The organism is Microcoleus sp. T3_B1 (assembly GCF_036700445.1).
Taxonomy (GTDB): Bacteria; Cyanobacteriota; Cyanobacteriia; order Cyanobacteriales; family Microcoleaceae; genus Microcoleus.
The window spans coordinates 85,569-133,212 of record NZ_JAUBOX010000010.1 but is presented as its reverse complement, the minus strand read 5'-3'; the positions used below and the strand labels follow the sequence as shown (position 1 = coordinate 133,212).

The 47,644-nt window shown below is 46.5% G+C and carries 40 protein-coding genes; 11 read left to right on the top strand and 29 right to left on the bottom strand.

Annotated elements, in window-relative coordinates:
- Window positions 1–186: 186 nt before the first annotated feature.
- From QT990_RS08500 to QT990_RS08460, 9 genes are all read right to left on the bottom strand, one after another.
- Window positions 187–387, bottom strand: a complete 201-nt coding sequence (locus QT990_RS08500) for a hypothetical protein (RefSeq protein ID WP_015174854.1) — start codon at window positions 385–387, stop codon at window positions 187–189.
- Window positions 384–728, bottom strand: a complete 345-nt coding sequence (locus QT990_RS08495) for a hypothetical protein (protein WP_333138694.1) — start codon at window positions 726–728, stop codon at window positions 384–386. The genes QT990_RS08500 and QT990_RS08495 overlap by 4 nt, the downstream gene beginning before the upstream one ends.
- Window positions 729–833: 105 nt before the next feature.
- Window positions 834–2,198 carry an FGGY-family carbohydrate kinase gene (locus QT990_RS08490; RefSeq protein ID WP_333308091.1) on the bottom strand — a complete coding sequence of 455 codons (1,365 nt, stop codon included), beginning with the start codon at window positions 2,196–2,198 and terminating at the stop codon, window positions 834–836.
- A gap of 56 nt (window positions 2,199–2,254) precedes the next feature.
- Window positions 2,255–2,464: a type II toxin-antitoxin system HicB family antitoxin gene (locus QT990_RS08485; RefSeq protein ID WP_333138697.1), complete on the bottom strand. Its 210-nt coding sequence runs from the start codon at window positions 2,462–2,464 to the stop codon at window positions 2,255–2,257.
- A gap of 215 nt (window positions 2,465–2,679) precedes the next feature.
- Entirely contained in the window at window positions 2,680–4,086 is a 1,407-nt protein-coding gene (locus QT990_RS08480; RefSeq protein WP_333138699.1) for a serine/threonine-protein kinase, read from the bottom strand.
- A gap of 399 nt (window positions 4,087–4,485) precedes the next feature.
- Entirely contained in the window at window positions 4,486–6,321 is a 1,836-nt protein-coding gene (ilvB, locus tag QT990_RS08475; RefSeq protein WP_333465126.1) for a biosynthetic-type acetolactate synthase large subunit, read from the bottom strand.
- Between the two features lie 267 nt (window positions 6,322–6,588).
- Window positions 6,589–7,458, bottom strand: coding sequence for a hypothetical protein (locus QT990_RS08470; RefSeq protein WP_333465125.1), 870 nt, complete (start codon window positions 7,456–7,458; stop codon window positions 6,589–6,591).
- Between the two features lie 2 nt (window positions 7,459–7,460).
- Complete coding sequence (locus tag QT990_RS08465) at window positions 7,461–8,531, bottom strand: ATP-binding protein (RefSeq protein WP_333138705.1); 1,071 nt, start codon at window positions 8,529–8,531, stop codon at window positions 7,461–7,463.
- Window positions 8,532–8,597: 66 nt separating this feature from the next.
- A complete protein-coding gene (locus QT990_RS08460; protein WP_333465124.1) occupies window positions 8,598–9,896 on the bottom strand; it encodes an MFS transporter in 1,299 nt (432 codons plus the stop codon).
- Window positions 9,897–10,249: 353 nt separating this feature from the next.
- Between QT990_RS08460 and QT990_RS08455 the strand changes: the two genes are divergently transcribed.
- Window positions 10,250–10,588: a P-II family nitrogen regulator gene (locus QT990_RS08455; RefSeq protein ID WP_006633346.1), complete on the top strand. Its 339-nt coding sequence runs from the start codon at window positions 10,250–10,252 to the stop codon at window positions 10,586–10,588.
- 167 nt (window positions 10,589–10,755) lie between these two features.
- On the opposite strand, the gene rdgB is transcribed toward QT990_RS08455, so the two are convergent.
- From rdgB to QT990_RS08415, 8 genes are all read right to left on the bottom strand, one after another.
- A complete protein-coding gene (rdgB, locus tag QT990_RS08450; RefSeq protein ID WP_333465123.1) occupies window positions 10,756–11,343 on the bottom strand; it encodes an RdgB/HAM1 family non-canonical purine NTP pyrophosphatase in 588 nt (195 codons plus the stop codon).
- A gap of 28 nt (window positions 11,344–11,371) precedes the next feature.
- Window positions 11,372–11,980 (bottom strand): hypothetical protein, encoded by a 609-nt coding sequence (locus QT990_RS08445; protein ID WP_333308099.1) that lies wholly within the window; start codon window positions 11,978–11,980, stop codon window positions 11,372–11,374.
- A 247-nt stretch (window positions 11,981–12,227) separates the two neighbouring features.
- The gene (locus QT990_RS08440; protein WP_333308101.1) at window positions 12,228–13,652 is read right to left on the bottom strand and encodes a phosphoglucomutase/phosphomannomutase family protein; all 1,425 of its coding nucleotides are present in this window, start codon (window positions 13,650–13,652) and stop codon (window positions 12,228–12,230) included.
- 455 nt (window positions 13,653–14,107) lie between these two features.
- Window positions 14,108–14,842 carry a GTP cyclohydrolase I FolE gene (gene folE, locus QT990_RS08435; RefSeq protein ID WP_333138715.1) on the bottom strand — a complete coding sequence of 245 codons (735 nt, stop codon included), beginning with the start codon at window positions 14,840–14,842 and terminating at the stop codon, window positions 14,108–14,110.
- Between the two features lie 110 nt (window positions 14,843–14,952).
- Window positions 14,953–15,678: an SDR family oxidoreductase gene (locus QT990_RS08430; RefSeq protein ID WP_333138718.1), complete on the bottom strand. Its 726-nt coding sequence runs from the start codon at window positions 15,676–15,678 to the stop codon at window positions 14,953–14,955.
- A gap of 242 nt (window positions 15,679–15,920) precedes the next feature.
- Window positions 15,921–16,901, bottom strand: coding sequence for an acetyl-CoA carboxylase carboxyl transferase subunit alpha (accA, locus tag QT990_RS08425; RefSeq protein WP_333138720.1), 981 nt, complete (start codon window positions 16,899–16,901; stop codon window positions 15,921–15,923).
- A 281-nt stretch (window positions 16,902–17,182) separates the two neighbouring features.
- The gene (locus QT990_RS08420) at window positions 17,183–18,208 is read right to left on the bottom strand and encodes a long-chain acyl-[acyl-carrier-protein] reductase (RefSeq protein WP_333138722.1); all 1,026 of its coding nucleotides are present in this window, start codon (window positions 18,206–18,208) and stop codon (window positions 17,183–17,185) included.
- Between the two features lie 156 nt (window positions 18,209–18,364).
- Window positions 18,365–19,057 (bottom strand): aldehyde oxygenase (deformylating), encoded by a 693-nt coding sequence (locus QT990_RS08415; protein WP_333045307.1) that lies wholly within the window; start codon window positions 19,055–19,057, stop codon window positions 18,365–18,367.
- A gap of 64 nt (window positions 19,058–19,121) precedes the next feature.
- On the opposite strand from QT990_RS08415, the gene QT990_RS08410 reads away from it, so the two are divergent.
- The 3 genes from QT990_RS08410 to QT990_RS08400 all read left to right on the top strand — a co-directional run bounded on the left by QT990_RS08410 (window position 19,122) and on the right by QT990_RS08400 (window position 20,823).
- Window positions 19,122–19,319, top strand: coding sequence for a hypothetical protein (locus QT990_RS08410; RefSeq protein ID WP_333138724.1), 198 nt, complete (start codon window positions 19,122–19,124; stop codon window positions 19,317–19,319).
- A gap of 232 nt (window positions 19,320–19,551) precedes the next feature.
- Window positions 19,552–20,370, top strand: coding sequence for a carbohydrate ABC transporter permease (locus tag QT990_RS08405; RefSeq protein WP_333138726.1), 819 nt, complete (start codon window positions 19,552–19,554; stop codon window positions 20,368–20,370).
- Window positions 20,371–20,613: 243 nt separating this feature from the next.
- Window positions 20,614–20,823 carry a transporter suffix domain-containing protein gene (locus QT990_RS08400; protein ID WP_333138729.1) on the top strand — a complete coding sequence of 70 codons (210 nt, stop codon included), beginning with the start codon at window positions 20,614–20,616 and terminating at the stop codon, window positions 20,821–20,823.
- A gap of 99 nt (window positions 20,824–20,922) precedes the next feature.
- Here QT990_RS08400 and QT990_RS08395 read toward each other — a convergent pair whose 3' ends face one another.
- Window positions 20,923–21,951, bottom strand: coding sequence for a hypothetical protein (locus QT990_RS08395; protein WP_333138731.1), 1,029 nt, complete (start codon window positions 21,949–21,951; stop codon window positions 20,923–20,925).
- A gap of 348 nt (window positions 21,952–22,299) precedes the next feature.
- Here QT990_RS08395 and QT990_RS08390 point away from each other — a divergent pair, with 348 nt between their 5' ends.
- Together QT990_RS08390 and QT990_RS08385 are read left to right on the top strand one after the other, a co-directional pair.
- On the top strand, window positions 22,300–22,716 hold the full coding sequence (locus tag QT990_RS08390) for a XisH family protein (RefSeq protein ID WP_333138733.1): 417 nt from the start codon (window positions 22,300–22,302) through the stop codon (window positions 22,714–22,716).
- Window positions 22,717–22,727: 11 nt separating this feature from the next.
- Window positions 22,728–23,033 carry a XisI protein gene (locus QT990_RS08385; protein ID WP_333300768.1) on the top strand — a complete coding sequence of 102 codons (306 nt, stop codon included), beginning with the start codon at window positions 22,728–22,730 and terminating at the stop codon, window positions 23,031–23,033.
- Window positions 23,034–23,118: 85 nt separating this feature from the next.
- Here the strand turns inward: QT990_RS08385 and QT990_RS08380 are convergent, their stop codons facing one another.
- Window positions 23,119–24,789, bottom strand: coding sequence for a tetratricopeptide repeat protein (locus tag QT990_RS08380; RefSeq protein WP_333138737.1), 1,671 nt, complete (start codon window positions 24,787–24,789; stop codon window positions 23,119–23,121).
- Between the two features lie 20 nt (window positions 24,790–24,809).
- Window positions 24,810–26,201 (bottom strand): ATP-binding protein, encoded by a 1,392-nt coding sequence (locus tag QT990_RS08375; protein ID WP_333138739.1) that lies wholly within the window; start codon window positions 26,199–26,201, stop codon window positions 24,810–24,812.
- A gap of 288 nt (window positions 26,202–26,489) precedes the next feature.
- On the opposite strand from QT990_RS08375, the gene QT990_RS08370 reads away from it, so the two are divergent.
- Window positions 26,490–26,699 (top strand): hypothetical protein, encoded by a 210-nt coding sequence (locus QT990_RS08370; RefSeq protein ID WP_333138743.1) that lies wholly within the window; start codon window positions 26,490–26,492, stop codon window positions 26,697–26,699.
- Between the two features lie 138 nt (window positions 26,700–26,837).
- Here the strand turns inward: QT990_RS08370 and QT990_RS08365 are convergent, their stop codons facing one another.
- Window positions 26,838–27,128 carry a hypothetical protein gene (locus tag QT990_RS08365; protein ID WP_333138746.1) on the bottom strand — a complete coding sequence of 97 codons (291 nt, stop codon included), beginning with the start codon at window positions 27,126–27,128 and terminating at the stop codon, window positions 26,838–26,840.
- 88 nt (window positions 27,129–27,216) lie between these two features.
- Between QT990_RS08365 and QT990_RS08360 the strand changes: the two genes are divergently transcribed.
- Window positions 27,217–27,372, top strand: a complete 156-nt coding sequence (locus tag QT990_RS08360; protein ID WP_333109569.1) for a hypothetical protein — start codon at window positions 27,217–27,219, stop codon at window positions 27,370–27,372.
- A 194-nt stretch (window positions 27,373–27,566) separates the two neighbouring features.
- On the opposite strand, the gene QT990_RS08355 is transcribed toward QT990_RS08360, so the two are convergent.
- From QT990_RS08355 to QT990_RS08340, 4 genes are all read right to left on the bottom strand, one after another.
- Window positions 27,567–30,770: an efflux RND transporter permease subunit gene (locus QT990_RS08355; protein ID WP_333138748.1), complete on the bottom strand. Its 3,204-nt coding sequence runs from the start codon at window positions 30,768–30,770 to the stop codon at window positions 27,567–27,569.
- A 316-nt stretch (window positions 30,771–31,086) separates the two neighbouring features.
- Window positions 31,087–32,871 carry an efflux RND transporter periplasmic adaptor subunit gene (locus QT990_RS08350; protein ID WP_333138750.1) on the bottom strand — a complete coding sequence of 595 codons (1,785 nt, stop codon included), beginning with the start codon at window positions 32,869–32,871 and terminating at the stop codon, window positions 31,087–31,089.
- A gap of 265 nt (window positions 32,872–33,136) precedes the next feature.
- A complete protein-coding gene (locus QT990_RS08345) occupies window positions 33,137–33,745 on the bottom strand; it encodes a PadR family transcriptional regulator (RefSeq protein WP_333138752.1) in 609 nt (202 codons plus the stop codon).
- 585 nt (window positions 33,746–34,330) lie between these two features.
- A complete protein-coding gene (locus QT990_RS08340) occupies window positions 34,331–34,843 on the bottom strand; it encodes a DUF4112 domain-containing protein (protein WP_333138754.1) in 513 nt (170 codons plus the stop codon).
- Window positions 34,844–35,244: 401 nt separating this feature from the next.
- Between QT990_RS08340 and QT990_RS08335 the strand changes: the two genes are divergently transcribed.
- Window positions 35,245–36,522 carry a transposase gene (locus QT990_RS08335; protein WP_333138756.1) on the top strand — a complete coding sequence of 426 codons (1,278 nt, stop codon included), beginning with the start codon at window positions 35,245–35,247 and terminating at the stop codon, window positions 36,520–36,522.
- A 71-nt stretch (window positions 36,523–36,593) separates the two neighbouring features.
- Here the strand turns inward: QT990_RS08335 and dnaK are convergent, their stop codons facing one another.
- The 3 genes from dnaK to treZ form a co-directional block, all read right to left on the bottom strand.
- Window positions 36,594–38,510 carry a molecular chaperone DnaK gene (gene dnaK, locus QT990_RS08330; RefSeq protein ID WP_333138758.1) on the bottom strand — a complete coding sequence of 639 codons (1,917 nt, stop codon included), beginning with the start codon at window positions 38,508–38,510 and terminating at the stop codon, window positions 36,594–36,596.
- Between the two features lie 540 nt (window positions 38,511–39,050).
- Window positions 39,051–41,846, bottom strand: a complete 2,796-nt coding sequence (gene treY / locus QT990_RS08325; protein WP_333138760.1) for a malto-oligosyltrehalose synthase — start codon at window positions 41,844–41,846, stop codon at window positions 39,051–39,053.
- A 233-nt stretch (window positions 41,847–42,079) separates the two neighbouring features.
- Complete coding sequence (treZ, locus tag QT990_RS08320) at window positions 42,080–43,903, bottom strand: malto-oligosyltrehalose trehalohydrolase (RefSeq protein ID WP_333138762.1); 1,824 nt, start codon at window positions 43,901–43,903, stop codon at window positions 42,080–42,082.
- A 316-nt stretch (window positions 43,904–44,219) separates the two neighbouring features.
- Between treZ and QT990_RS08315 the strand changes: the two genes are divergently transcribed.
- Entirely contained in the window at window positions 44,220–46,280 is a 2,061-nt protein-coding gene (locus tag QT990_RS08315; RefSeq protein ID WP_333465122.1) for an amylo-alpha-1,6-glucosidase, read from the top strand.
- 35 nt (window positions 46,281–46,315) lie between these two features.
- Window positions 46,316–47,356, top strand: a complete 1,041-nt coding sequence (locus QT990_RS08310; protein ID WP_333465121.1) for a glucokinase — start codon at window positions 46,316–46,318, stop codon at window positions 47,354–47,356.
- Here the strand turns inward: QT990_RS08310 and QT990_RS08305 are convergent.
- Window positions 47,353–47,644 (bottom strand): hypothetical protein (locus QT990_RS08305; protein WP_333465120.1); only part of this gene is annotated, 292 nt, incomplete at its 5' end. The genes QT990_RS08310 and QT990_RS08305 overlap by 4 nt on opposite strands.

Here is a 47,644-nt window from a genome sequence, read left to right as displayed (position 1 = left end):
AAATGCCTGTTCCACAAGAAAATTCACTCTTTGTGGAACAGGCCGAAAAGCCTGTTCATAAAAGACTTATTAACAATAATGCAACATCGCAAAATGCCTGTTCCACAAGAAAATTCACTCTTTGTGGAACAGGCCGAAAAGCCTGTTCATAAAAGACTTATTAACAATGATGCAACATCTCATATCTTATTCGACTACCTGAGATTCCACACGCCTGTATTTACCCGCCAAACGTTCTCGACGCTGGCGGCGGTTGTCAGCTTCAAATATGGCGATTAATTCATCCAGGTTTAGAGTCAAAGCGTCAAGCTGTTGGCAGACTTCACGCATCTTTTCAACGTGTCGCTTTCTGGTTTCAGCGTCGGGGATTCTAGGTTGTTGATTCATGGCAAATTCCAATCCATTTTGATTTCTCGGATAGTTGCTTCTGAGGCATCGACAGCCGCCTCTGTTTGTTCTATCGTTCTATACAGAAAGTTTAACGTATCCGCAGTCGCAGCGGGTTGAGATTCTGCTACCTGCTGCAAAAGCCTGTACAAACGATTGTAAGGGTTTCTCAACCTTTCCTTAACATTATCCAGGGATTCTAGTTCGGGGAGTGTCGCTTCTGTCTCGCCAAACTGCTGCATTAAAATGTATTCTGTAGCGGTTGTCTCGTTGAGGAGTTCCACTAGCCGCCGCTGCAATGTGAAAATTGTGTTCAGGATGTCATCAGGTAGCTTTGCCATTGTCCTTAATTTTTAGGGATAACAACTTAACACAATATATTAGAATGTTTGCTTCCTATCATTTTAGTTTGAATCGATAGCGATATCAGTCCAAATTTACTACCTTTAAATTTGCATTCCATGCTTCGCCAATAACGCACTTCCATAAGCAGCCGCAGTATGAATTGGCGTTACTACAGGCACTTTTAAATAACGCTTTCTAATCGCAGTCCAAACCGCATTTTTTGCACCGCCGCCAGCAGTATAAACTTTTGTCAAAGGAGTTGCACCCAATTCTTGCAATAATTGATATCCCCGCGCTTCAATCCGCGCTATGCTTTCTAGCAAACCGTGCAGAAATTCCACTGAATCAGTGGGACGCGGTTCGAGTCGGGGCGGCAAATTCGGGTCATTAATCGGAAAGCGATCGCCCTTTTTCAACAATGGGTAATAATCCAGCAAACTCTCTTGTTCTGGATCAATTTGTGTGCTATAATTGTCCAACTCAACATCAGTAAAAAAATGCCGCAGCACTGCACCTCCGGTATTAGAAGCACCTCCAACCAACCACAAATCGCCTGCCAGGGCGGGCACGGGGGCACCGCCCCTACAAAAGGGGGGGAAACGATGACTGTAAATCCCGTATCTAGAATCATCTACGCGGGTATGACTTAACAGTTTGACTGCTAGTGTAGAACCGAGAGAAGTTACTGCTTCCCCTGGTAAATTGACACCGCTTGCTAAAAATGCTGCAATGCTATCGGTTGTACCAGCACAAATCATACAATCGCGGGGAAAACCAAAGCGATCGCGCACTTGAGCTCTCACTTCCCCCACAGGCGTGCCCGGTGCGACAACTTGTGGCAATTCAGGAGTTGCAGCGCCCGCAATTCCCTCTATCAGCCAATTCGGATAGCACAAAGTATCAACATCGAAACCGAGTTTCAAAGCATTGTGATAGTCGCTAATGCCTAATTTCCCGTGCAGCAGAAAGGCCAGCCAGTCAGCTTGATGCAGGAAAACCGTAGGGGCGGTGCCCCCGTGCCCGCCCTCCTGCCACCAGCCGTGCCCGCCCTCCTGCCACCAGCCGTGCCCGCCCTCCTGCCACCACAGGAGTTTGGCCAGACTGGATGTAGCGCTCAATACTGTGTGGTTATCCGGCGCGATCGCCCGCAACCTCTCTGTCACCGCTGCACCGCGCGCATCATTGTATAAAATCGGCTCGCATACGGGTATACCGTTGGTATCGCACAGCATGACAGTGGAAGATGTGCCGTCAAGGGCGATCGCCCTTACCTGATTGCGGATTGTTGGGGGAATTTGCTCGATCGAATCCCACAGCGCATTTTGCCACACCGAGGGCAATTCAGGCTGTTGTTGCCCGTTGTTGGCAAAAGTATATTCAGTCTCACAATGTATTGTACCCTGGGAGTCTATGACAGTCGATCGGGCGCCAGTCGTGCCGAAATCTATTCCCAAATAAAGATTCATTTATAGCAGTTGACAGTTGTTGTAGGGTGTGTCAGCAAGAAACCGGGTTTCTGAGATTATCGTGCTTCGACATATTCACAAAGCGTAGTTGGTTCGGAAATCGGTAAACCTTCCTCTCGCAATCCTTCTAAGTGAAATTCGATCGCTTCTTTAATTTGCTGCTGTACTTCCGCAAGGGTTGCGCCTGTGGCTGCACATCCGGGTAAATCGGGCGCGTAAGCTGAATAGTTATTCGGTGTTTTTTCAATCACAATGGCATAACGCATTAGTTGATACCCACGGGTGGTCAGAAACCGGGTTTGATGGACGAAAATCTTTCGTTGTCACCAACAAATTAGGTAAAAAACCCGGTTTCTTTGGCTTTAGTGGGTAAGTCCTATTTTTGTAAAACTCACCGGCGTAGCAGGTAAAGAAATGACGAAAAGCCGATAAATTCGTAAAAAAAGGTTCGATAAAAAAACTTGACAAGGGGCTGAAATCGTTAGAGATTACAGCTTACAACTCTCGATGCGAGAGAAGAAATCCCCGCCACCGTCCAAAGCTTCCCAGAACGCCGACGAACCACCCCCGGCAGGTGGCCCACTGGTACTTGCTTATTAAAGGTCAGGTCATCGTAGTTCAACCATATGCCTCCTTTTCGCCAACCGACACGATCGCCCAGCTTTTTTTCAGTCTCCAAATCAACTTTACCGCCCACTTCTAACCAGATTTCTTTCTGAACGCTAAAGCCAAAACAACCCTGACTGTATTTTACCCACAAATGGTCGATCGTCCGCAAATCATCGCAAGGAAAATTCTCGATAGACTTCACATCTAACCAACCTTTATTCTCCCGTCCAGCAGCTTTCAGCATCACATTTTTTGTTTCCCCATCCGCCTCTTTCCACTTCTGGGCCGCCAATAAATCCTGCAGGCGAGTATAGTCAACACCCCGCGCTGATTTAAGCGAATCTGGTGGCGGTAGAGGTGTTTCAGGTGGTGGTTGAAATGGTGTTTTAGGGGGTAATTGAGGAGATCGATCGCCAATAGCTTGTAAAACTTCGGTAGCAGATTGATAGCGTTTTTTACTGGCAGGTTGTACCATTTTATCTAAAATCTGACTGAGTTCCGAACTAATCGAGTTTTTCAATTGTTTTTGCCACACCCACTCCATTTCACTTGTATCGAATAACTCCATTGGCTCAACCTGAGTTAATAAATTCAGACAAGTGACACCTAAACTATAAATATCACTCGCATAAATGGCTTTGCCCGCTGCTTGTTCCGGCGATGTATAACCAGAAGTTCCTATTACCGTTCCCGTTACAGATAAAACACTTTGTGTCGCATATTTCGCGGCTCCAAAGTCAACTAAAACCAGTTGCCCATCTTGCCTAAGAATAATATTTTCTGGCTTGATATCTCGGTGAATTACTTGGCGGGAATGAATGAACTCAAATACTGGCAATAAATTATTAAGCAAGTCGCGAATCTGCGTTTCGCTAAAATATCCTTTAGATTCTCGTGCTTCGGCTAAATTTTCACCGTCGATGAATTCTTGGACTAAATACTGCCGTCCATCTTGACTAAAATATGCTAATAATTCGGGAATTTGAGAATGTTTACCCAACTGTTCTAGGCGTACTGCTTCAAGCTCAAATAACTCAGCAGCTTTCTGGATACTAGAAGGGTCTTGAAATTGGGGGTAGAATTGTTTAATAACGCAGGGAGGTTTTGAGGGTTTATACTCGTCAATAGCTAGAAAAGTGCGCCCAAATCCCCCTTGTCCAATAATTTTTTGGGCTCCGTAGCGATCGCCCAATAGCAGTTTATTCCCACATTTTTGACAGAATTTTGTATAGCCAGACGGGTTTTGGAATAGGCAATCAGGGTTTAGACACTGGCTCATAAAATATGCTTAGAGATTACACATTAAAGCTCTCGATGCGATGCCAGCGGAGATGGTGTTAAATGTGAAAAAGCAGAGCCTGGTAAGGACATCCCATTGCCTTTCATCGTGTCAACTTAAGTCTGAAACCTTTGTATCTCTCGCTTTTATCCGAGGCCAGATCCCCCTAAATCCCCCTTAAGAAGGGGGACTTTGAGATCGCTTGTATCTCTCGCTTTTATCCGAGGCCAGATCCCCCTAAATCCCCCTTAAGAAGGGGGACTTTGATCGGACTCTTGTCCCCCCCTTCTTAAGGGGGGCTAGGGGGGATCTAGCCTCGACGATAAACAGCAGTCCATGACTACGTTTGACCTTAAGTTGAGACTAATAGGCACTGCCTAAGTCCCCACTCAAAACTCGTTAAACTTTTGTCCCGCACTCAGGACAAAACTTATTGCTGGAAACATTCTTCGCGCCGCAACTCGGACAATAAATCAACTCCGCAGATTGCAACTTGCTACGTTCGGGCAAACCAACCATTTGAGCGTTGCTCTTACCTGGAACTACCATCGGATAACAGTTTTCATCCCTCGTCACCTTGACGTTCATCAGCACCGGGCCGTCGTGAGCGAGCATTTGAGCGATCGCATCTTTGAGTTCCTCCGGTTGCGAAACCAGCATCCCCTTCACGCCATAAGCTTCAGCCAGCATCACAAAATCCGGCATCCCCACGGTCATATTCGACGAGGAATAACGCTCCCCGTAGAACGCCTGCTGCCACTGTCGCACCATGCCTTGCCAGCCATTATTTACAATAACAACCTTGACATTAATGCCGTATTGTGCTAATGTTCCCAGCTCTTGAATATTCATTTGGATGCTAGCATCCCCAGCAATACAAATCACTTGCTCATCGGGTAGCGCCATTTTCGCGCCCATCGCAGCCGGCAGCCCGAAACCCATCGTGCCCAAACCAGCGCTCGAAATCCAGCGGCGCGGCCCGTTGTTCAAGAATTGAGCCGACCACATTTGATGTTGACCGACATCTGTTGTGTAGTAAGCATCCGGCGCTTGAGTAGCCAACTCCGAAATCACCTCTTGCGGAGACAAAATGTCTGGGTAATGAGGCACAACTAACGGATAGTCCTGTTTCCAGCGATCGATCCTGTGCAGCCATTCCGCAGTCTGTCCGGTTTTCCCCGAAACTCCAGTTTCCCGACAGCGGCGCAGCAAATCGATCAAAACTTGGCGGACATCTCCGACAATCGGCACGTCAGGGCCGCGATTTTTGCCTACTTCCGCCGGGTCGATATCGATGTGAATCACCTTAGCGCGCGCGGCAAACTCGTCTAATTTGCCCGTCACGCGATCGTCAAACCTCGCCCCGACAGCAATTAGCAAATCGCACTCGGTAACGGCAAAATTAGCGTAAGCAGTGCCGTGCATCCCCAGCATTTTCACCGACAAAGGATGGTTTTCGTCAAAGGCACCTTTGCCCATCAGCGTTGTCGTGACCGGCAATTGGAAAAGTTCGGCCAGTTCCTTAATTTCTTCGTGGGCCCCCGCCGCGATCGCCCCGCCACCCACATAAAGCAAAGGACGCTTTGCTTCCTGCAGCAAATGGATTGCTTGATTAATTTGCCGGGGATTTCCCTTCACCGTGGGCCTGTAGCCCGGAATTCTCACCGATCCGGGTTCCACGGGCAGATAGTCAAATTCTTCTAAACCCACATCCTTGGGCACGTCAATCAACACCGGCCCCGGCCGCCCTGTACTCGCGATGTGGAAAGCTTCTGCCACAATTCGCGCCATATCTCTGGGGTCGCGAACTACATAAGAATGCTTGACTATTGGCAGGGTAATCCCGTAAATATCTGTTTCCTGAAACGCATCAGTGCCGATCGCCGGACGGGGCACCTGACCGGTGATAATTACCATCGGGATCGAATCCATGTGGGCCGTCGCAATCCCCGTTACCAAATTAGTTGCACCAGGGCCAGAAGTAGCAAAACAAACCCCAACTTTGCCAGTAGCGCGGGCGTATCCGTCAGCCGCGTGAGCAGCGCCTTGTTCGTGGCGCACCAGAATATGTTTGATTGCGCCAGTTTCTTCGGCGCGGTAGAGTTCGTCGTAAAGCGGCAGAATTGCACCGCCGGGATAACCAAAAATATGCTTGACGCCGTGGCGGATCAAGCTGTCAATCAGAGCAAATCCACCAGTTGCACGTCTGATGGTCACTTTAGTTTTTAGTTGCACAGAATTTCCTTCCTTAAACTAATTATAATTTACGATTAATGCTTTCATTTTACTTCTTTCTCAATATTGAAGCTTTAAAAGTTGCAGTGTTGATATTTTTCTCAACACTTGAGAATAAGACATCGGCTAGGGGCATGGAAGTTTTAGAACCCGAGAGGGGGACAGGGGAGATTCCGATCGCGGGAGAACCCCATAGGGCTGAGCTGGAAATACGCTACCGTCACGCATCTAACCCGCATTCCGCATCCTCAACAGTCACATCGACAGTTATAGCTGCTCAATCTTACTTCGTAACTCCCTGAGATCGAGATGTCGATCGATGTCCAATTTATTGGCAGCCCAATTAAAAAAATTTTTTAGAGAGATATATTGAGATTCTTGCTTTTGCATTTGTTTTTGAATATCTTTCCCGTGAAACCAGATTACATACTGTTTCTGCGACCAAAATTCTGATTGACTAAATTGCTGGTGATAACTAGCTAGGCTTGCTTCAAATCCATCTAGTGTAACTGTTTCGACAGCTTGTCTAAATTGGTTAATTAGTCCTATAGCTTCAGTTCGACAATCTACTAGCGCTAAAGACGGGGGAAGCTGACCGCTACCATCAGTCCAAGTTGTCTTGATCTGCGTTCTCGTTGAACTTGAGACCAACAGCTCGCCTAAAGCCCAGCGTACAGCTTGGTAGTCTTGCAAGCTCTTTGCAGCATTTTCAATCCATTGTGCAATCCTATCGATACCTGGAGAGTCTTTATGTGCCCATTTTGTATTGGGATAGTTCTGTTTCTCGATATATTTTTCTCGCCAATAATCATGAATCAAGTCAGGATCTAGGAAATAGTTCTCAATGCAAGCTCGATGCGTTAACCAAACGGATTGACTGCCTAATTGAATCAGTCCTACCTCTTCTGAAGGCTTGGCATCGAAGTCTCGATCTCGGAAAACGAGATATTTTGGACTGCCAATTTCTTGACGGGAAAAATAACCCTGTGCAAATAAAGAAAAGCTAAATTTACTGCCACAGGGGACAATTGTAGGCCGCTCTGCTGGTAGTGTTTCTAAAACCCGCTGCAGCAGTTGGGTATCCAAACTTCTTTGCTTTCCTTCGCAGAAAATAATTTTGCTACTGACAACACTCACAATTACACCTCTAGCCTGATAATGTGTGCTTCAGGCACTAATTGCTCCACATAATCAGAGTGGGTTGTAATTATAAACTGATTATTATTGCCTAGCTTAGTCAAGGATCTAAGGAATGCCTGCTGCATTGGTGGGTGGAGGTGCAATTCAATTTCATCAATCAAGATGAGCGAATTATGAATGTTCCAATTGGCAAAATCCATGAGGATGGGAAAGACAGCTCGTTCGCCTCCAGACATCTCAGAAATTTCATACTGATTTCTGCCGTCGTAAAGATAAAACCAAGGTTCGCTCAGGATATCATCTATATTCTCGCGCGGGACGGGGCCTTCAAAGCTGCGTTCGGGAAAAACTGCTTTGTAAGCTCGTTCAATTTCAGCATACAAGTCTTTTTGTCCCGGTCGCAGTTGCTGAATTCTACCTGTTTCGACATCTTGATGAAACTGCCGCCATTTTGATAGCCGATCGCGCAAAATATCCTCAGTAATTTCTTGTCGGCTTTCGGGATCTTCTGTCGTTAGGCTGGTTGCAGTTCTTTGCTCGGTGTACCAAAGAACGCTGCCAACTCGCTGAAACGCCTGAAAGCCTTCAGAACGAAGCAGTCGTTTAGCGTATTCTCGTCCTTTAAATTGAAATAATACAGCAGCCGTATCCGCTACGACTAGCTCAGATGGCGATCGCCATCTGAGTTTCACACTATGTTTTTGTGCCGGAGGAACTCTTAAATTGTGTCCCATCCCTTGTAATTTTTGGTAAAACTCTGCAACTGCTTGAAGTTCTTGGGAGGAAAACTGTACCTGTAAAGTGACTTCAGGTTGAAATTTTCCCCAGTTGTTTCCTAGCAATTCATAGTTAAATCCTGCCCATTCTAAGTCAGGGATTTTTTGTAATCGTCCGGTAGCCGTACCTAATGTTGCTGCGATCGCTTGTAAAAGACTTGTTTTGCCAGAGCCGTTCATGCCAATTAGAACAATCAGATTTCGTGCCAACCCAGTTTCTGGATCGGTGAAATCAAATACCGGAGGAGTCCGAAATTTCTTGAAATACTTTAGCTCAACAGATTGAACTTTCATTTGGGAAGTCTCTAAAGATCGTTGACTGATGACCAATAACTGATGACTGATGACTGTTGACTAAATTCAGAGAACATCCTGCAAGACTTTGCGAGTATGTTTCCAAGCTGCCATGCCCATCACCGAGACCAAAAAGCCCAAACTCAGCAACACGATCCGCAAGCCCTTGTCATTCGAGCCGACGGCTTGGCTGACAGCATCAGTCAGCGGGCCAGTAATCGCTAAAGGCAGGCTCAGAGCAATATTAATCGCATTGTTTTCAAATCCAAAGACTTTGCCCCGCATAGATTCGGGAGTTTTTTCTTGAATCAGAGCCTGCATCGGGCCGTTAATTAAGGAAGCGCCAAAACCGAACAGAGCGCTCAATCCGAATCCCACCCATAACTGTCGAGTAAAGGCAAACATTGCTAATACAAAACCCATCATCAAGAAACCGATTAAAGGCAGAGGTTTGTGGTGCATTCGATGACCCCAGTGTCCCAAAAAGGCTGCGCCGAAGACCATTCCGACTCCCGCCGCAGCGAGCAAAAAGCCAAATTGAGTTTCTTTGAGACCTATTTTGCCTGAAAGCGCGATCGCCAGCACCTGAAGCGCGGCAAACACGGAATACAAAATTGTCAACTGCACCATCGCGTTGCTGACAAGGTGATTGTGTTTCAAATACCGCAAACCTTCTTTGAGGTCTTGCCAAGGATGGACGTTTTTGCCACTGCTGCCGGCATGACTTTCTTTGATCCGCATGGTATAGATCAAACCTGCAGATATCAGGTACAACCCGCCGAGCAAAAACTCTTGAGAAGCTGCTCCGAAGCTGTGTTTAACCCAACTAAACAGCGGTTCGCCGATCGTCATCCCGACAATAATCCCGCCCATTGTGGACGAGGCGAACAGCGCATTTGCCGACATCAGTCCCTCTCGCCCTACGGTCAGGGGGATTGCAGCCTGCTCTGCCGGAGCAAAAAATTGCGTTACGGTAGAGATTAAGAACGTCATCGTCAACAAAACGACAAAAGCTTTGGGCAAAAACGGCAAAGCTACAATCAACGCGGCTCGAATCACGTTGCAGGCAATCAGCATTTGCTTTTTGGAAAAGCGGTCTACGACGATACCGGCTGCGGAACCAAAGACGATCGCCGGCACGGTGTAGGCAATCATCACCGCTGACAGCATAGAATTTTCCGAATGTTGCCAAGAAACAGGCCAGGGTCGGTAGTCGCCTGTTTTCAGCAGAATAATCAGCAATACGTAAAAGATTTTATCCGCCACTTGGGCCAATAACTGGCCCGTCCACAAGGCGAGGAAGGGGCGATTTCTCAGTAGGGCATCAAGCCCGCTGCGGTCAGGGGGAGGGCTAGCTGGGTGCATAGGAATAGTTTAACTGACCGCCTCTGGCAATTATAGTTTTCAGCAATACGTGCAAATCTCACATAGCAAAGCGGAAACTCGGAAAACTCCTGTCTCCTAGGTTCTTTTTCTGTTTTAGCAGATCGGCGGGGGACGGCTGCTGCAGTCTTCTTAACTCTACCGCGATCGGCCGGAGCCGAGAACCCGCGCCCCCGGCAAATCCGAGAATATTGTTAAAGGTTGGCGTGCATTTCATCGCGAGTACAAGATAGGGTAATATACTTGACAAAATACTTGCTGTTGGCCGTGATATTAAAAGATGTCACGCCGCTTAAGTAATATAACGAAGGTACTAACTGTTAGGAGTGAGAAACTTGAAAAAGGTTGAAGCTATTATTCGCCCCTTTAAACTAGACGAAGTGAAAATCGCACTCGTCAATGCTGGTATTGTGGGGATGACTGTTTCTGAAGTTAGAGGTTTTGGCCGTCAGAAGGGCATGACAGAACGCTATCGCGGTTCTGAGTACACCGTTGAGTTCTTGCAAAAGCTCAAGGTGGAGATTGTTGTGGAAAACGATCAGGTTGACATGGTGGTTGATAAAATTATCGCGGCTTCCCGCACGGGCGAGATTGGCGACGGCAAGATTTTCATCTCTCCTGTAGAACAAATTATTCGGATTCGGACTGGGGAAAAGAACTTGGAGGCAATCTAAGATACTGGGGCATTGGGCATTGGCCAAACAGGCCAAACAGGCCAAACAGGCCAAACAGGGCATTGGTAACTGTCATTGCCAACGAAAAACCTCTTTCCTGTTTAATTTTGAGACCTAAGTGTCAATATCCAATGCCACAGTAACCCCATTTTTTAGCTTTTTTCTCATTATTGGTTGACAAGGTTCGCCATTTGTGGTAAAAGAGCCTGGAAGGCTCGACCGCGGTGAGAGTGCGATCGCTTGATATCCGGTGTCATTTCGGCAAAAGTCTGTTGCTGTGCAGGTACGTAGAAAATGGGGTCATATCCGAAACCTCCCGTACCGCCAGGAGTGTGCAGGATTTCGCCACGGCAAATTCCTTCTACTTGCAAGGCAATTGTACCGTCGGGACGGGCGATCGCGATCGCGCAAACAAATTGTGCTTCCCGGTTTTGTTCGCTTCCCAATTCTTTGAGAAGTCGAGATATCCTGTCAGCATCGGTTTTCCCGTAGCGTGCCGAGTAAATCCCAGGTTGACCGTCGAGTGCATCTACCATTAAACCAGAATCATCGCCGATCGACCATTTGCCCGTTGCTTTTGCCACTTCAGAGGCCTTCAAGCAAGCATTAGCAATAAAAGTTTCGCCTGTTTCCTCGATTTCCAACTCTTCCGGTTTGATCTCCAATTCCCATCCCAAATCCTGAAGATAAACTTGCATTTCCTTGAGTTTACCCGGATTGCCCGTAGCTACAACTAGCAATTTGCGATCGGTCATTATTTCTCTTAAAACTTACGGCTCCATATTAACAAACATATTGGGGAAATGGTTGCAACAAAATTCCCAAAATCTTATCAACATCTTGAATATAGTATTCAATCGGATCGATATAAACAGTAGTTTCCTCCAAAATCAAGAATTTCCAGTTAGTACCCGTCGTCACCGCGCCGTAAATGCGATCGACCTCAGTGTCTTGGTTGTGATTGAAACATTGGGCCGCTACCATTGCGGCGACGCATTGACCCAAACCGCCAATGATATCTTCCTTTTTTGCCTCAAAAATTGTTATAACCGGAGCACTGATGAACAATTGTTCTGAAGAACCGCTAATAATATAGTCGCAAAATCCTTGCAAGCCTCTTTCTGGATCTACAGTAAAATCCTTACCGGAAAAAAGAGAAACTCGTTTGTTTAACAATCGCCGAACTTCTGCTAATATCGGGGCAATCAAAAATTCTGACCGCGCTTTTTCTGTGGAAATAAAAGTTGCTAGCGGTACATAATCAATCAGGATTGTTGTTAAAATTTCTGAGGGTGAAACTGGTTTTGTGTCTGCAAATAAATTGCAAGTTTCATCTAAGGTTAATCCAAAATCTTTTTTGACTCTCGCAAGGCTGAAATCGCTGTAAGCCATTTGCTTTTATCCTAAAATTTACCTGATATAGCAATAGTATTTCATTGTGACTAAGATTTTTTAACGAACCGCGAAGACGCGAAGAACGCGAAGAAGAGAAGGGAAGAGAAAGAGTTCACAATTGATGGGAGGATTGCTATGGCAATACTTTTTTTAACCGCAGAGGGCGCAGAGGACACGGAGAAAGAGAGATTTAATATCAATTTATCGGCGTTTGTCTGCGTTTATCTGCGGTTAAAAAATCCGATTAATTATGCGCCCAAGCTTTCGCCCAGTTTAAGTTTTGCATAACTTCTTTCAATGTCGCCGCTTCTGAATACAGCCGCAAGACGGGTTCGGTTCCGCTAAACCGAATTAACAGCCAACTTCCGTCGGCTAAACGGAATTTATATCCGTCAACTTTGTTGCAATCTACAACTGCTTTGCCGGCGATTTCTGTTAAGGGTTGATTTTGCAGCAGCGACAGCAAACGCGACCTTTCTTCCATGTTGGCTAGGTGTAAGTCGATTCTGTCATAAGCTGAGGTAAAGCTTGTTTCTTGTTGCAGTCGGCTGTAAATTTCGCTTAAGTCTTCCCCGGATTTGACCACGGCTTCTAATAAGTACAGCGCTGACAGTAAAGCATCTCGTTCGGGGATGTGTGTACCGTAGCCAATTCCTCCCGATTCTTCGCCGCCGACTAAGACTTGGGTGGTTAACATTCGATCGGCTATATACTTGTAACCGATCGGCGTTTCAAATAACTGCAAGTCGTACAGCTTGGCAATTTTGGGAATTATGTCTGAACCGCTGACTGTTTTGATGACTTCCCCGGTCAACCCGCGCCGTTTTGCTAAATGTTCGATTAAGATGGGAACTAGGATTTGTGAACTGAGGAAGTTGCCGCTAGAGTCAACGGCTGCAATTCGATCGCTATCTCCGTCAAATACAAATCCGATGGACAAACCAGAGCTTTTTCGCTGGTGAGTACGCATCACCCGAAATAACTGCGACAGGTAGCGCGGCAAAGGTTCCGGTGCACCGCCGCCAAACAGCGGATCTCGATCGCTGTTGACTTCGTGCACTGTTTCTTCTAAAATTTGAGCTAGTCCTCCGGCGGCGGCACCGTGCATTACATCTACAAATACTGTAATTTTACCGCTGGCGATCGCTTCTTTAATCGCCTCAATATCTACCATTTCCCGCAAGGTTTTGCAGTAAGCTGGCCAAGGATTGAAATTATCCAATTTGCCGGGAGTTGCTGAAATTGCCGCCGGATTTTCGAGTTTTGCTTCTATCTGTTGAGTAACTTCGGGGGAAACTGAACCGCCAAATCCGCCCTTGACTTTTAACCCTAAATATGCACCGGGATTATGGCTGGCGGTCAGGACGATCGCACCCAAAGCATTTAATTGTTTGGCAGCTAAACTGAAAGCTGGAGTGGGGGCGTAGGATTCGCTCAGCAGCACGTCAAATCCTGCGTTTTGGACGGCAACAGCCGCTGTGAAGGCAAATTCTTCAGCCAGAAATCGGCGGTCGTAACCGACAATTACGGTACCGCTGCTGCCATCGCTGCCGCCGGTTTGTGCAAGAACTTGTGCCGCTAGGGGGGCGACTAACGCTACGCGATCGAAGGTAAAATCGTCAGCAATGATGCCGCGCCAGCCATCTGTACCGAATTTGATAGGATTCATAGTCACAAGTCATGAGTCACCCGTCTATTTTATGGGTTTATCAGTCGATCGTCATCCGATTTTAGATTTTAGATTTTAGATTTTAGATTTTGGAATTGCTTCCACAGCCTTTACTCTGGCTATTGACCGAAAGCATCCAGGATACCCGCCACGTGATTCATTCCGAAAGCAGACTCAGGATCCAGAAATAAAAAACCTGTATCCGATGAAACTTGCCGAACGTATTTATCTCGCGCAAGTCAATGCTTCAATTCTCAAATCTTTAATCTAAAATCTAAAATCTAAAATCTAAAATCGATTGACTGTTGACAGTTGGCTGCTGACTGTTGGCTGTCGTTAGCCTTGCTTGATAGATTATGTTGGGCGGCGTGAAACGGAAGGTTCGTCTCTCAACCCAACCTACTAATTACTGTTAACTGCCAAATGCCAAATGCCAACTGTCAACTGTCAACTGACTAAAAGAATGCCGGTTGGTGGCGGATCAAATTCAGGAATTCTTCGCGAGTTTTCTGTTCCTCTTGAAACACGCCCAACATGGCACTCGTAACCGTCCAAGCACCGGGTTTTTGCACACCCCGCATCGTCATGCACATATGACTGGCTTCCATGACTACAGCTACTCCCTTCGGTTCCAATATTGTCTGAACTGCTTCGGCAATTTGGCGCGTCAAACGTTCTTGCACCTGCAATCGGCGGCTGTACATCTCGGCAATTCGGGCTAATTTGCTCAATCCCACTACTTTTTGGTTGGGAATGTAAGCAATGTGAACTCGGCCCATAAACGGCAGCATATGGTGTTCGCACATACTGAATACGCTGATGTCTCGCACCAGTACCATTTCGTTGTGACCTTCGTCAAAGATAGCGCCGTTGAGGAGTTCTTCGAGGGATTGACTGTAACCACTGGTGAGAAACCGCATTGCTTCTGCTACCCGTTTTGGGGTTTTGAGCAATCCTTCGCGTTCGGGGTCTTCTCCTACTCCCAGCAGCATTGTCCGAACGGCCTCCATCATTTCTTCCAGGCCTACTTCTGAAGCTATGGGCACGCTGGATTCTTGGCCGTGGGAGGAATTGCGATCGGGTCGAGTGGGGATGCGCGGGGAGTTGTTCTCTGCGGTTTGTAACAGTTTCATGCTGTCAGTCGAGATTGAAATCGAGCCATTGGAATCGGCGGAAGATGCAATTGTCATAACAAGTTGGTGTGAGGGTGAATCGATTTTCGATTTTTGATTGGGGGATATAGCTAGAGATTCAAAGATTGTTGAATTCGAGAAAAATCCAGCAGTCTAAAATCTCAAGTTCACAAAACTCCTGCGTTGGACATGAGCGTGATTTCTTCAATTACTGCACTTGCTGGCAACTGAACTGCGTGCAGAATTGATTGGGCGACGATTTCTGGGGTTAACATGGCGGTGCGATCGAAGTCGGCGTCCACGGTGTCTGTGTCCCACATGGGAGTATTGACAGAACCCGGACAGATTGCTGTTACGCGAATTCCGTGAACCCGTTCTTCGGCGGCTAAGGTTTTAGACAATGCCATGAGACCGAATTTACTGACGCAATAGGCCCCCCAGTTGGGGAAGGTTTGGCTGCCGGCGATCGAGGAAACGTTGATGATGATTCCCGATCGGCGATCGCGCATGGAGGGCAAAACTCCTAGAATGCACTGCCAAACGCTAGTCAGATTGAGGTCTAGAACGTTCTGCCAGTCGGCTAGGGACGTTTCCGTCAAGGAGCCGGTGTAGCCCATCCCAGCGCTGTTGACCAGGATATCTACGGAACCCAATTGAGCTGCGATCGCGCTGATGCTGCTTTGCACTTGCTCAATTTTTGCCAAGTCTAAGGGATAAGCTTCTGCTTTCACTCCGACTTCTCGGGCTGCTGCGGCAACGGCTTCTAAGTTTTCTGACTCTCGGCTAACTAAGGCCAGATTTATGCCCTCGGCGGCGAACGCTAGAGCCGTCGCTTTGCCAATACCGCTGCTGGCTCCGGTAATCAGAGCCTGCTTTGTTGTGGGATGGTTCATTCAGTGTCCTAATACTTTCGCTCGGCAACTCCCTACAGCGTTGCAGCCTTCTGAGGCAAATTAGACAACTGTCTGCTGCGGGTGATAACAGTTAATTATGAGATGAACATTAAGAACTGTTAAGCCGGTGTCACCTGAGAAATTATAACACTGCTGACAGATCCGCAGAATAATGAGCTGTGAGTTATGAGTTTAAAGTTAAGAATTTTTAACTCATAACTGATCACTCTGAATCGATCGGCTCAAGCCGAAATTTCAGTGAATACACCTATGTGGCGAAACTTTTGATACCGCAGCTCGCGTCGCTGCTGACCGGTAAGCTGTGTTAGTTCTGCTAAGTTTTCTAACAAAGCTTGTTTGAGTATGGACGCAGCTTTGAGGGGATTCGAGTGAGCGCCGCCGATCGGCTCTGGTACTATTTGATCGAGAATGCCGAGGTTTTTCAAATCCCAGGAAGTGATTTTGAGAGCTTCTGCGGCCAAGTTAGCTTTACCAGAGTCTTTCCAGAGAATGGCCGCGCAAGCTTCGGGGGTGGCGACGGTGTAGACGGAATGTTCCAGCATCAACAGCCGCTCGCCGACACCGATACCCAATGCGCCGCCGGAACCGCCTTCGCCGATGACGGTGCAAATAATGGGAACGTCGAGGCGAAACATTTCTCGGAGGTTACAGGCGATCGCCTCTCCCTGTCCGAGCTGTTCTGCTTCTAAGCCCGCCCAAGCCCCCGGAGTGTCGATAAATGTGAAAATTGGCATTCCGAAGCGATCGGCGTGTTCCATCAACCGCAGGGCTTTGCGGTAGCCGCCGGGAGCAGCCATGCCGAAGTTGCGGGCGATATTGTCTTTTGTGTCGCGCCCTTTTTGATGGCCGATGATGACTGTGGGACGCCCGTCTATGCGGGCAATTCCGCCGACGAGGGCCGGGTCGTCTCCGCCGCGCCGATCGCCGTGAAGCTCGATCCACTCGTCGCTAATTGCCTGAATGTAATCGAGGGTGCTGGGGCGGCGCGGGTGACGGGCGAGTTGCAGCCGCTGCATGGGGGACAAGCTGCTGAAAATTTCTTGTCGCAGTTGGGCTGAGCGAGCTTCTAGTTTGCGAATTTCGTCGGTGACATCGACGCTGTTTTCTGCGGCGAGTTCGCGAATCTGGTGAATTCGGGTTTCGAGTTCGGCCAGGGGCTTTTCAAAATCTAAGAGTAAGGGTTTACGGTCTGGGTTTGGCACGCGGATAATTTCTATAAGGTTTTGTCAGGTTTTGTCGATCGACTCTTTCGAGATCCTACCGTGTCAGGGTATGCTGTAAAATAGGGGAAATTTGGAAGTTTTGAATTATGAATTTTGCTTGGCTTCATACCGCGCTGGAAAACCAGGAGCTGGAGCTTCCTTTCAATTTTAAATATAATAGGTTAATCCGCATCCCTTCCGTCTGAATTCCCCCAACAGTGAACAGTCAACAGCCAACAGCCAACAATCAACTGTCAACTGTCAACTGTCAACTGTCAACATCAAACTGACATTAATAAAGGTCGGAAACCGTGTTTGACAGAAATAAGACCGATTTGCTCCATCTTCTCCACAGTAATTTGGTTCCGTCCCCAAGAAAAATTGGTATACAATTTTTCAAATTCCAGCAGCATTGATTCGGCAAAACAGGCAAACAACTGTCTGCCCGGTACATCCATATTGACAATCTTCATAATTTTCCACTCAATATCGAGGGAATGCTCCACAATGCCGCCATTGAGTACGTAAATTTCGGGATGCTGAACCTGAGTTGCCAGATTTTTCGGATAGCCACCGTCAATCAATAAACATGGTTGCTTCAATGTCTTAGGGTCAATTTCTACTCCCTTTGGCATACTGGCTACCCAGACTACAATATCGGCTTGGGGGAGGGCTTCTTCCAAGTCCATAATTTTGCCTCGGCCCAATTCCGATTGCAAATCTTGTAATCGTTCTTTGTCGCGGGCAATGAGCAACAATTCTGCTACATTTGTTTTAACATTGAGCCAGCGACACACAGCACTGCCAATATCGCCAGTAGCACCACAAACGGCTACAGTGGCTTTTGAAAGTTCAATCCCCAATTTAGGGGCTGCTTCTTCTACTTGGCGACACAGGATGTAAGCCGTGTGAGTGTTACCAGTGGTGAAGCGTTCAAACTCCAACTTGAGATTGCGAATTTGCTTAATTTGCTGCAAGTTGAAAGTCTCAAAAATGATCGAAGAAAAGCCGCCTAAAGCAGTGATGTTAATCCCGTTTTTTTGAGCGTGTGCCATCGCATTAAGGATTTTGCGAGTGGCTGCTTTAATCCGGCGAGTGGCTAGCATTTCTGGCAGAAAACAGGACTCCACATAGCGCCCTTCTATTTTTTGTCCAGTGATGCTTGTTACCGTGATCTGATCAACTATTTGAGGCGGTGCGCTGCACCAAAAATCGAGACCTTGATCGGCATATTCTGGATAGCCCAGCTCGTTAGCTACTGATTGGGCGTGTTCTAAGCTGGTTAAGTGACCGATTAGACCAAACATTAAGTTGTCAAATGAAGGAAGATGGAAGGTGGAAGATGGAAGATGGAAGATGGAAGATGGAAGATGGGAAGATTAAAAATTTATATTTTAAAATGAGTTATCCCATTTTTAATTTTTAATTTTTAATTTTTTTCCCATTCCTTATTTCCCAATTAACTAGGCTGCGAGGCCTTGTGCTGACATCCGCATGATATCGCGGTTGTTAAAGCCAATGTTACCTAGAGCTTCGCCGTAGGCAATCATAAAGTCTTCGATTAAAGCGTCTTTTTCCATTCCCAAGACGCGGGCATCGTCTGCGACAGCGTTTAGCAGCTTCCAGATGATGGGGAGGTTTTGGCGGTTGGCGGCTTCTAGTTCCGCTTTGGATTCCTCAAAGTGAGCTTGCAGCCAGACTTCCCCAAAGTTGAGGTGGCTGTATTCTTCTTTGACGACGCCTTCGGTGATTTTGCGAGCAAAGTCATCGGCGACGGGGATGTAGATGTTGTAAGCTGCGATCGCAAAACACTCGATAATTAGCGATTGAATCAACAAGCAAGTTACAATCTGACCTTGGGCCGCTGCCGTCTGGAAGTTTTTGTGCAATTCCGAAAAGAACTGCTTGGCAAATGCCATGTCGGGCGTGACTTTAAGATTCCGGCCACAAGCTTGGAAGCCTTTCATGTGGCGGTTCTCCATCTTGGACAAGCCAATTAACTCTGCTTTTTTGTCAGCCAACAGTTCGGCCAGTGTCAGGTAATTGTCGTGAGCTTCTTGTTCGCCTTCAATCACAATGGCGTTGATGCGGCTGTAAGCATCTTTGTAAGTTTCGGTTTGAAAGTCAATTGTTGGGCTGGCCTCAAGCTGGGGCATAGATATCTAGTCTCCTTATATAAGCTTGCGGGATGTTTGGAAACCCCTTTAAAATGGGGGGTCAGTGACAGTACACTTTACCTATTTTGAACGCACCCCATCTAAATCACAGATTATAGCTGAGGATTCTTTCGACAAAGAACTTTTCTTTGACTATCCGGGAAAAACTGGCGTCCTCAGCGTGTTGGTCGGACTTTTGCCCTCGAACACTCCAGAAAGACTATCGCTAGAATGCTATCTATTTACTAATTACTGGAATTAGTCGTTAGTCGATCTTTTGCCCGGAAATAGATGATAGAAATACGGTCTATGTCTCCACCTTTAAAGGTTTTACAGTACCAAATCTATCTCTAACATTATATCCTAACCACAACTTCCTCGCTGGGTACTCCTTCTTTCCCTCTACCACATATTATGTTGTATGGGAATCCTCTGGGAGGCGATCGGGTTGGAGAACCTCACAGGCTTATTATTTTAGGTTAATTCACAAATTTATGGGTAAATCCTTTGACAGGTCTCAAGCGCTGGAACTGCTGAGTTTTATTTGCTTGCTGGCGGGTGCTGCGCTGGTGCTGCTGCCGCTGGCTGCTGTATTTTTGGTTTCTTTATCACCCTCTGGTGTGGGTGTCAAGGCCACAGGCTTGACTTTTGCGAACTATCAGGAGGCTTGGCGACGGGGCAATTTTTTGTTGGCATTCCTTAATTCTACTCTAGTGGCGATCGCAGTGACGGGTTTTCAGGTTGTGACTTCTGCTTTGGCCGGTTATGCTTTGGCCAGACTGAAGTTTCGGGGGCGACAGGCCCTAGTTTTGGGGGTTTTGGCGACGCTGGTAATTCCGTTTCAGCTTTTGGTGATTCCGATTTTCTTGGTTTTGAAGTGGGGCCATCTGCTGAATACTTACGGGGCGCTGATTTTGCCGACGGCTGCTAACGGTTTTGGGATTTTTCTGCTGCGGCAGTATTTTATGACTGTTCCGGTGGAGTTGGAGGAGGCGGCAATGCTGGATGGGGCTAACCGCTGGCAGGTTTTGTGGCAGGTGATGTTACCTTTGGCCCGCCCTGCTTTGGTGACGCTGTTTTTGTTTACGTTTATCGGGGAGTGGAACGATTTGTTTAAGCCGCTGGTGTTTACGACGCGGCCGGAGTTGCGAACTGTGCAGTTAGCTTTGGCTGAGTTTCAGGAACAGTTTACTAGCAGTTGGCAGTTGTTGATGGCGGCGGTGGTAATTGGCACAGTGCCGGTGGTGTTGCTGTTTTTGGCCGGTCAGCGGCAGTTTATTCGGGGGATTGCGGCGACGGGGATTAAGAATTGAGTTAGAAATGCTTGGCAATTAAGTTTGTAGTCATTTGTTGAACCATTCTCAAGAACAGGCTTTCCGGCCTGTTCCACAAGAACATTTAGTATTTGTGGAACAGGCCGGAAAGCCTGTTGCTGATATTGGTGCAAGATGCGAGTTTGTCGTCACTCGGCGATTGAAATCGCTACTATACAAACGAAGTTCACTCCAAGCGGACTAAGAGATAAAGGGGATATCAAAGCTGTATTATGTGAATCTATGCAAAAGCTCGGTTTGTTTTTATTTGTTCTATCTTTTCTGCCGTGGTTGGCAATCTTTTTTGTTGTGCCATTCCTGCCGCTGGACATTCCTCAAAAAACTACTTTATCGGTCGTTCTGGCTGTTGGTGCAGAAGTTTGTTTTTGGATTAGCGTAGTGCTGTTGGGGAAAGAAATAGTTACCAAATATCGGCGTTATTTGCATCCCTGATATCTTTGGAAAAAACTTAGAAATTTTAACCGCAGATGAACAGGGTTCGACGCAGATAATGAGCCTGGATGTTGGCTTTTATCTGCGGTCAAGGTTGAGCTATTCGCTGAAAATTTGCAAGCGAATAGAGCGTTCTCCGTCTCCGAAATCCACTTCAATCTTTTCTCCCGAAAGACTGTCCAAGCATCCCAAAAGCAACCGCAAATTGGGGGTGCTTGCTCCTGTATCTACGTACAATCTATCTGCTAAACTGCCTAAACGCTTCCAAATTGTGTAGAGTTTGACTACTGTTTGTTCTAGCTGTGCGGCTTGTTTTACAACGTCGGCGGTGGTTCCCAAACAGCCTACTCGCAAAGATTCTTCTAAGGCCATTTCCATGTCTAAGTGAGACTGATTGAGAGCTTGCACTTGGGCGGCGGCGTCGAGATATTTTGATAAGTTCTTGGCGTCGGAAGTTAGCTGTTTTACAGTATCTACGTCGGGATTTTCTGCTACTTCTTTTTGAATTTCGCTTTGGTGAGATGGGGAGAGTTTCTCCATTTCTTTGACTAAAGGAGCGAGGTAGCGGGAAGGTAGAGAACCTGTAGATGCTTTTTCTTTGACTTCTTCTGGCAATAAATCTGAGTTCATTGCCATCCATTCGTCGGATAGTTGTTTGACTTCGCGGCGGGTGATGCGATCGCCATTGGCTGCTGCATCTGTTACCATTTGCTGGACTTCGGGAGATGCTTTGGCGGTTTCTACAAAGGCTCTTTTGCTGAAGTTTCTAATGGAATCTGGGTCTAAATCTCCTTGCTGGATCAGAGTATCGGCACTATTAGCTAATTCTATCAAAGAATAGGCTTGACTTTTGCCAATTTCTCTTTCTTTGAGCCAGTTCAAAAAGCCTGTACCCCGTCCTTCGCCGCCTTTTTTTTCTCTGTCTCGGACTGTTCGGAGAATGCGTCCCCGCCAAATGTCGGTTTGCAAGTCGAAGCGATCGCACACTTTCCAGGCATTGTCAACTTGATTTTCAAAGTCAAACTCTGGTATTTGTTCGTCTTCGGGGTCAGGCAATTGGAAATTGATATCGGTAAAGCCGTTGAGGGCTTCTGCAAGTTCTGCGGGATTTAGGGGGACTTCAGCCATTAGGAAAAATTTGTGTAGTGCAACAGCCGGTTTAATTGGGAACTTGCACGGGTTGACAGTTGAGACGCTATATGTAGCGGTAAGGTAGGCAAGATTTACCTACTAATAGAGTTTTTGTGCAAGTCATATCATTATTGCACGATGAGGTGCGATCGGCAAAAAGATACCCAAAATGGCTCCGGGCACGCCCCTGATGGGACTTGAGGGGAGTGGTGGCTGTGCGGGGATTGAATTAAAGTGAATTAGGATATTATAGGATGGGATTACCTACTGTACTCGATCGCCAAGTTTGGGAATATGCTTGTCAGCCTGACTATAATTTAAGTAGCTGAAAACTCAAGTTAATTTATGCCAGCTAAAGATTTTTTTCACAATACTGTTAAAACATCTCTCGAAAAAGATGGGTGGAGCATCACTGACGAAAATCTATTCATTGAAGTTGAGGATGTTGATTTTTACATAGACTTAACTGCAGAAAAAATCCTCGTCGCTGAAAAAACTGGTAAAAAGATTGCAGTAGAGGTAAAATCTTTTCTAGGAGCCTCAGACGTGACAGAGTTTCACAGTGCACTCGGTCAATGTCTCAACTACCGTTCAGCATTGAGATTGACCGAACCAGAGCGGACTTTGTATTTGGCTGTTCCTGAAGATGTTTACAATGAATTTTTTAGTCGTAGGTTTATTCAAAGAGTGATAGTAGAACATCAACTAAAATTATTAATTTTCAACCCAACTCAAGAGGAGATTGTGCAATGGAGGGATTGAATTACAGTGAAGTGGTACAAAGGATTCTTAAACACCACGTAGAAAATCGCTTAAATAGTAAGACAGAAGTGCATTTGATATTTGATACGGAACGATCTCGCTATCAATTATTGCATATCGGTTGGGAAGATTTGAGCCGAGTATTCGGTTGTATCATCTACGTGGAAATTAAAGATGGTAAAATTTGGATCGAACGGGATGGCACGGAAATCGGAGTTGCTAATGAATTGGTTGAAGCTGGAATTCCAAAGCAAGATATAGTTTTGGCTTTTAAAGCCCCATATAGACGGAAATTTACGGAGTTTGCTGTTGGTTGATGCTATAAGTGCGATCGGCTAACAGAGAATATAAGGGGCGATCGCGTTTTGCTTTCTCATCAGAAATCAATAGTTTCAGTTACTATTATGTTGATTGTACGAGAGCTAAGTGCTGCTTATTGTACTCTATTGCTTTGTTATAGTCTCCTAAAGCAGAGAAAGCTTTACATAAATTAAGTAACGTTCGCTCTTGAGCCGAGCGTTGTCCGATTTCCCGTACAATAGTTAAACTGTGTTGGTAATAGTTGATGGATTGAGGATATTTTCCTAGCGAATAGTAAGCAACTCCCAGATTTAACAGTGCGGTTCCCTCACCGTTGCGATCGCCGATTTCTCTTGCAATGGTTAAACTTTGTTGGAGGTAGTGGATGGCTGGGGAATAATCTCCTAACGAAAGGTAAGTATTTCCCAGATTTGTCAGTGCCTTCCCCTCACAGTTACGATCGCCGATTTCTCTTGCAATGGTTAAACTTTGTTGGAGATAGTGGATGGCTTGGGAATAATCTCCTAACAGACCGTAAGCAATTCCTAGATTTCCCAGGATAATTCCCTCACCGTTGCGATCGCAAATTTCCTGGATAATGGTTAAACTCTGCTGGAGATAGTCGATGGCTTGGGGATAATCTCCTAGCGAACGGTGAGCATTGCCCAAATTTCCCAGTGCGTTTCCCTCACCGCTGCGATTTCCGAGCTCCCGTGCTATGGTTAAATGCTGCTGGTGAAAGTCGATGGCTTGAGGATAATTTCCTAGCGAATCGTAAGCAACTCCCAGATTTCCCAATGCGCGTCCCTCACCGTTGCGATCGCCGATTTCCCGTGCAATAGTTAAACTCTGTTGGTGATAGTCAATTGCTTGCAGATAATTTCCTAGCGAATTGTAAGCATTACCCAGATTTCCCAGTGCGATTTCCTCCCCTTCGCGATTTCCCATCTCCCGTGCAATGGTTAAACTCTGTTGATGATAGTCAATTGCTGCGAGATATTTTCCTAGCCCATCGCAAGCATTACCCAAATTGCCCAGTGCGTTTCCCTCACCTTTGCGATCTGCAATTTCCTGGAAAATAGTTAAACCCTGTTGGTAATAGTCGATAGCTTGGAGATAATTTCCTAGCGAATTATAAGCATTGCCTAGATTTACTAGCGCGTTTCCCTCCCCTTCGCGATTTCCAATCTCCCGTGCAATGGTTAAACTCTGTTGATGATAGTCAATTGCTGCGAGATACTTTCCTAGCGAACGGTAAGAGCCTCCCAGATTGCCCAGTGCGCGGCCCTCACCTTTACGATCTGCAATTTTCCGAAAAATGGTTAAACCATGTTGGTAATAGTCAATAGCTTGGGTATAATTTCCTAGCGCATCGTAAGCATTGCCCAGATTTGCGAGAAAAACAGCATCCAGATTAGAGCTTAATTTGCCCACAATTTGCTTATAAAGCTCAATCAATTCCTTGTAGTAGCCCCACAGTGATAATTGATGGTGCAATTCCTCTTTGGTAGGTGTATCTAGTCGAATTGATATAATTTTGCTATTTCGCATCCAATCTTCTACCTTACCCAGATGATGAAAGGCTTCCAAATACCCCCGCACCTTCTCCAAATTAGTAGCATCTGACTTCGGTTTGTAATCCGTGATCCAGTTTACAACTGCTCTGTACTGAAGCCTCTGCTCCCGAGTAAGAAAATCGGCACGGAGATTATGAGGATTGATTCCTAACTTTTTCAAAACCAACTCACCAGATGGTGTTACATTATTTGTCATTGTGAATTTATATTTTTAACTTATGGTAGTATTAATCGATGGTCTATCGCCACACTGCGAATTAAATTATGTTGTCCCACCAGCCGATTATCCTCATCGTCAATTCCGCCATATTCAACTAAATACCGCTCGCGCAAAGTTTGCATTGCAGCTTTTTGCCGCTCCTCACTGTAACCCTCGTCTTCTAAATTAATCACCCACCACTTTTCTTTGACTTCGCATCGATAAATTGAAGCCATACAAAACAAAACATAAGCATCATAAACGTCATTTTTGAGCCTTTCAAATGTCTTCTCAATCCGTTCTTTGATCTTCCTTCGCAAGACCTTCGTGTATGAGGCTAACTGCCACCTATCCTCATCTCCTTGAACTATTCCTTCGTTACGCGCTTCATCAATAGCCTCTTTTACCTCTTCAATATAACGACTGTTATCTTTCCAATAAGCCCTGACTTTCCCTCCATAAGAACCCTTAATTTCTCCAGCAATTGTCCGCAAGGCTAAAGGATGTCCATCATAAACTTCCCCAATTACTCGCAGGGGACTATGCGGTAATTCCAAATCGCCATCTAGTTCAGCTTTTTGAAATAACGCTACCTGTTCGGGGATTTCTAATCCTTTCAAAAGTTGGCAAGACCAGAGATTTCTGTAGCGTTCGCACTCTGCTTCAAACTTAGTTGGCCAATCCTGAGATGTAAGAATGAACCGACTTTGACAAGATGATTCTGCCAACAAACTCACAAAAAACTTACCCCACCACTCATCGGCAAAATCACCCCAGCCCTCTTCTTCATTTCCTGTCAATAGGTACTCAAGAGAATCTATGAGAATTAAATACCGATTTTCCCGCAAGCGTTTGACTAACCGCCGTAACAATTGCTCTGGTTTACGCTCCTCCTTTGGGACAGTTTCTCCCCACTTTTCCAGCCATTCCAGCGCCACACTGGCAAAATCTGAAGCTTTTTTATCATCTTCAAAATTATCCCTGAGTTCCGTCCAATCTCCTCGCAATTCCTCTACTAACTTTTCAGCCAAAGCAGTTTTACCGATACCTGTAATGCCAACCAATAGCAAGACACGACAGGAAGAAGTGACGCGATCGCTCAACTGTTGAATCAGACTTTCTCGCCCAACCCACGCATCGTCATAGACGCTAAAGTCCATATATGATGCAGTTTGCATAGTTGGGGTGTTATCAACAATTTCTTCCCAGTTTTCTATGCCAACTGCTTGACAAATGGCAACAAATACATCTTGCTGAATAGGTATTTTACGTCTAAATCGCTTCAAGGTTGCTTCTGAAGTTTTCGCCGCGCTATACCAAGCAACTGCTGTTGCTTGCCAGCCTTTCTTTCTTCTTTCGCGATCGACAATTTCTAGTCCTTCTTTCGATGCTTTTAGAGAAACAGCCATGCTTCAATAAATTTAATTTAACAGAATAATCTAAATTATTACCTATCTAAAATGAAGCATTCCGCACAAATATTCGATTCATACCTGATAATTTCAGGATTTTTACCAGCTTTACTCAAAACATGGCTTTTGGGCGGTTCATTTTTGGCTCAGTTCGATCGGCAGCGACAGATATGAGCCAAAACTAGAACGCTCAAACCTTTGTACATCAGAGATTCTAGAGATGTGAGAGCAAATTGGCGCCAATTGAACTTCTCCAGCAATCACACATATCGGAGTAGTCAAAAGATGGAATCTCAAAATCAACAACCTATCACCCACAGTGAGCAACCTGCAACAACGCCTGGGCGAGTTGAAACACCGCAATTTTCGCAATATTGGGTAACACTACCTGAATTAATTTTGGCTGTTGCTACTCTAACTGGTGCAAGCGCTACTCTGACCCGTGCAATGACTGAGTTAGTTCGAGTCTTACGAGGGAAAGACAAGAAGAAATAATACAGGACTTACGCACTGCGACCAAAGAAACCGGGTTTTTGCGAGAAGACACGTTACAGCGCGCAGATTTGGTAAAAACCCGGTTTCTGACCACCCGTGCGTAAATCCTAAGCTACTCACTCAGAATGACAGCGCAGCTTACCGTCCAGATTTTCTCGGCGGTGTACCGTTAGCCCGCGAACGACGGATCAGCACGCTCATCACCTGCTTCGGATTAGCTGCACGTTGTACGGGGCTCCAATCGCCGACTTGGGCAAATCCTAGTCGGTACAAAGTGAGTATGGTTTCCCTGACACCCTTGGGCGAACCGACAACGGTTAACAGCACCACTTCCTGTTCGCATACTGCTGCTGAGTCGTCATTTGGGCGATCCTCTTCGAGGGCTTCGCTAACGGATTTGTTGTCGTCAGGCACGAATTCCTGTGACATAATATGTTCTCCTGGTTTTGGGTTTTCTAGGAAAACCCAAAAACCCAGCCGCCCCGCAGTTCAACACATAGCAGGGCGGCTACAGAGGATGTTAAGATACTCCGTTAGCCTCCAGACTGCTGGTATCAGTTTGGCGGTTAGCTGTCCATTGCTGCTACCAACAGCTTTGGGCAGTGCAACTAGATTTTTGGGCGACGCGGGCTGCCTCCTCTACAAGCAAGCAACCTCTCACTTCCAAGCGTAGCCGCAGATGGGGGCCGCCGTCAATCGATTTTAGATTTTAGATTTTAGATTTTAGATTTGGGATTTGGGATTTGGGATTGAAGAATTGAGCCCCGGACTAATCTGGGGACTTTGGGGGTTTTGATGCGGGATTGGCGGGTTTTGGGCGATCGCACCAATGAGACTCACAAAACGATCGCCTTTTCAACTTACCAACTACAACGGCGATACTTTATCGCGTTCAATCTCCTCGTGGGGAGTTGTTTTGCCGTTCAAAATTGTGCCATCATCGGGCAGATTTTCTAATCGATCGCGCTTCCGAAAGCGATCGCGAGCCGAGACAACCACCACATACAGAACCGGCACCATAAACAAACTCAAGACAGTAGAAACAACCATCCCCCCCGCGATCGCATTCCCTAGCGATCTACGACTTGCCGCCCCCGCACCTTCCGGGTTAATTAGGGGAGCAATCCCCAAAATAAAGGATAAAGAAGTCATCAAAATCGGCCGTAAACGCTCTTGAGAAGCCTCAACTGCTGCCTTAGCAATTGAATATCCCTGCTCCCGTAACTGGTTAGCAAACTCCACAATTAAAATCGCATTTTTACTTGCCAATCCAATCAACATCACCAAACCAATCTGGCAATAAACATCATTCGCCAAACCCCGCAACGACTGAGCTAAAAGTGCACCCAAAATCGCCAGAGGCACCGATAGCAAAATAATGAAAGGATCGACATAATTTTCATACTGCGCCGCCAACACCAAGAACACAAAAATCAGCCCCAAACCGAAAATTATCGGTGCTTGACCGCCGGACTCAATTTCTTCTAAAGAACTCCCCGACCATTCATAGCCAAAACCCGACGGCAAAACTTGAGCCGCCACATTTTCCATTGATTTTATCGCCTGTCCAGAACTCGATCCCGGAGCCGGAGAGCCACTAATTTCAATTGACCTATATAAATTGTAGTGGTTAACAGTTTGCGCTCCCACCACCGGAGTGATCTTCACCAAATTGCTCAAAGAAATCATTTCATTCTTTCCAGATCGGACATACAATTTACTAATATCTTCAGGGTTATCACGAAACTGTTTATCCGCCTGAACATACACCCGATAATTGCGCTGCTGGAGATTAAAATCATTCACATACTGAGAACCCAGAGCCGTTTGTAACGTACTGAAAACATCATTAATGGGAATATCTAGAGCCTTAGCTCGATTGCGGTCAACTTCCACAAGTAACTGAGGCGTATTCGCAGCAAACGTACTAAATACCGCCTGCAATCCGGGCGTCTGATTCGCCTGCTTTAAAATCCCGCCCATAGTCTGAACTAGAGAATCTAAACCGCTGTTACCTTTGCGGTCTTGCAATTGAAATTGGAAGCCTCCAAATTGACCTAAACCTTGAATAGCCGGCGGATTCACAGGGAAAATTCTCGCTTCTGGAATCGCGAAAAATTTACCCCGCAATTTACCAATAATCGCTTGTACGGTTTGATCTTCACCTTCCCTTTCTTTCCAGGGTTTAAGGGTAGTAAATATAATCCCCTGATTGGAACTATTACCACTAAAACCAAAGCCACCTACAGAAAAAGTTCCCACAACTTCAGGAACTTTGAGGATTTCTTGTTCAACTCCGTCCATCACCTGCTGGGTGTATTGCAGCGAAACACCTTGAGGCCCTTGAATAATTGTCAGAAAATAACCCTGGTCTTCCTCTGGGATAAATGCTGTCGGTACTGCTAAATAAAGCCAAGCGGTGAATCCCAGAGAAGCAATAAACAACAGGGTAACAATGGTTTTAAATCGTGTTAAGAATATTAAGGAATCTCTATATTTCTTTTGCGTCCAATCCAGAAAAATATTAATGCGGTTAAACACCCAACCCAACGGGCCGCCAAACTTCTTACCTGGGCGCAGTAATATAGCGGCAAGTGAGGGAGTAAGAGTAACTGCCATAAAGGTAGAAAGCAGTACGGAAAAAGCAATTGTTAGGGCAAATTGTTTATAGAGTGCTCCCGTTGTCCCAGGGAAAAATGCCACTGGTACGAACACGGCCATCAATACTAAGGAAGTGGCAATTACAGCACTAAAAAGTTCCCGCATTGACTCGGAAGCTGCTTGGCGGGCATTCATACCTTGGCGGACTAGACGGTCAATATTTTCGACTACGATGATAGCGTCATCAACCACTAAACCTGTTGCTAAGGTAAGACCAAATAGAGACAAACTGTTAATCGTAAAGCCGAAAGCTTTGATAAAAGCAAATGTCCCAATCAAGGAAATGGGTATTGTGAGGGTGGGAATAATCGTAGTGCGCCAATCTTGCAGGAAAACAAAAATAACTATCACCACTAGCAAGACTGCTTCAAACAGAGTTTTGACTACTTCTGCCATTGACTCTTGGACAAATTGAGTCGTATCTAGTGCGGTTCTATGTATCACCCCCGGAGGGAAGTTTTTAGCTAATTTTTCCATTTCTGCTTTGACGGCCTGGGCAACATTTAGAGCATTACTTCCGGGTAATTGGTAAATCCCTAAACCCACCGCGTCATTCCCTCGAAATCGCAGAAAAGAGTTATAATTTTCTGCTCCTAATTCTGCTCTACCGACATCTTTTAACTTAACTAAAGTTCCATTTGCTTCGCTTTTAATAACTATGTCGTCAAATTCTGTGGGGCTTTTGAGACGACTTTCTGCACTCAAATCAATCTGATACATTTGCCCCTCTGGGGCGGGTTCTTGACCAATTCTTCCTACACCAACTTGCAAGTTTTGTTCATTAATTGCTCTTGTTATATCTTGCATTGTTAGATTACGAGCAGCTAATTTATTGGGGTCTATCCACAGGCGCATAGCATAGCGTCTTTCCCCAAAAATTCGCACGTCGCCCACGCCTTTTACTCTCTTTAAAGTATCTGCTAAATAGAGGTCGGCGTAGTTGCTTAAAAATATGGTATCGTATTCTTTATTTTCGGTAAATAATCCTATAGCCAGCAGCAGGCTGTTAGATTGTTTTGTAACTGTAACTCCTGTGCGTTGTACGACATCTGGCAGTTGTGGTTGAGCAACTGCAACTCGATTTTGCACATCGACGGCGGCGATATCTTTGTCGCGGGAAGTATCAAAGGTGGCTGTAATGGTGCTAGTTCCACTGTTAGTGCTACTGGAAGTTAGATATTTCAGTCCTTCAATGCCGTTAATTTGCCTTTCTAGGATGTTTGTTACCGCATTTTCGACAACTTCAGCATTCGCACCGCTATAGTTGGCTGTGACGTTGATTTGGGTAGGGCTGATGTCGGGGAAGCGCTCGATAGGCAGGCTGGGAATGCTGATTGCGCCTACCAAAACAATAATTAAGGCGCAGACGCTAGCAAAGACAGGTCGTTTAATAAAGAAATCTGCAAACATTATTTGGGTAATGGGTAGTTGTTAGTTGATTATTCCTAATTCCTAATTGCTAATTGCACTTGATATCATGTCCGAGCGATTAAGCATAATATCCCGGTCGGGGCGGGTTTTTGAGATTGTCAATTATTAGCAGGTATTGTTGGTGAACCCGCCCCTACAAAAATCACGGTTGCTCGACCGGACATGATATGAGTCAAAAATTTAAATTGCCCCCTTGTTAAGAGCTGAGCAATCAAGTAGTTTCACATAAAGTACGTAGTTGCGCTTTAGCGCTCTTAAGAGGTGAATTAAGAGCGCCCAAGCGCAACAACATACCTTATTTTTTGCCCCCTACTGGTAAATTTTTCCCTGCTCCTTCCCCTTCCTCTTGAGCCATAATGGGAGCGCCGTCTGTCAGGTTAAGGATGCCTGCCGTAACAATTTTTTCGCCGGCTTGCAAACCTTCGATAACTTGATAATTATTCCCCTCAATGGTTCCCAATTTCACGGACTTTTGCCGCGCTACTAAAGGTGGCATTCCAGGTTTTGGCTGTTGTGGCTTTTGAGCTGTGAAGACAAAAGTTTCTCCACCTAAGCGAGTGACTGCTGTTACTGGAACTAAAATTCCGGGGCTCTGTTTCCAGATGACTTTAGCTTTTACAAACTGGAGATTAAGCAGTTCGCCGCTGGGGTTGGGAAAGGTGGCTTTAGCTAAAATTGTTTGGGAATTGGCACTGACGTTGGGGGAGATAAAACTGATTTGACCTTGGGCGATCGCCTTACCTTGAGCATCGAGCATTTGTACTGGCAGCCCTAAGCGTAATTGAGGCTGCCGTTCCAAAGGAATTGATAACCGCAAGTCTAGCAATTGGTTCTCTGTCAGGGTGGCAATGGCATCACCTTTTTGCAAGAAATCACCTACTTTCACTGGTATGTCGCCGATGACTCCTGCGAAGGGCGCGATGACCGCAGTTTCTTGTAGTTGTACTTCAAAGCCGCGCACTTGAGCGGCGGCCTCGGCAACTTGCGCTTCAGCTTGATCGAGTTGTTCTTGGCGCGTACCATTTGCTAACTGCGCTAATCTGCTCTTGGCTTGTGCGACTTCTGCTTCGGCTTTGGCTATTTCCTCTGGGCGCGAACCCTTTTGCAATTGCTGCAAAGCTTGCCGCTGCTGTTGCAAGGCTGCTGTCCGGCGATCGATCTCGGCTTGTCTGTTTTTTTGTCGCTGCTGGAACCGCCTTTGAGCTTCTCGGAGATTGGCTTTGGCGCTGCCTTCTTTTTGGGTGTATTGCTCAAGGGTGTTGGCGGATTCTGCGCCTTCTTTTGCCAATGCCTGATATCTGGCAAGTTGCTGGCTGGCTAACTTTGCTTCGGCTGTGCTTGCTTCTATTTGCGCTCTTGCTTGGGCGATTTCTTCTAAGAGGCTACCTGTTTCGGCATCGGCGAGGTCGGCTTCAGCTTGGCTAACGCGGGCTTGGGCTTGACCAATTTCTTCGGGCCGAGAGCCCGATCGCAGTTGGGCGAGGTTGGCTTGGGCTTGGGCGACTTGGGCTTGAGCTTGGGCGATTTCTTCGGGCCTGGCTCCTGCTTGCAATTCGGCTAAGTGGGATTGAGCGCGGATCAGGTTGGCTTGGGATTGCCTCAAGTCAGCTTGGGCGCTGTCGCTTTTCATGCGGGCGATGGCTTGCCCTTTATTTATGAAGTCCCCGGATTTGACAAAAATCTCCGTGACTAGCCCTTCTACTTCGGGTTTGATTTGTACCGAACGCTTGGCTTCTAAGCTGCTAACAAATTCGGAAGCATCTTCGACTGAGCTGGTTTTTACGGCGGCGAGCTTGACTGGTATGGCTGGGGGTTGGGCTGCTGCTGCCGGTTGCTGTGCGCGATTCTGACCCGATTGCCACGAGTACCAGCCGAAACCTGCTGCGCCTGTGGCGATCGCGATCGCGGCAATTAGAGGCCAGCGCGATCGGGGTTTAGCAACAGGCTGGGGGTGATCATCGGCAACGGGGGGAAAATCCTCTGGTCGATCGCTGTCGGCATCGGTTGGGTGCAGTTCCGGTGTGGGAGGTTTTTGCTCTTCAGCTTCAACGACGGATTCTGGGGATTTAGAATAACTCATTGGCAGCACCACTTAGATTTTTTTTAACTTCTGACTGAGACTTGGGCGAAATCTTTGATTTTCCGGCGTTCCCCTCAAACATGGGGGAATAAGGACAAGCGATTTTAAACAGGATGGAATCGGGAAAGTCCCTTTTTAATGAGGTTGGGGTATGTGAAGCGCTTTAGTTTCATCACATTTAGCCAAGTCTGGGGGTGATTCTTTGTAGGAAAGCTTCTTGTTATTTCTCAAAAGTTACGATGACAGGCAAGATTGCACATCCTTCTTATGACTCACCTGAGTGGGTGAGTTGGAAGGATTTTCCCTTGGCTTCAGCGGATTCAGCGAAGGTTAGGGAGTCACGCACTCCGGCGATCGCACTTTTTTCCTTGGCTAGTTGCTCGGTTAACCACTCTATCTCTGACGCCAGCACTGACTTGCAGCGATCGCGAGAGGCGAATTGATAGTCATCGGTTAGTGGATATTCGCTCTTGAGGCTTTCGATGTAGTCTTGCCTGGTGTAACAGGCTCGCAAGCGGTGTTCCAATAGCTTCAGCCGTTCTGTCGGTTCTAAGTCGCCAAAAAAGAAAAACTTGATTTGGAACCGGGAACCACTGTTAACCCAGCTTTCTTGAGGGTGTTCGAGCATTTTTTGCCGCCAGAGTTCGCGCCCTTTGTCGGTAATTCCGTAGATTTTGCGCGGACAGCCCGCATCTCCGGCTTCTTCGGCTATTACCGAAATCTCCCCTCGCTCTTCCAAGCGCTTCAGCAGCGGGTAAATCGCTCCGTAGTTGACGCTGATGCAACTGCTCATAAACAGCTCCAGTTTTTGCTTTAGCCGGTAGCCGTGCAGAGGTTGCAACTGTAGCAGTCCAAGTGCGGATAATTCAAGCATTTATATCAAGTTGATATTATAGTCTGGATTATATCACTATATCGAACTCAAGGGCGATCGGGTAAATAGCTCGCTTCCCAACAAAATTAAATTTGATACATAAGTTATAATATTTGTCAATACCCTTAATATATATTATTTGAGGATCTAGAAAGGGCGATCGCTTTATATTATAGAATCCATTTGAGAAATAAGAAGAGTGCTAATTTACCTCGATTTCGGTCAGATGCTGCCTGGTCTTTGATGTCTCGGAATTGCTTTAATAGACTCTGCTCAATAGCTGCGATTTTTGCCGCATATCTCTTCTGATTAAGATCACCAGAACTTTTCTTGGCATGGGTTGATTGAATTTTAAAACCCTGAGAAATTTTAGTATTCCTTGATATTTTTTCTAGCAGCTAAGCTAACTGTTTTTTCCTAGCTCATAGTCAGAAATTATTTGTCCAATATAAATCATCCTAAATCCAGATGTTTTTACGGCCAGTCATCCTACTCACAATTACTTTTTAAGTACAAAGTATACCAGATTAGATGCTCTGAACCTGACACAGGTAGAGTCATTGCTCTTTATCTTACGACCCGAAATTAACGTCCTGTAATCACTTGAAATAGCCACCCAAAAAGCATCACGCTCAAGAAAATTACACCTCCGACAATTAACATTAAACCCAACAGCAAAGCCGCGACAAATAACCAATTGGCTTTTTTTCCCGGTTCGGGGGAACCTAAATGAGCATCTAGCAATTCTATATTTTTGACATTAGCTTTCCAAGTAACATCAAGCAAGTCTCCTGCTACGGGTACAGTACCAGCAACTGTATCAAATACGATGTTAGTGGCCATTTTGACTAAAGTCTCTTGTGGTACTCCCATTTGAGCGGATTTGAAGACAACATATCCTGCAAAAATTGAACTGATTAAATCGCCACCGCCCGGTATAAGTCCCAGTATCGGATCGAGTCCGATGCGGTATTTTGTGCCGGGAATCGGAATTGCATTGTCGAGTAAATGGCTGATGCGGCGGAGTCGGCGCAAGGATGCAACATGAGATGGGCTGGGAGTATTTGGGGAGGAATTTTGTATAGGAGAACGTGACATTTAATTGCTCTCGATTGCGATATTACTGCTAGTTTATGATATTTGTTGAAGCATATTCTAGTTTTGTCTCTATGCCTCAAGCAAGATTTTTAGCCGAAACAGCAGAAGCCCCACACTGAATTTAGAGGGGGATTTATCGAGGCGTAGCCGAGTACCCCCAATAAATCAGTGTGGGATGAATGCGCGACTGACGTAGGTACGTAGTCAGTCAGTAAATGTAAGGGACAGTCGATCAATCCACGCCTCTACCATCTGGGTGATAGTTTTCTCTCTGGCCTCCGCGACTGTTCTCAGTTTATTGAGACGCTTCTCAGATAACCGGATGTGCAAATTCTTGTCTTTCATGTCGTGTTGTCAATGCGAACACAATCATGTTAACATAACTTTCAAGGAGGGTAGATATGAGAACAGCTTATCAGTACAAGTTACGTCCAACAAAACAACAGGTCATTGAGCTAGACAGATGGCTATCCATGCTATGCTCTCAGTACAATTATCTGTTGGCTGATAGATTTAATTGGTACGAACAAAACCGTTCTCCCGTTAACGCCTGCCCTCTCGTTTGCTACCTACCTGAACTGCGAGACAATCCTGATTATTACTCACAAAAGAAAACGTTGCCTCAACTCAAGAAAACACATCCTTGGTATAGCGAGATATATTCGCAAGTCCTTCAAGATGTAGTTAAGCGAGTTAAGATAACATTTGACCGTTTCTTGAAAGGTGACAGCAACGGAAAACGTAGCGGGAAACCTCGTTTTAAGGCTCGGAACCGTTATCGCACTTTTACTTATCCACAGGTGAAAGAGGGTTGCTTACAGGGCAACTCGATCAACTTGCCAATGTTTGGGAAAGTTAAAGTTGTATTGCATCGCCCTATCCCTGATGGATTCAAAATTAAAACCGCATCTGTCACCAAGAAAGCTGATGGTTACTACCTTACGCTCTCCCTGGAAGACAAGACAGTTCCAGAGATTAAACCAGACTTTAATCCTCGTTCGATAACAGGTATTGATGTAGGACTGAAGGAGTTTTTGACAACCTCTGAGGGCGAAACAGTCGTTATTCCCCAGTATTACCGTAAAGAGCAAAAACGCTTACGGGTAATTCAAAAGCGAGTTTCACGTGGCAAGAAAGGCAGCAAGCGAAGGCAGAAATCGGTCAAGCAACTAGGGAAGTGTCACAAAAAAGTAGCTGACAAACGCAAAGATTTTCACTTCAAGACAGCTAATTGGCTGTTGTCAAAATATGACGTAATCGCGCACGAGGATTTAAACGTCAAAGGGCTAGTTCGTACAAGATTAGCTAAATCTGTGTTGGACGCTGGGTGGTCAAGCTTTCTGTCAATACTTGCAAATAAAGCCTCAAATGCTGGTTTGTTGGTTGTCCCAGTAAGCGCCCATAATACTTCACAAGATTGCTCTAATTGCGGAGAGAAAGTACCAAAAAAGCTGCATATTCGCTGGCATGATTGCCATCATTGTGGGTGTAGTCTTGACCGCGATCATAATGCGGCACTTGTCATCAAAAATAGAGCGGTGGGGCAACCCGTTCTTAAAGCTCAGTTAATGTCCTATGCAATAGCAGGAGTCGCCCAGAAGCCTACACCAATGGTGACAGCTTGTGTTGGTGTAGGAGTTGTCACTAATTTTAGTCGATCGACTTTGGTTTGTTTTTGAAAGAACAGAAACCCGGTTTCTGTTCAAAACCGGGTTTCTTCCGTCTAGCTGGGGGCTTTTAAATTAGCCTTTTATTTGTTGCCTTCTGTGAAGTCGGCGTCAATCACGTCGTCGCCGCCACCAGTGGGGCCGCCGTCTCCATAGCCACCAGGGCCACCAGGGCCGCCAGGGCCGTCAGTTGGGCCGCCTGCTTGCTGGTACAGGTTGCTGCTGACAGCGTAGAATGCTTGCTGCAACTCTGTTGTCAAGGTTTTGATCCGATCGTCATCTTCAGTAGCGATCGCATCGCGCAAGTCTTTGATCAAGCCTTCAACCTTAGTCTTGTCAGCAGCGGGAACTTTATCACCCAATTCTGCCAACTGCTTCTCAATTTGATAGGCTAAAGAATCGCCTTGGTTTTTGCGATCGATCCTTTCGCGACGTTCCTTGTCAGCAGCCGCATTCGATTCGGCTTCCTTCACCATGCGCTCGACTTCATTGCTGGGCAAAGTAGAAGCACCAGTAATGCTAATCGATTGCTCCTTACCAGTACCTTTATCCTTAGCAGCTACATTCAAAATACCGTTAGCATCGATATCGAAAGTAACTTCAATTTGAGGTACGCCACGGGGGGCTGGTGGAACTCCATCTAAGCGGAATGTTCCCAAATCCTTGTTATCATTTGCCATTTCCCGTTCGCCTTGCAAAACGTGAATTTCCACGTTTGTTTGGCCGTCTACAGCAGTCGAAAAAGTTTCCGACTTCTTGGTAGGAATAGTGGTGTTGCGGGGAATGATTTTGGTCATCACGCCACCCAAGGTTTCGACGCCCAGAGACAGCGGAGTAACGTCGAGCAACAAGATGTCTTTGACTTCGCCGGAGAGTACGCCGGCTTGAATTGCTGCACCGACTGCGACCACTTCATCCGGGTTTACCGTTTGGTTGGGGTCTTTGCCAAGGAGTTTTTTGACCAGTTCTTGCACCGCAGGAATCCGCGTAGAACCACCAACTAAGACGACTTCATTAATTGCAGATTTGTCTAATTTGGCGTCGCGGATCGCATTTTCTACGGGGATGCGAGAGCGATCGATCAAATCCGAGCACAGTTCTTCAAACTTGCCCCGCGTCAAAGTCGTGTCCAAGTGTTTTGGCCCGTCTTGAGTCGCGGTAATAAACGGCAGGTTGATTTCTGCTTGGGTAACGCTCGAAAGCTCAATCTTGGCTTTTTCTGCTGCTTCCGTCAGGCGTTGCAGTGCTTGTTTGTCTTTGCGAAGGTCAATGCCTTCGGCTCTTTGGAATTCGTTAGCGATGTAATCAACAATTTTTTTGTCGAAGTCGTCACCGCCGAGGTGAGTGTCTCCAGAAGTTGCTAACACTTCAAACACGCCGTCGCCTACTTCGAGAATAGATACGTCGAAAGTACCGCCACCTAAGTCAAATACGAGGATGGTTTCGTTGCTCTTTTTATCTAACCCGTAAGCTAAAGCTGCTGCTGTAGGTTCGTTAATAATCCGCAGCACTTCTATACCGGCAATTTTTCCCGCGTCTTTCGTAGCTTGGCGCTGGGAGTCGTTAAAGTAAGCGGGAACAGTAATTACCGCTTGGGTAACAGTTTCGCCGAGGTATTTGCTGGCGTCTTCTACCAGTTTGCGGAGAACTTGTGCAGAAATTTCTTCTGGAGCAAATTGCTTGCCACGGGCGGGACAGTCTAGTTTGAGGCTGTTGCCAACTTTGAGGACTTTGTAGGAAACTTCAGTGGTTTCGTGGGTTACTTCATCAACCCGACGCCCGATAAACCGTTTTACTGAGTAAAAGGTGTTTTCGGCGTTCATCACGGCTTGACGCTTGGCGATTTGTCCGACAAGTTGATCCCCATTTTTAGCATATGCTACTACAGAAGGTGTGGTGCGACCCCCCTCGGCGTTGGCTATGACGGTGGGTTTGCCGCCTTCCATAACTGCGACGCAGGAGTTTGTCGTACCTAAGTCAATTCCAACTACTTTTCCCATAGGGGTGTTCCGGCTCCAATCTCTACAAAATTTTGGTGTTTTATCTGTGCGATAGTCTGGTTATTCAGGACTGCCATTTTACCTCGCGGTTTACGGGTAGTGAGTCCTGCTTTAATACAGTCTTCGATAGGGTGCTTATCTCTATACTGCGGGCGGTTAGACCAAGCGATGAAGGCGTGTTTACCGAACCTTTTGGGGGACGGTTGCATCCGTGAGGCTTGCACCGCTACAGTTGTTGACTGCTTTTCTTTACTCTTCCCAATGTACGGTGTGTGATGGATTCGGGTATTGTGGCAAACCGTATACGTTGTGTTGTATTTGCCGTCTTTGTTGTATAAATTTTGTTTGGTTGGTAGGGGCGATCGGTTTTTTGGCTTCCAATCAGGTTTAATATCAATTCTGAAAAGGGACAGGGCATTGCCCTGTCCCTACTCGTTTACTTCCAGGCTGTGCCTCGGAAGGAATATATTGTTGAGGCAGAGCCTGAAGTCCGCCTCTTGGGAATCTCGGAAAATTCAAGAATTTTCCAGCTTTTAATTGCTATTTTTTACCGATCAGCAGAGCTGCAGGAAAGTAACTCAGAGCTTCACCAATTGCCAACGTACCGTTACTTTCTACCGCCTGATTTGTAATTGCATCTTTCCAAACCGACGGCATTTGTTCGGATAATTTCAAATTAGTATCTTTCCAGATTTGTTTGCCGATCGGCATTTCTTCCGGTTTGACAATTCCCGTCAAAAACCGGGGAGCAATGACAATAACGGTAGTCTCTCCAAAGCTTCTGGCAAAGGCAACAACATTATCTTTAAACGTGCCAACTGCTTGCAGGGGCACATAGTCGCCTGATTGAAAAACTTGCAAGTATTTTTTTCTCGCGTCTAGCGCTCTTGCCGTCAAAAACAACTTAATTCTAGCGTCTTCTCGCGTCGCAATCAAATCTTCAACCAGTTGCAAAATATCCGTCTGAGCTTGCTCTTTTATTTCCCGCAAAACCTCGATTCTGCGCTCATAATCAACGGGACGGCGGTTATCGGGATCGACGTGGCTTAAATCCCAAAATTCCGTCCCTTGATAAATGTCGGGAACGCCCGGAGCCGTGATTTTCAGCAGCGTTTGAGATAAAGAATTGAAAATTCCGTAATTAGCTACCTTTTTACAGAAAGGTGTAAATTTGTTGAGAAACTGATTTTGTTCCGAAGGTTCGAGAACGCTATCGACAAAGGTCATAAAACCAGCTTCGTAGTCGTTATCCGGTCTCAGCCAAGCCGTATAAACTTTTGCTTCGCGGACAGCTTTAATGACATAATCTTTCAGGCGATCGACATAATCAGTGTTTTCAATTCCCTCAAAGGGAAAACTGCCTAGCAGAGTTTGGTACAGGAAGTATTCGTCATTAGTATCTGGAACCATTCGATTCACAAAGTTGACTTTCTTAGAAGAGTTTACCTCTCTCCAAGACCTGACTTGCTGTTCCCATTCATCGGGAATTTCTGACAAAACGTTTATTCTGGCTCGCACATCTTCGCCGCGTTTGGTATCGTGGGTAGCTGTAGCATTCATTTTGTGCGGCCAAGCTACTTGCTGCTTTTGGTTGAACTCGTGAAAATCTACCAGCGACACGCCGAACTGACTGGGATTTCCTCCCACTTCGTTGAGGGATAAAAGCCGATAGTAGACGTATAAAAGGGTGTCTTCAACGCCTTTTGCCATTAATGGGCCTGTCAACTGCTGGAGTTTCATTACAAAGTGCCGGCGCTGCTCTTTTTGTTCTGGTGTTAGAGTTTCTTCTTCTTCGAGTAACAGCACCGTTTCGATAAATTTAAGTTCCTTGAGGAGTCGGGGTACTTGTTGTTTGGCATGGGCGATCGCATATTTTACGTAAGTGCGATCGGACTCTCTCAAACCGTCTTGATTGATGTAAGTTCGGTAGACTGGAAAAATTGTCAAAACAGCCGCCAATGCTTTTTCCAAACCGGGACGAGTAAAGTCATTTCCCTGTCTCGATTGACCAGAGATATTCTTCAAAAGTTGAGCTAGATTGTCTACGTCTCCCGCCAAGTTTTTCTCAACAATCAGCCCTTTTTTATCTAAAAACAACTGTTCGTAGGGAACGTTCAAGCGAGTAAATCTCTGATATATTTCGGTAAATTGCTGTTCGCGATCGCACCGACAAAAAACGCCGTTTACGTAATTCAAAAAGTCGTAGCCGCTAGTTCCCTCAATCGGCCAATATGACGGCAAATCTTCTTCGTGTTCCAGAATCTTTTCAACAGTGATGTAAGTGTCTGGGGTTTTCTCCCGGAGCCGTTTCAAATATTCTGTGGGATCGTACAGTCCGTCGATGTGGTCGATTCTCAATCCGGTAAACTTTTCCTCATCAACCATGTCGAATATCAGAGCATGGTTTTTGTGAAAAACTTTAATCTCTTCAACTTTTACCGAAATAAGTTCGTTGACCGTAAAAAACCTTCGGTAGTTAATTTCTTCGGCCCCCACTTTCCAGAAAGCCAGACGGTAAAACTGCTCGGAAAGCAATTCGTCTAGCAAATTAAAGCTTTCGGGATTTCCCTTTTCTCCGTTAAAAACTTTGATATTTTCATCTATGAATTCCTGTACAAGGGGATTTTGATTGTAGAGTTCCCACAGCAGTCCTTTGACAAAAGCTATCTGATCGTATCTGGTTTTACCTTTAGTTTCTGAAGGGGTATTTTTAATCAAATAAAGAATTCCTAAAAACTTGATAAAATCTGGATGGCGTCTGCCTAATTCTCTGGCTAACTGCCCCAAATTCTGACTGATAAATTTAGCATAAGATTCAATTCTTACTGGCAATTGTAAGCTATAATAATTGATACTCAGCCCAATTTCGCTGTATTTGAGTTGAATCTCGCCATTTTCCAGACACTCTCCATAAAAATTGCCCAGCAGCGGAGCCAGCACTCGACCCCTGAGATGTTCGTAAGCGTGATTCCATTCAATATCAAAGTAATCAAAATAGTCGGAATCTGGCCCGTGTTCCAATACGTCTAACAGCAGCAAATTTTGAGTGTCGTAAGCCATGTGGTTCGGAACAATATCTTGCAGCCATCCCATGTTCCGTTTCTTGATTTCGTATGTGAGGGCTTCAAAATTTTCTGATGTTCCCAAATCGGGATTTATCTGATTTGAGTCAACGACATCGTATCCGTGAGAGCTGCCTTTTCTGGCTTTAAATATTGGTGAAGCGTAAAGGTCGGTAATTCCTAAATCTTCCAGATAGCTAAGGATTTGTTTGGCGGCTTCAAAGTTAAAACCTCCATGAAATTGAATCCGATAAGTAGTTGTGGGAATTCTCATTATGTTAATTTTACTCCAGGTTTTTTAGGGTTTTCTTTTTTAATATATGAGGCAGAGCCTCCTCTACTGCATTCCCCGGCGGAGGCTGGGAACGACAGAGGCTCTGCCTCCCGTTTCTTCTGGGACTACATTCCGCAACATAGCCTGAGAACGAGAGAGGTTCTGCCTCCTGTTTCTTGTTCCTAGGCTCTGCCTGGGAACGCCTGTATTTGAGGCTCTGCTTCCCGTTTTAATTATTCTAATTCGTAAAGTGCGAAACTCTGCGGTTTAACGGTCAATTTTTGCTCGGAAGTTATCTTTTCAGGCAAGCTAGAACCTGAACCCATCCATTTTTCATCAGCAGAGTCTAAAATTTTGTGACCGTTGCCTTGGGGAAGTGCAGCCGTAAAAGCTACCTCTTGCCTGTTGAAGTTTAGAATGCAGAATATCTGGCTGTCATCTGTCCAACGACGTAGAAATAAGATTTTTTCCGCTTCAATGCTGGACACTTCTAGACTGTTTTTGTCGAGTTTTTTAAGGGCTGGTATTGTCCGCCGTAGGTGAATCAAATGTTGGTGCCATTCCCAAAGGATTTTGTGTTTGCCTTGGGTTTGTTTTTCCCAGTTTAACTTACACTTATCGAAAGTCTCAGGACTCTGAGGGTCTTGAAACTCGCCTCGGCCTTCAAAGGCTTTAAATTCTTGTTGTTTGTCTTTGCGGATAGCTTCAATTAAGTTTTCGTCCGAGTGGGAAACGAAGTAAAAAAACGGTGCTTCTTCTCCGTATTCTTCTCCCATAAAAAAGAAGGGAATGTAGGGAGAAATTAAGACAGTGCCTGCTGCAAGTTTCAATCCTTCAAAGTCAACTATTTTGGATAGTCGGTCTCCCAAAATGCGGTTGCCGATTTGGTCGTGGGTTTGGGCAAACACCAGAAATTTATGACCCGGTTCATCCTTAACAGAATTGCCGTGTTTCCGCTTTCTGTGGGGGGCGTACTGACCGGAGTAAACAAAGCTTTCTTTGAAGGCTTTTTCTAAGTGTTCGCACTTGCCGTAATCTTGGTAGTATCGGTCGTCTTCTCCGGTGAGCAAAGCGTGCAGTGCGTGGTGGAAATCATCGCACCATTGGGCGTCTAGTCCGAAGCCACCGAGTTCTTTGGGACGTATAGTGCGGACATCATTTAAGTCACTTTCGGCTATTAAGTAAAGTTGCCGTCCTAGTTCTTGGGAAATATCGGCTGTGGCATCGGATAGTTCTTGTAAAAAAGGTCTTGCACCTACTTCAAATATTGCTTGAATGGCATCTAATCTCAGGGCATCGATGTGATAGTCTCGAAACCAGTAGAGGGCGTTTTCAAGAAAGTAGTTACGCACGCCGTCGCTGTAGGCGTCGTCGAAGTTGAGGGGGTCTCCCCAAATCGAGCCGTATTTTGAGGTAAAGTAGGGGCCGAAGTCCCTGAGATAATTTCCTTCGGGGCCGAGGTGGTTGTAAACTACATCGAGAATTACTGAAATGCCCTGTTCGTGGCAGGCGTTGACAAGTGTTTTGAAGCCTTCGGGGCCGCCGTAGGAGTTTTGAACGGCGTAGGGATATACGCCGTCATATCCCCAGTTTCGCTCGCCCGGAAATTGGGCTACTGGCATTATTTCGATGGCGTTGATTCCCAATTCTTTAAGTTGTTTTAGCTGGGGAATTATTGCTTCAAAGGTTCCGGCTTGGGTGAACGTGCCGACGTGCAGTTCGTAAATAATCATTTCGGCTAGCGGCACGCCTTGCCAATTTGTGTCAGTCCAAGTAAAAATATTTTCATCTATTACTTGCGACGGAGCGTGTACGCCTTGGGGTTGATATTTTGAGGCTGGGTCTGGTCGGTCGGTTTTTCCTTCGATTTGGTAGGTGTAAAGGGTTCCTGGTTCGATGTCTGTAGCTGTGGTTTGCCAATAACCTTCTGCGGATTGTTGCAGGGGTATCAGGCGTTTTTTTGGGGAAACAATTTGGACGGCGATTTGTTTGAGGGTGGGCGCCCAAACGGTAAATTCACATTGGTTATTGCCGAGGTAATTTGCTCCTATCTTCACTTTGAGCTGTTCTCCTTATAAAATAGGTTGGTAGTTCGATCGCCCGACGCGCTATCAAATGCTTGCCCTAAACGTTCCGCGCCTGTTTAGACGGTAATATTACTTAATATAACAAACAACTAACTTTAGACAGAGGCATCAAAGGGGAAAATTGGGTAAGGGGCAAAATTAGCGGTTGGTTAGGCTTAAATTAGAGCAGGAATCGGCACGGGGGCGATCGCCAAATTAACGGCCTGCAAGCGTTAATATTTCTGGTTGATATCATGTCGAAAATCTACCTAAAGGTAGGTCAAAAATCAGCGCGAGTGTGGACTTTATGGTTATGGCTTTTGGACGGGAAATCTGCTGCAATCTCGACTCAGCGGAGTCTCGCGAGTGGTTGGTCACAAACGGGATCGGCGGTTACGCTAGCGGTACGATCGCAAATCTCCTCACCCGCCGCTATCACGGCTTGCTGGTAGCCGCCCTCAAACCCCCGCTGGGACGCACTTTGATGCTCGCCAAGCTGGACGAGACGGCGGTGTATCACGATCGCGCATATCCGCTTTATACAAACCGCTGGGCCGACGCGACGATGGAACCCCACGGCTACAACTACATCGAAAGCTTTCACCTCGAAGGGACGACACCAGTTTGGAGGTTTGCTCTCGCCGACGCTATCCTGGAAAAGCGGATTTGGATGCAGCAAGGTGCTAACACAACATATATTCAATACCGCTTGCACCGCGCCTCACAACCGATCGCCCTCGCTGTCAAAGCCCTGATCAACTATCGCGACTACCACCACACGACGAGCGTCGGCGACTGGCAGATGAGCCTACAAACCTTGGAACGCGGGGTTTGCGTGACTGCATTTCCCAAGTCTGCACCCCTGTACCTGCTGACGGATGCCGAACCAGAGGCCAAATTTCGAGTTTCTACGCCTTTATACAATTGGCATTACGGATTTGACTTAGCAGCCGAAAAGCGGCGTGGATTGGACTACTGCGAGGATCACTTGCACGCGGCGACTTTTCACATGACTATCGCACCGGGAAGTTCTCTGACATTGATAGCCAGCACCGAGAAAAATACCGAACTCAACGGCGGTACAGCTTTAGAAGCGCGTCGCACTTATGACCAACAACTGCTGCAAAATTGGTCAAAAGTGAGCGAATCTCCCGACTGGATCAATCACTTAGTGCTCGCCGCCGACCAATTTATCGTCAGCCGCCCCCTACCGGAGGAATCCCAAGGCAAAACGATTATCGCCGGATATCCCTGGTTTAGCGACTGGGGGCGCGACACGACGATCGCCCTGCCGGGCCTCACAATCTGTACCGGGCGATGGGAAATTGCGCGCTCGATTTTGCGGACATTTGCGCGGTATGTCGATCGGGGGATGCTGCCGAACCGCTTCCCGGATGCGGGCGGCGCACCGGAATACAACACCGCAGATGCCACTCTGTGGTACTTTGAGGCAATTCGCGCTTATATTGATGCCACGGGGGACGACGAACTTTTGAGCGAACTCTGGCCTACTTTATGTGAGATTGTTGATTGGCACATACAGGGAACTCGGTATAACATCCGCCTCGATCCCGATGACGGTTTAATCTACGCGGGCGAAACCGGCGTGCAACTGACTTGGATGGACGCGAAAATCGGCGATTGGGTGGTGACGCCTCGGATTGGTAAGCCGATCGAACTCAGCGCGCTTTGGTACAATGCTATACAAGCTATGGCAAGTTTTGCTCGAAAACTGGGCAAGCCTCACTATGAATACGAGCAATTGGGCGATCGAACAGCCGCCGGATTCCCTCGCTTCTGGAACGCCTCAACCGGTTACTGTTACGACGTTCTGGACGGCTCCGACGGACACGATACCTCCCTGCGGCCCAACCAAATATTCGCCGTATCCCTGCCCCTAGACTCGATTCCTCCTCACTCCGCCAACTCCTTGTCAGCGGGGATGCGCCAGGAAACCCGCTATACACCGTTACTGACGCCCATCCAGCAGCGCGGCGTGGTGGACGGCTGCGCCCAACAGCTTCTGACTTCTGTCGGCCTCCGCAGCCTCTCGCCGCAGCACCTGCAGTATCGCGGCGCATACGGAGGCGATCAATTGCAGCGCGACAGCGCCTACCACCAGGGCACAGTTTGGGGCTGGCTGATTGGCCCGTTTGTCTTGGCGCACTTGCACGTATACAAAAACCCAGCACAAGCGAGCGAATTCCTCGAACCGATGGCACATCATATAAGAGCCAGCGGAGTTGGCAGTCTGAGCGAAATTTTTGAGGGCGACGCCCCCCACTCGCCGCGAGGCTGCACGGCTCAAGCTTGGACTGTGGCTGAGGTGCTGCGGGCTTGGTTGGCAATTAATACTGTGGGTGTTTAAATGGGGAATGTTATCTTTGGTGGAAAAAGAGATTTATGGCATTATTATTAGCGGGCGATATTGGCGGAACTAAGACAATTTTGCGTTTAGTGGAAAGGACTGTTAACGGTGAAATGAACGCTCTTTACGAGTTTCGCTATCCGAGCGGGGAGTTTCCCGATTTAGTACCGATGGTGCAGCAGTTTTTGACGGAAGCTGCTATGAAATTGGATTTGGTGCCATTGCCTGAAAAAGCTTGTTTTGCGATCGCAGGCCCGGTGGTTAATAACACTGCAAAACTGACTAATTTGCCTTGGAGGCTAGATGCGAAGCGTCTGGAACAAGAATTAGGAATACCCCGCGTCAGTTTAATTAATGATTTTGTTGCGGTTGGCTACGGCGTGTGGGGTTTGGATGCTAAAGATTTGCACATTTTGCAAGTCGGAAAACCCCGCCAACACGATCCAATTGCTGTTATCGGTGCGGGTACTGGTTTGGGAAATTGTTTTGCAGTTCCCGAGGCAAATGGCATCAAGGTTTTTTCTTCGGAAGGGGGACACGGGGACTTTGCTCCTCGTTCGGAGTTGGAGTTTGAATTGCTGAAATATTTGTTAGCAAAACACGACATTCAAAGAATATCGATCGAGCGTGTAGTTTCGGGACAAGGGATTGTTTCAATTTACCAGTTTTTGCGGGACAGAAAGTTTGCTCCTGAATCGTCGGAGGTAGGGGAAGTTATCAAAAAATGGGAGTCAGAGGTAGGGAAAACTGAAAAGACTGTCGATCCGGGTGCTACAATTGCACAGGCGGCACTCAAAAAGTGCGATCGGCTTTCGGAACAAACAATGCAAATGTTTGTAGAAGCCTACGGTGCAGTGGCGGGAAATCTGGCTGTGACACTGTTACCTTACGGCGGTTTGTACGTAGCCGGCGGCATTGCTGCTAAGATTTTGCCGCTGATGCTAGAAGGGGGTTTTATGCGAGCTTTTACGCACAAAGGCCGGATGGATTCGCTGTTAGAAATGATGCCGGTGAGATTGGTTTTAAATGATAATGTAGGGTTAATTGGAGCCGCAGTTTGTGCGGCCGGTCTTTAGGAGAATTTTAAGTAGTTTGGGGCGGGCAAGATGCCCACCCCACAAGAATATTTGTGGCACAGGCATCTTGCCTGTGCAAAGAGTTTGGGCGGGCAAGATGCCCACCCCACAAGAATATTTGTGGCACAGGCATCTTGCCTGTGAAATCCTTGTGGCACAGGCATCTTGCCTGTGCAAAGAGTTTGGGCGGGCAAGATGCCCACCCCACAAGAATCCTTGTGGCACAGGCATCTTGCCTGTGAAATCCTTGTGGCACAGGCATCTTGCCTGTGAAATCCTTGTGGCACA

What these genes read in the sequence shown, in the direction of transcription:
- QT990_RS08370 (WP_333138743.1), top strand. Translation starts at nt 26,490, where the DNA reads ATGGAATCTCAAAATCAACAACCTATCACCCACAGTGAGCAACCTGCA.
- QT990_RS08485 (WP_333138697.1), bottom strand. Translation starts at nt 2,464, where the DNA reads ATGCGTTATGCCATTGTGATTGAAAAAACACCGAATAACTATTCAGCT.
- QT990_RS08480 (WP_333138699.1), bottom strand. Translation starts at nt 4,086, where the DNA reads ATGAGCCAGTGTCTAAACCCTGATTGCCTATTCCAAAACCCGTCTGGC.
- QT990_RS08465 (WP_333138705.1), bottom strand. Translation starts at nt 8,531, where the DNA reads ATGAAAGTTCAATCTGTTGAGCTAAAGTATTTCAAGAAATTTCGGACT.
- QT990_RS08440 (WP_333308101.1), bottom strand. Translation starts at nt 13,652, where the DNA reads ATGAATCCTATCAAATTCGGTACAGATGGCTGGCGCGGCATCATTGCT.
- QT990_RS08420 (WP_333138722.1), bottom strand. Translation starts at nt 18,208, where the DNA reads ATGTTTGGTCTAATCGGTCACTTAACCAGCTTAGAACACGCCCAATCA.
- QT990_RS08460 (WP_333465124.1), bottom strand. Translation starts at nt 9,896, where the DNA reads ATGCACCCAGCTAGCCCTCCCCCTGACCGCAGCGGGCTTGATGCCCTA.
- QT990_RS08405 (WP_333138726.1), top strand. Translation starts at nt 19,552, where the DNA reads ATGGGTAAATCCTTTGACAGGTCTCAAGCGCTGGAACTGCTGAGTTTT.
- QT990_RS08340 (WP_333138754.1), bottom strand. Translation starts at nt 34,843, where the DNA reads ATGTCACGTTCTCCTATACAAAATTCCTCCCCAAATACTCCCAGCCCA.
- QT990_RS08390 (WP_333138733.1), top strand. Translation starts at nt 22,300, where the DNA reads ATGCCAGCTAAAGATTTTTTTCACAATACTGTTAAAACATCTCTCGAA.
- QT990_RS08345 (WP_333138752.1), bottom strand. Translation starts at nt 33,745, where the DNA reads ATGCTTGAATTATCCGCACTTGGACTGCTACAGTTGCAACCTCTGCAC.
- folE (WP_333138715.1), bottom strand. Translation starts at nt 14,842, where the DNA reads ATGACAATTGCATCTTCCGCCGATTCCAATGGCTCGATTTCAATCTCG.
- dnaK (WP_333138758.1), bottom strand. Translation starts at nt 38,510, where the DNA reads ATGGGAAAAGTAGTTGGAATTGACTTAGGTACGACAAACTCCTGCGTC.
- QT990_RS08350 (WP_333138750.1), bottom strand. Translation starts at nt 32,871, where the DNA reads ATGAGTTATTCTAAATCCCCAGAATCCGTCGTTGAAGCTGAAGAGCAA.
- QT990_RS08495 (WP_333138694.1), bottom strand. Translation starts at nt 728, where the DNA reads ATGGCAAAGCTACCTGATGACATCCTGAACACAATTTTCACATTGCAG.
- QT990_RS08375 (WP_333138739.1), bottom strand. Translation starts at nt 26,201, where the DNA reads ATGGCTGTTTCTCTAAAAGCATCGAAAGAAGGACTAGAAATTGTCGAT.
- QT990_RS08490 (WP_333308091.1), bottom strand. Translation starts at nt 2,198, where the DNA reads ATGAATCTTTATTTGGGAATAGATTTCGGCACGACTGGCGCCCGATCG.
- QT990_RS08400 (WP_333138729.1), top strand. Translation starts at nt 20,614, where the DNA reads ATGCAAAAGCTCGGTTTGTTTTTATTTGTTCTATCTTTTCTGCCGTGG.
- QT990_RS08500 (WP_015174854.1), bottom strand. Translation starts at nt 387, where the DNA reads ATGAATCAACAACCTAGAATCCCCGACGCTGAAACCAGAAAGCGACAC.
- QT990_RS08310 (WP_333465121.1), top strand. Translation starts at nt 46,316, where the DNA reads ATGGCATTATTATTAGCGGGCGATATTGGCGGAACTAAGACAATTTTG.
- QT990_RS08430 (WP_333138718.1), bottom strand. Translation starts at nt 15,678, where the DNA reads ATGAACCATCCCACAACAAAGCAGGCTCTGATTACCGGAGCCAGCAGC.
- QT990_RS08315 (WP_333465122.1), top strand. Translation starts at nt 44,220, where the DNA reads ATGGTTATGGCTTTTGGACGGGAAATCTGCTGCAATCTCGACTCAGCG.
- QT990_RS08380 (WP_333138737.1), bottom strand. Translation starts at nt 24,789, where the DNA reads ATGACAAATAATGTAACACCATCTGGTGAGTTGGTTTTGAAAAAGTTA.
- treY (WP_333138760.1), bottom strand. Translation starts at nt 41,846, where the DNA reads ATGAGAATTCCCACAACTACTTATCGGATTCAATTTCATGGAGGTTTT.
- QT990_RS08415 (WP_333045307.1), bottom strand. Translation starts at nt 19,057, where the DNA reads ATGCCCCAGCTTGAGGCCAGCCCAACAATTGACTTTCAAACCGAAACT.
- QT990_RS08360 (WP_333109569.1), top strand. Translation starts at nt 27,217, where the DNA reads ATGTTAAGATACTCCGTTAGCCTCCAGACTGCTGGTATCAGTTTGGCG.
- QT990_RS08355 (WP_333138748.1), bottom strand. Translation starts at nt 30,770, where the DNA reads ATGTTTGCAGATTTCTTTATTAAACGACCTGTCTTTGCTAGCGTCTGC.
- QT990_RS08445 (WP_333308099.1), bottom strand. Translation starts at nt 11,980, where the DNA reads ATGGCTTACAGCGATTTCAGCCTTGCGAGAGTCAAAAAAGATTTTGGA.
- QT990_RS08365 (WP_333138746.1), bottom strand. Translation starts at nt 27,128, where the DNA reads ATGTCACAGGAATTCGTGCCTGACGACAACAAATCCGTTAGCGAAGCC.
- QT990_RS08395 (WP_333138731.1), bottom strand. Translation starts at nt 21,951, where the DNA reads ATGGCTGAAGTCCCCCTAAATCCCGCAGAACTTGCAGAAGCCCTCAAC.
- rdgB (WP_333465123.1), bottom strand. Translation starts at nt 11,343, where the DNA reads ATGACCGATCGCAAATTGCTAGTTGTAGCTACGGGCAATCCGGGTAAA.
- QT990_RS08335 (WP_333138756.1), top strand. Translation starts at nt 35,245, where the DNA reads ATGAGAACAGCTTATCAGTACAAGTTACGTCCAACAAAACAACAGGTC.